This is a genomic window from Bradyrhizobium sp. McL0615, from assembly GCF_049993905.1.
In the GTDB taxonomy this organism is placed as follows: Bacteria; Pseudomonadota; Alphaproteobacteria; order Rhizobiales; family Xanthobacteraceae; genus Bradyrhizobium.
Map to the genome: position 1 here is coordinate 1,188,396 of NZ_CP188254.1, position 55,453 is coordinate 1,243,848.

59 protein-coding genes (2 of these 59 only partly in view) are annotated in these 55,453 nt (G+C 62.8%); 34 read left to right on the forward strand and 25 right to left on the reverse strand.

What is annotated here, in order from left to right:
• Together ACPPVP_RS05530 and ACPPVP_RS05535 are read right to left on the reverse strand one after the other, a co-directional pair.
• Nucleotides 1-499 carry the 5' portion of an NlpC/P60 family protein gene (locus ACPPVP_RS05530; protein ID WP_426532050.1) on the reverse strand. Its footprint begins 344 nt before the window's first position, so 499 of the gene's 843 nt are visible here — the first part of the coding sequence; it begins with the start codon at nt 497-499; its stop codon lies beyond the left edge, outside the window.
• Complete coding sequence (locus ACPPVP_RS05535; protein WP_426532052.1) at nt 492-1,874, reverse strand: leucyl aminopeptidase family protein; 1,383 nt, start codon at nt 1,872-1,874, stop codon at nt 492-494. The genes ACPPVP_RS05530 and ACPPVP_RS05535 overlap by 8 nt, the downstream gene beginning before the upstream one ends.
• 138 nt (nt 1,875-2,012) lie before the next feature.
• On the opposite strand from ACPPVP_RS05535, the gene ACPPVP_RS05540 reads away from it, so the two are divergent.
• Nucleotides 2,013-2,861 (forward strand): tetratricopeptide repeat protein, encoded by an 849-nt coding sequence (locus tag ACPPVP_RS05540; RefSeq protein WP_426532054.1) that lies wholly within the window; start codon nt 2,013-2,015, stop codon nt 2,859-2,861.
• A gap of 488 nt (nt 2,862-3,349) precedes the next feature.
• Here the strand turns inward: ACPPVP_RS05540 and ACPPVP_RS05545 are convergent, their stop codons facing one another.
• From ACPPVP_RS05545 to ACPPVP_RS05585, 9 genes are all read right to left on the reverse strand, one after another.
• Nucleotides 3,350-4,324 carry a type II secretion system F family protein gene (locus ACPPVP_RS05545; protein ID WP_426532056.1) on the reverse strand — a complete coding sequence of 325 codons (975 nt, stop codon included), beginning with the start codon at nt 4,322-4,324 and terminating at the stop codon, nt 3,350-3,352.
• A 10-nt stretch (nt 4,325-4,334) separates the two neighbouring features.
• Nucleotides 4,335-5,312, reverse strand: a complete 978-nt coding sequence (locus ACPPVP_RS05550) for a type II secretion system F family protein (RefSeq protein ID WP_426532058.1) — start codon at nt 5,310-5,312, stop codon at nt 4,335-4,337.
• A 7-nt stretch (nt 5,313-5,319) separates the two neighbouring features.
• Nucleotides 5,320-6,777 (reverse strand): CpaF family protein, encoded by a 1,458-nt coding sequence (locus ACPPVP_RS05555; protein ID WP_426532060.1) that lies wholly within the window; start codon nt 6,775-6,777, stop codon nt 5,320-5,322.
• A 22-nt stretch (nt 6,778-6,799) separates the two neighbouring features.
• The gene (locus ACPPVP_RS05560; protein WP_426532062.1) at nt 6,800-8,071 is read right to left on the reverse strand and encodes an AAA family ATPase; all 1,272 of its coding nucleotides are present in this window, start codon (nt 8,069-8,071) and stop codon (nt 6,800-6,802) included.
• Nucleotides 8,068-8,811, reverse strand: coding sequence for a CpaD family pilus assembly protein (locus ACPPVP_RS05565; RefSeq protein ID WP_426532064.1), 744 nt, complete (start codon nt 8,809-8,811; stop codon nt 8,068-8,070). Before ACPPVP_RS05565 ends, ACPPVP_RS05560 begins: the two co-directional genes overlap by 4 nt.
• A gap of 18 nt (nt 8,812-8,829) precedes the next feature.
• Complete coding sequence (locus tag ACPPVP_RS05570; RefSeq protein ID WP_426532066.1) at nt 8,830-10,296, reverse strand: type II and III secretion system protein family protein; 1,467 nt, start codon at nt 10,294-10,296, stop codon at nt 8,830-8,832.
• Nucleotides 10,297-10,313: 17 nt separating this feature from the next.
• Nucleotides 10,314-11,105 carry a Flp pilus assembly protein CpaB gene (gene cpaB, locus ACPPVP_RS05575; RefSeq protein WP_426532068.1) on the reverse strand — a complete coding sequence of 264 codons (792 nt, stop codon included), beginning with the start codon at nt 11,103-11,105 and terminating at the stop codon, nt 10,314-10,316.
• Nucleotides 11,106-11,232: 127 nt separating this feature from the next.
• The gene (locus tag ACPPVP_RS05580) at nt 11,233-11,757 is read right to left on the reverse strand and encodes an A24 family peptidase (RefSeq protein ID WP_426532070.1); all 525 of its coding nucleotides are present in this window, start codon (nt 11,755-11,757) and stop codon (nt 11,233-11,235) included.
• 199 nt (nt 11,758-11,956) lie between these two features.
• Nucleotides 11,957-12,121 carry a Flp family type IVb pilin gene (locus tag ACPPVP_RS05585; protein ID WP_334390913.1) on the reverse strand — a complete coding sequence of 55 codons (165 nt, stop codon included), beginning with the start codon at nt 12,119-12,121 and terminating at the stop codon, nt 11,957-11,959.
• Between the two features lie 308 nt (nt 12,122-12,429).
• Here ACPPVP_RS05585 and ACPPVP_RS05590 point away from each other — a divergent pair, with 308 nt between their 5' ends.
• The 7 genes from ACPPVP_RS05590 to ACPPVP_RS05620 all read left to right on the forward strand — a co-directional run bounded on the left by ACPPVP_RS05590 (nt 12,430) and on the right by ACPPVP_RS05620 (nt 18,760).
• Nucleotides 12,430-13,257 (forward strand): sterol desaturase family protein, encoded by an 828-nt coding sequence (locus tag ACPPVP_RS05590; RefSeq protein WP_426532073.1) that lies wholly within the window; start codon nt 12,430-12,432, stop codon nt 13,255-13,257.
• A gap of 18 nt (nt 13,258-13,275) precedes the next feature.
• The gene (locus ACPPVP_RS05595; protein WP_426532074.1) at nt 13,276-14,733 is read left to right on the forward strand and encodes a hypothetical protein; all 1,458 of its coding nucleotides are present in this window, start codon (nt 13,276-13,278) and stop codon (nt 14,731-14,733) included.
• A complete protein-coding gene (locus ACPPVP_RS05600; protein WP_426532076.1) occupies nt 14,730-15,782 on the forward strand; it encodes an acyltransferase family protein in 1,053 nt (350 codons plus the stop codon). Before ACPPVP_RS05595 ends, ACPPVP_RS05600 begins: the two co-directional genes overlap by 4 nt.
• Before the next feature lie 58 nt (nt 15,783-15,840).
• Complete coding sequence (locus ACPPVP_RS05605; RefSeq protein ID WP_426532078.1) at nt 15,841-16,668, forward strand: sterol desaturase family protein; 828 nt, start codon at nt 15,841-15,843, stop codon at nt 16,666-16,668.
• A 178-nt stretch (nt 16,669-16,846) separates the two neighbouring features.
• Nucleotides 16,847-17,338, forward strand: a complete 492-nt coding sequence (locus tag ACPPVP_RS05610) for a pilus assembly protein N-terminal domain-containing protein (RefSeq protein WP_426532080.1) — start codon at nt 16,847-16,849, stop codon at nt 17,336-17,338.
• Nucleotides 17,339-17,565: 227 nt separating this feature from the next.
• Entirely contained in the window at nt 17,566-18,120 is a 555-nt protein-coding gene (locus tag ACPPVP_RS05615) for a TadE/TadG family type IV pilus assembly protein (RefSeq protein ID WP_426532082.1), read from the forward strand.
• Nucleotides 18,121-18,139: 19 nt separating this feature from the next.
• The gene (locus ACPPVP_RS05620) at nt 18,140-18,760 is read left to right on the forward strand and encodes a TadE/TadG family type IV pilus assembly protein (RefSeq protein ID WP_426532084.1); all 621 of its coding nucleotides are present in this window, start codon (nt 18,140-18,142) and stop codon (nt 18,758-18,760) included.
• A gap of 795 nt (nt 18,761-19,555) precedes the next feature.
• On the opposite strand, the gene ACPPVP_RS05625 is transcribed toward ACPPVP_RS05620, so the two are convergent.
• From ACPPVP_RS05625 to ACPPVP_RS05640, 4 genes are all read right to left on the reverse strand, one after another.
• Nucleotides 19,556-21,256 (reverse strand): TadE/TadG family type IV pilus assembly protein, encoded by a 1,701-nt coding sequence (locus ACPPVP_RS05625; RefSeq protein WP_426532086.1) that lies wholly within the window; start codon nt 21,254-21,256, stop codon nt 19,556-19,558.
• A 285-nt stretch (nt 21,257-21,541) separates the two neighbouring features.
• Nucleotides 21,542-21,754 carry a cold-shock protein gene (locus ACPPVP_RS05630; RefSeq protein ID WP_002714433.1) on the reverse strand — a complete coding sequence of 71 codons (213 nt, stop codon included), beginning with the start codon at nt 21,752-21,754 and terminating at the stop codon, nt 21,542-21,544.
• Between the two features lie 271 nt (nt 21,755-22,025).
• Nucleotides 22,026-22,310 (reverse strand): translation initiation factor IF-1, encoded by a 285-nt coding sequence (infA, locus tag ACPPVP_RS05635; RefSeq protein WP_025588295.1) that lies wholly within the window; start codon nt 22,308-22,310, stop codon nt 22,026-22,028.
• A gap of 23 nt (nt 22,311-22,333) precedes the next feature.
• Nucleotides 22,334-23,818, reverse strand: coding sequence for a DEAD/DEAH box helicase (locus ACPPVP_RS05640; protein ID WP_426532089.1), 1,485 nt, complete (start codon nt 23,816-23,818; stop codon nt 22,334-22,336).
• Between the two features lie 562 nt (nt 23,819-24,380).
• On the opposite strand from ACPPVP_RS05640, the gene urtA reads away from it, so the two are divergent.
• From urtA to ACPPVP_RS05720, 16 genes are all read left to right on the forward strand, one after another.
• Nucleotides 24,381-25,700: an urea ABC transporter substrate-binding protein gene (gene urtA, locus ACPPVP_RS05645; protein WP_426532091.1), complete on the forward strand. Its 1,320-nt coding sequence runs from the start codon at nt 24,381-24,383 to the stop codon at nt 25,698-25,700.
• Between the two features lie 179 nt (nt 25,701-25,879).
• On the forward strand, nt 25,880-27,457 hold the full coding sequence (gene urtB, locus ACPPVP_RS05650) for an urea ABC transporter permease subunit UrtB (RefSeq protein ID WP_426537681.1): 1,578 nt from the start codon (nt 25,880-25,882) through the stop codon (nt 27,455-27,457).
• Nucleotides 27,454-28,623: an urea ABC transporter permease subunit UrtC gene (gene urtC, locus ACPPVP_RS05655; RefSeq protein WP_426532093.1), complete on the forward strand. Its 1,170-nt coding sequence runs from the start codon at nt 27,454-27,456 to the stop codon at nt 28,621-28,623. Before urtB ends, urtC begins: the two co-directional genes overlap by 4 nt.
• Nucleotides 28,624-28,627: 4 nt before the next feature.
• Nucleotides 28,628-29,389 (forward strand): urea ABC transporter ATP-binding protein UrtD, encoded by a 762-nt coding sequence (gene urtD / locus ACPPVP_RS05660; RefSeq protein WP_334390900.1) that lies wholly within the window; start codon nt 28,628-28,630, stop codon nt 29,387-29,389.
• 154 nt (nt 29,390-29,543) lie between these two features.
• Nucleotides 29,544-30,239: an urea ABC transporter ATP-binding subunit UrtE gene (gene urtE, locus ACPPVP_RS05665; RefSeq protein ID WP_426532095.1), complete on the forward strand. Its 696-nt coding sequence runs from the start codon at nt 29,544-29,546 to the stop codon at nt 30,237-30,239.
• A 32-nt stretch (nt 30,240-30,271) separates the two neighbouring features.
• On the forward strand, nt 30,272-31,108 hold the full coding sequence (locus tag ACPPVP_RS05670; protein ID WP_426532097.1) for an urease accessory protein UreD: 837 nt from the start codon (nt 30,272-30,274) through the stop codon (nt 31,106-31,108).
• 42 nt (nt 31,109-31,150) lie between these two features.
• The gene (locus tag ACPPVP_RS05675; protein WP_025588283.1) at nt 31,151-31,453 is read left to right on the forward strand and encodes an urease subunit gamma; all 303 of its coding nucleotides are present in this window, start codon (nt 31,151-31,153) and stop codon (nt 31,451-31,453) included.
• A gap of 9 nt (nt 31,454-31,462) precedes the next feature.
• Entirely contained in the window at nt 31,463-31,768 is a 306-nt protein-coding gene (locus tag ACPPVP_RS05680) for an urease subunit beta (RefSeq protein WP_247519406.1), read from the forward strand.
• A 14-nt stretch (nt 31,769-31,782) separates the two neighbouring features.
• Nucleotides 31,783-32,322: an HD domain-containing protein gene (locus ACPPVP_RS05685; protein ID WP_426537683.1), complete on the forward strand. Its 540-nt coding sequence runs from the start codon at nt 31,783-31,785 to the stop codon at nt 32,320-32,322.
• Nucleotides 32,319-34,034 (forward strand): urease subunit alpha, encoded by a 1,716-nt coding sequence (gene ureC / locus ACPPVP_RS05690; protein WP_426532100.1) that lies wholly within the window; start codon nt 32,319-32,321, stop codon nt 34,032-34,034. The genes ACPPVP_RS05685 and ureC overlap by 4 nt, the downstream gene beginning before the upstream one ends.
• A gap of 49 nt (nt 34,035-34,083) precedes the next feature.
• The gene (locus ACPPVP_RS05695; RefSeq protein ID WP_334416123.1) at nt 34,084-34,383 is read left to right on the forward strand and encodes a putative quinol monooxygenase; all 300 of its coding nucleotides are present in this window, start codon (nt 34,084-34,086) and stop codon (nt 34,381-34,383) included.
• A gap of 24 nt (nt 34,384-34,407) precedes the next feature.
• Complete coding sequence (locus tag ACPPVP_RS05700; protein WP_426532102.1) at nt 34,408-34,707, forward strand: putative quinol monooxygenase; 300 nt, start codon at nt 34,408-34,410, stop codon at nt 34,705-34,707.
• 175 nt (nt 34,708-34,882) lie between these two features.
• Nucleotides 34,883-35,488: an urease accessory protein UreE gene (gene ureE / locus ACPPVP_RS05705; protein ID WP_426532103.1), complete on the forward strand. Its 606-nt coding sequence runs from the start codon at nt 34,883-34,885 to the stop codon at nt 35,486-35,488.
• Nucleotides 35,469-36,206 carry an urease accessory protein UreF gene (locus ACPPVP_RS05710; RefSeq protein ID WP_426537685.1) on the forward strand — a complete coding sequence of 246 codons (738 nt, stop codon included), beginning with the start codon at nt 35,469-35,471 and terminating at the stop codon, nt 36,204-36,206. The genes ureE and ACPPVP_RS05710 overlap by 20 nt, the downstream gene beginning before the upstream one ends.
• A gap of 156 nt (nt 36,207-36,362) precedes the next feature.
• Nucleotides 36,363-37,001: an urease accessory protein UreG gene (gene ureG, locus ACPPVP_RS05715; protein ID WP_426532105.1), complete on the forward strand. Its 639-nt coding sequence runs from the start codon at nt 36,363-36,365 to the stop codon at nt 36,999-37,001.
• A gap of 364 nt (nt 37,002-37,365) precedes the next feature.
• Nucleotides 37,366-39,024, forward strand: a complete 1,659-nt coding sequence (locus ACPPVP_RS05720; RefSeq protein ID WP_426532107.1) for a CHASE domain-containing protein — start codon at nt 37,366-37,368, stop codon at nt 39,022-39,024.
• Between the two features lie 313 nt (nt 39,025-39,337).
• Here the strand turns inward: ACPPVP_RS05720 and ACPPVP_RS05725 are convergent, their stop codons facing one another.
• On the reverse strand, nt 39,338-39,886 hold the full coding sequence (locus tag ACPPVP_RS05725; protein ID WP_426532109.1) for a sigma-70 family RNA polymerase sigma factor: 549 nt from the start codon (nt 39,884-39,886) through the stop codon (nt 39,338-39,340).
• Nucleotides 39,886-40,083: a NepR family anti-sigma factor gene (locus tag ACPPVP_RS05730; protein WP_108514289.1), complete on the reverse strand. Its 198-nt coding sequence runs from the start codon at nt 40,081-40,083 to the stop codon at nt 39,886-39,888. Before ACPPVP_RS05730 ends, ACPPVP_RS05725 begins: the two co-directional genes overlap by 1 nt.
• 308 nt (nt 40,084-40,391) lie before the next feature.
• Here ACPPVP_RS05730 and ACPPVP_RS05735 point away from each other — a divergent pair, with 308 nt between their 5' ends.
• A complete protein-coding gene (locus tag ACPPVP_RS05735; protein ID WP_426532111.1) occupies nt 40,392-41,198 on the forward strand; it encodes a response regulator in 807 nt (268 codons plus the stop codon).
• A gap of 428 nt (nt 41,199-41,626) precedes the next feature.
• On the opposite strand, the gene ACPPVP_RS05740 is transcribed toward ACPPVP_RS05735, so the two are convergent.
• Nucleotides 41,627-42,073, reverse strand: coding sequence for a TonB family protein (locus ACPPVP_RS05740; protein WP_426532113.1), 447 nt, complete (start codon nt 42,071-42,073; stop codon nt 41,627-41,629).
• A gap of 215 nt (nt 42,074-42,288) precedes the next feature.
• Between ACPPVP_RS05740 and ACPPVP_RS05745 the strand changes: the two genes are divergently transcribed.
• Together ACPPVP_RS05745 and ACPPVP_RS05750 are read left to right on the forward strand one after the other, a co-directional pair.
• A complete protein-coding gene (locus tag ACPPVP_RS05745; RefSeq protein WP_426532115.1) occupies nt 42,289-43,542 on the forward strand; it encodes an MFS transporter in 1,254 nt (417 codons plus the stop codon).
• A gap of 180 nt (nt 43,543-43,722) precedes the next feature.
• On the forward strand, nt 43,723-43,935 hold the full coding sequence (locus ACPPVP_RS05750; RefSeq protein WP_426532117.1) for a PRC-barrel domain containing protein: 213 nt from the start codon (nt 43,723-43,725) through the stop codon (nt 43,933-43,935).
• A gap of 48 nt (nt 43,936-43,983) precedes the next feature.
• On the opposite strand, the gene ACPPVP_RS05755 is transcribed toward ACPPVP_RS05750, so the two are convergent.
• Nucleotides 43,984-44,475, reverse strand: a complete 492-nt coding sequence (locus ACPPVP_RS05755) for a peptidoglycan-binding domain-containing protein (RefSeq protein ID WP_426532119.1) — start codon at nt 44,473-44,475, stop codon at nt 43,984-43,986.
• 401 nt (nt 44,476-44,876) lie between these two features.
• Here ACPPVP_RS05755 and ACPPVP_RS05760 point away from each other — a divergent pair, with 401 nt between their 5' ends.
• The 4 genes from ACPPVP_RS05760 (at nt 44,877) to ACPPVP_RS05775 (ending at nt 46,889) form a co-directional block, all read left to right on the forward strand.
• Nucleotides 44,877-45,113, forward strand: coding sequence for a hypothetical protein (locus tag ACPPVP_RS05760; protein ID WP_426532121.1), 237 nt, complete (start codon nt 44,877-44,879; stop codon nt 45,111-45,113).
• A 96-nt stretch (nt 45,114-45,209) separates the two neighbouring features.
• Complete coding sequence (locus ACPPVP_RS05765; RefSeq protein ID WP_426532123.1) at nt 45,210-45,821, forward strand: 2-hydroxychromene-2-carboxylate isomerase; 612 nt, start codon at nt 45,210-45,212, stop codon at nt 45,819-45,821.
• A gap of 136 nt (nt 45,822-45,957) precedes the next feature.
• A complete protein-coding gene (locus ACPPVP_RS05770) occupies nt 45,958-46,185 on the forward strand; it encodes a hypothetical protein (protein ID WP_426532125.1) in 228 nt (75 codons plus the stop codon).
• A gap of 287 nt (nt 46,186-46,472) precedes the next feature.
• A complete protein-coding gene (locus ACPPVP_RS05775) occupies nt 46,473-46,889 on the forward strand; it encodes a hypothetical protein (protein WP_426532127.1) in 417 nt (138 codons plus the stop codon).
• Between the two features lie 257 nt (nt 46,890-47,146).
• Here ACPPVP_RS05775 and ACPPVP_RS05780 read toward each other — a convergent pair whose 3' ends face one another.
• From ACPPVP_RS05780 to ACPPVP_RS05790, 3 genes are all read right to left on the reverse strand, one after another.
• On the reverse strand, nt 47,147-47,593 hold the full coding sequence (locus tag ACPPVP_RS05780) for a hypothetical protein (RefSeq protein WP_426532129.1): 447 nt from the start codon (nt 47,591-47,593) through the stop codon (nt 47,147-47,149).
• 123 nt (nt 47,594-47,716) lie between these two features.
• On the reverse strand, nt 47,717-48,085 hold the full coding sequence (locus ACPPVP_RS05785; RefSeq protein ID WP_426532131.1) for a DUF883 family protein: 369 nt from the start codon (nt 48,083-48,085) through the stop codon (nt 47,717-47,719).
• A 75-nt stretch (nt 48,086-48,160) separates the two neighbouring features.
• Nucleotides 48,161-49,264: an AI-2E family transporter gene (locus tag ACPPVP_RS05790; RefSeq protein ID WP_426537687.1), complete on the reverse strand. Its 1,104-nt coding sequence runs from the start codon at nt 49,262-49,264 to the stop codon at nt 48,161-48,163.
• Nucleotides 49,265-49,568: 304 nt separating this feature from the next.
• On the opposite strand from ACPPVP_RS05790, the gene ACPPVP_RS05795 reads away from it, so the two are divergent.
• Both ACPPVP_RS05795 and ACPPVP_RS05800 read left to right on the forward strand, forming a co-directional pair.
• Nucleotides 49,569-50,336 (forward strand): L,D-transpeptidase, encoded by a 768-nt coding sequence (locus tag ACPPVP_RS05795; protein ID WP_426532133.1) that lies wholly within the window; start codon nt 49,569-49,571, stop codon nt 50,334-50,336.
• Nucleotides 50,337-50,368: 32 nt separating this feature from the next.
• Entirely contained in the window at nt 50,369-51,013 is a 645-nt protein-coding gene (locus tag ACPPVP_RS05800) for a DUF2865 domain-containing protein (RefSeq protein WP_426532135.1), read from the forward strand.
• A gap of 56 nt (nt 51,014-51,069) precedes the next feature.
• Here the strand turns inward: ACPPVP_RS05800 and ACPPVP_RS05805 are convergent, their stop codons facing one another.
• On the reverse strand, nt 51,070-53,163 hold the full coding sequence (locus ACPPVP_RS05805) for a methyl-accepting chemotaxis protein (RefSeq protein WP_426532137.1): 2,094 nt from the start codon (nt 53,161-53,163) through the stop codon (nt 51,070-51,072).
• A gap of 218 nt (nt 53,164-53,381) precedes the next feature.
• Here ACPPVP_RS05805 and ACPPVP_RS05810 point away from each other — a divergent pair, with 218 nt between their 5' ends.
• The gene (locus ACPPVP_RS05810; protein ID WP_426532139.1) at nt 53,382-53,543 is read left to right on the forward strand and encodes a Thivi_2564 family membrane protein; all 162 of its coding nucleotides are present in this window, start codon (nt 53,382-53,384) and stop codon (nt 53,541-53,543) included.
• Nucleotides 53,544-53,614: 71 nt separating this feature from the next.
• Here the strand turns inward: ACPPVP_RS05810 and ACPPVP_RS05815 are convergent, their stop codons facing one another.
• On the reverse strand, nt 53,615-53,815 hold the full coding sequence (locus ACPPVP_RS05815) for a CsbD family protein (protein ID WP_334390876.1): 201 nt from the start codon (nt 53,813-53,815) through the stop codon (nt 53,615-53,617).
• 144 nt (nt 53,816-53,959) lie between these two features.
• On the reverse strand, nt 53,960-55,453 hold the 3' portion of the coding sequence (locus tag ACPPVP_RS05820) for a malate synthase G (RefSeq protein ID WP_426532141.1). It continues 669 nt past the right edge of the window; only the last 1,494 of its 2,163 coding nucleotides appear in the window; the start codon falls outside the window, past its right edge; it ends in the stop codon at nt 53,960-53,962.

Consider the following 55,453-nt stretch of genomic DNA (forward strand, 5'->3'; position numbering starts at 1 on the left):
CGGCGACTGCAACAAAGTCCTTCTCCATCACGTCAAGGTCGGCGAGATGCCGTCGCGGCAGATACCAGCCTTCGCCCGTGACGGCGAACACTCCGTCTTCACGGGCAACCGTGATGCGCGCGCCCATCGGCAGCGTCTCGACCGGCGGCAGCTTGATCGAGGGGCCCGGGAACACGAACGTTCGCAACGCCGTGACCTTATGCGTCGGAGCTGCCGCGGGCTTGGCCAGCGCGGCATCCGGGATCCAGCCGACATAGCCGTCGCCGTTCAATTGGCCCCAGGCAAAGCCTTCACCGTCGCGATCGTAGATCGTGACGCGCTCGCCCTTCAGCGCCTGCGTCGACAGCATGGCATCCGCTGCAGGCCCCTCGCGTAGCGGCGCGATGGCCTCGCGTACGCAAAATTCCTCGCCGTCGACAAAACGCGCGGCTTTCACCTCGCCTTCCAGATATCTGGCGGCGAGGTCGGGCCGTGCCGGCGTCAGACGTGGATCATCCATAGCGTTCGCTCAGCAGCTTGTAGATCGCACGCGCGGCCTGGCATTCGCCGCCTTCGGGGCGTGCCGGTTTTGCCGATGGCGTCCAGCCGTAGATGTCGACATGCAGCCAGCTCTTGGCATCGGTGACGAAGCGCTGCAGGAACAGCGCGCAGGTGATCGAGCCGGCAAAGCCGCCGGACGGCGCATTGTTGATGTCGGCCGTCTTCGAATCCAGCCACGAATCATAGGGCGGCCATAGCGGCATTCGCCACAACGGATCGTTCTCCCCTTTTGCGTTGATGGCAACGGCCTCGGCCAGCGTCTCATCATTCGTGTAAAAGGGCGGTAAATCCGGTCCCAGCGCCACCCGCGCCGCGCCGGTCAGGGTGCCAAGGTCAACCAGCAAGTCCGGCTTCTCTTCGTCCGCCAGCGCCAGTGCATCGGCCAGCACCAGCCGCCCCTCGGCGTCGGTGTTGCCGATCTCGACCGTCGGCCCCTTGCGCGACTTGAAGATGTCGAGCGGGCGGAAGGCGTTGCCGGCCACCGCGTTCTCGACCGCAGGGATCAGCACGCGCAGCCGGACCTTCAGTTTCGCGTCCATCACCATCTGCGCCAGCGCCAGCACGTTGGCGGCGCCGCCCATGTCCTTTTTCATGATCAGCATGCCGCTGGAGGGCTTCAGGTCGAGGCCACCGGTGTCGAAGCAGACGCCCTTGCCGACCAAAGTCACCTTGGGGTTAGCGGGATCGCCCCAGTTCAGGTCGATCAGGCGCGGGGCGCGCGGCGAGGCCATGCCAACGGCTTGGATCAGCGGAAAGTTCTGCTTCACGAGCTCGTCGCCGACGATGCAGTTGAAGGTCGCGCCGAACCGCGTCGCCAACGCTTGGGCTGCCTGCGCCAGTTCTTCCGGGCCCATATCGTTCGACGGCGTGTTGATCAGGTCGCGCGCAAGGGCTGCCGCCTCCGCCATCCGCGCGATATCGACGATGTCGATGCCGTCGGGCGGCACCAGCCGGACGTCGGGCGTTTCGTTCTTGCGGTAGCGTCCGAACCGATAGGTCCCAAGGGCAAAGGCCAGCGTCGCAAGCCGTACATCATGTGGCGCATTGGCGAAGCGATAGACGCCGGGCGGCAGCAGGCCGGGCAGGGCGCCGGGCCGGAACAGGTCGCGGGATTTGCTGCTCTCGTCCTCGAGGCCGAAAACGACCTGCGCGATCTTCCCGTCGGGCGCGGGCAGCGTCAGGCATTTGCCCGGCTTGGCGGTGAAATCGTTGGCCGCCGCAAACTGCCGGGCCTGCTCGGGAAGCTCCCTGGCGATTCCGGCCCATGCCGTCTTGGTGGCGAAAATAATCGGAATGGCAGCGGCGTCGGGCGCGGTCTCGAACGGGGATTGCATGCGGGTCTCGCGGGAAGGGGACGGGCAGGGTGGTGCTCGAAGGACATAGCACGGCCGATTAACCGGCCGTTAGGGTTAACAGTCTATTGCTGGCGCGTTCGGCTCCATTCGTCAGCCTTTTCCGCGAGTTGAAGTGCCATGCGTCGACAGTCCAGCCCTGCAGGATTTCTTGCCGGATCTCTTGCCCGGTTCCTCTCTTCCGCAGCCGTGACGGCGGTTCTCGCCGCCGGTCTTGGCGGCTGTCAGACCATGTCCGACATTACGGGTTCGCTGACCTCGACGTCCCCGAAGGCGCAGGCCGTTCCCGACGATCCGCAGCGCGCGGTCGAGGTCTATGGCGAGCGCTATCGCGCCAGTCCCAAGGATGCTGAGGCGGCATTGGCTTACGGCCAGGCGCTGCGCGCCTCCGGCCAGCGGGCACAGGCCGCCGCCGTGCTCGAACAGGCCACACTCGCCCATGCCGGCAACAAGGCGTTGCTTGCCGCCTACGGCCGCGCGCTCGCCGACAACGGCAATTCGCAGGCCGCCTTCGACGTGCTCGGCCGCGCCCATTCGCCCGCCAATCCCGACTGGCGCATTCTTTCGGTGCAGGGCACCACGCTCGACAAGATGGCCAAGCACGAGGAAGCCCGCCGTTACTATTTGGCTGCGCTGAAAATCGTGCCGGAAGAGCCCTCGGTGCTGTCCAATCTTGGCCTGTCCTACATGCTGACGCGGGAGTTGCCGCAGGCCGAGGAAACGCTGCGGCGGGCCTATTCCAATCCCCGCGCCGACGCGAGGGTGCGGCAGAACCTGGCGCTCGTGGTCGGCCTGCAGGGCCGCTTCGCCGAAGCCGAGACCATCGCCAAGGGCGATCTGCCCGCCGACGAGGCCACCGCCAACGTGACCTATTTGCGGGAAATGCTGAGCCGCAAGGACAAGGACAATTCGCGTCCTCCCGGCAGCAAGGCGACCGTCCCGGTCGCGGCTCTCGACCGGCCCGATTAAGCGGCAAGCTGGTTTCGCTGCCCAAGCCGATTCGCCTCGGCGAAGCGACGACGCGCGCCACGATTTCGGCTCCGGCCTTCGAGAGGAACTTGTCCGTTCTCACGATTTCAAACGTGTTGACGGAGAGTGTGCCGAAATCCGTGTCGCCATGGCGGGCGGTCCCCTTCAGAAATGCCGGCGTAGCCGGATGGACCGGATGAAGACGTTGAAGCTCGGCCATGATCCCGGCCAATCCGCATGTCCGCAACGGCCGGCATGCGTGCGATCAGCGTGAAAGTGCGTTGCGGATCCCATCGGAGGCAGGGCGTGGATTTGCCGGGAAAGCGGCAATGAGGTCATCGCGACCGTCTGGAGAGCCCGGAACCGCAACGCTGCGAGCGATGGAATGTTGGCTCAAGGCGTGCCCCGGACCATAACCAAGTCGGTCATTTTCGGCCTGATTCTTGGGCCTCATGACGCCGGAAAGCCAGCGCCAGGGTCGCGAACGCTTACTGCACCATCTGCAGCTTGATGTAGGTCGGTCCGAGAATGACGATGAACAGGCACGGCAGGAAGAACAGGATCATCGGCACGGTCAGCTTCGGCGGCAGCGCGGCCGCCTTCTTCTCGGCCTCGGTCATCCGCATATCGCGGTTTTCCTGCGCCATCACGCGCAGGCTCTGGCCGAGCGGGGTGCCGTAGCGTTCCGACTGCATCAGCGCCAGGCAGACCGATTTCACGCCCTCCAGGCCGGTGCGCTTGGCCAGGTTCTCGTAGGCCACCTTGCGATCCTGCAGGTAGGACAATTCGGCCGTGGTCAGCGCGAATTCTTCCGACAGCGCCACCGACTGCGACACGATCTCGGTGGAGACCTTGCGGAAGGCGACTTCGACCGACATACCGGACTCGATGCAGATCAACAGCAAGTCGAGCGCGTCGGGAAAGGCGCGCTTGATCTGGAGCTGGCGCTTGCCGATGGCGTTTTTCAGGAACAGCATCGGGGCCTGCAGCCCGAGATAGGCGGCGGCGACGCAAATGCCGAGCTTGATCGTCAAGGATTTGTCCATCTGCGCGATCACGAACACGTAGAGGACCGCCGCGATAAACAGCACGATCGGCGTCACCGCGCGGGCGAACAGGAACGTGACGTAGGGCGCGTGGCCGCGATAGCCGGCCATGATCAGCTTGTCGCGCGCGGCTTCCTGCGCCAGCCATTTGGTCAGGTTGAAATCTTCCACCACCTTGGAAACGAGCTGCTTCGGGCTCTGCCGCAGCGACACCTTTTCCGATTTGACGAGGCGCTCGCGCTCGCGCTGCCGGAGCCGCTCGCGCTCGCTGGCGACCGCCTTCATGCGCTTGGCGAGACCCTCGCCGGCAAACAGCGGCATGATCAGCGTATAGGCGGTCGCGCTCGCCGCGATCGCGGCAAGCAGCATGGTCATGAACCGCGCGTCGTGCATCTTGGCGATCATAAAATCAATCATGGCTGCACCATCAGAAATCGAAGTTGATCATTTTTTTCATCACCATGATGCCGATCGACATCCAGCCGAGGCAGCACACCAGCATGAACTGGCCGATATGGTGGGTCCAAAGCAGCGCGATGTAGTCGGGCGTCGACAGCCAGACCAGCAGCATCACGATCGGCGGCAGCGAGCCGATGATGCCGGCCGAGGCCTTGGCTTCCGTCGACATCGCCTGAATCTTCTCGCCCATCTTTTTGCGGTCACGCAGCACCTTGGAGAGGTTGCCGAGCGCTTCCGACAGATTGCCGCCCGACTTCTGCTGGATCGCGACCACGATGCCGAAGAAGTTGGCCTCGGGCAGCGGCATCCGCTCATAGAGCCGCGCGCAGGCTTCGCCGAGCGGCATGCCGATGGTCTGGGTTTCGATGATGGCGGTGAACTCGCTCTTCAGCGGTTCGGGTGAATCGGCCGCCACGACCTTGATCGATTCGAACAGCGGCAGTCCGGCCTTGATGCCACGCACGATGACGTCGACGGCGTCGGGCAGCGCTTTCAGGAAGGCCTTCTCGCGGCGCTTTTTGAGGAAGTTCAGCGCCCAGCGCGGCAGGCCGAGGCCGGTGCCGAAAGCCATCACGGCGGCGTAGAGCGGGCTGCCGCCGATCAGGAAGGCGAGGACGAACCCGACCGCGCCGGAAATGCCGGACATGATCCAGAATTTCTGCGGCGTCCAGGATCCCAACCCGGCCTGAGCGAGGCGGGTGGTGAGCGGGATGGACTTCTCTTTCTTGCGCCGGGCGTCGAGTTCCTTCAGCGATCCCTCGACCTGCTCGCGGCGCGAGCGCTGGCTTTTCTCGGCCTGGCGCGCCGGAGCGTCGGAACGGGCGATCGAGGCGCGGCGGGATTCGGCCTTCCGCTGGCCCGACAGCGACGGATAGATGAATACCCAGGCCAGGCCGCCGAGGGCGGTGGCGGCGAGAAACGCCAGTGCGAGCGTCTGCATGCTCATCGACTCCTCACGTATTCTCGATGACTTCGGCGGCGTCGAGCGCGGCCGCAAGCCGCTTCTCTTCGCCGTAATATCGCGCCCGTTCCCAGAACCGCGGACGTCCGATCCCGGTCGAGCGGTGCCGCCCGATGATCTTGCCGTTCGCGTCTTCGCCGACCATGTCGTACAGGAACACATCCTGGGTGATGATGGTGTCGCCTTCCATGCCCATCACCTCGGTAATGTGGGTGATGCGGCGCGAGCCATCACGCAGGCGCGCGGCCTGCACGATGACGTCGATCGAGGCGCATATCATCTCGCGGATGGTGCGCGAGGGCAGCGAGAAGCCGCCCATCGTGATCATGGATTCGCAGCGTGACAGGGCTTCGCGCGGATTGTTGGCGTGCAGCGTTCCCATCGAGCCGTCGTGGCCGGTGTTCATGGCCTGCAGCAGGTCGAATGCCTCGGGTCCGCGGACTTCGCCGACGATGATGCGTTCAGGGCGCATACGCAGGCAGTTGCGGACCAGTTCGCGCATCGTGACCTGGCCTTCGCCTTCGATGTTGGGCGGCCGGGTTTCCAGCCGCACCACGTGAGGCTGCTGCAGCTGAAGTTCGGCGGCGTCTTCGCAGGTGATGACGCGCTCATCCTCCTCGATGAACTGGGTCAGGCAGTTCAGCAGCGTAGTCTTGCCGGAGCCGGTACCACCGGAGATCAAGACGTTGCAGCGGACGCGGCCGATGATCTGCAGGATCTGCGCGCCTTCCGGCGAGATTGCGCCGAACTTGACCAGCTGGTCGAGCGTCAGCTTGTCCTTCTTGAACTTTCGAATGGTGAGGCAAGGCCCGTCGATCGCCAGCGGCGGAACGATGGCGTTGACGCGGGAGCCGTCGGCGAGGCGGGCGTCGCAGATTGGCGAGGATTCGTCGACGCGGCGGCCGACCTGGCTAACGATGCGCTGGCAGATGTTGAGCAGCTGCTGGTTGTCGCGGAAGCGGATACCGGTCTTCTGGATCTTGCCCGCGACTTCGATGAACACCGTGCCGGCGCCGTTGACCATGATGTCGGCGATGTCGTCGCGCGACAACAGCGGCTCCAGCGGGCCGTAGCCGAGCACGTCGTTGCAGATGTCGTCGAGCAGCTCTTCCTGCTCGGCAATCGACATCACGATGTTCTTGATCGCGATGATCTCGTTGACGATGTCGCGGATTTCCTCGCGCGCGGACTCGCCGTCGAGCTTGGCGAGCTGGGCAAGGTCGATCGCCTCGATCAGGGCGCCAAAGATGGTCGCCTTGACCTGGTAGTAATTGTCGGATCGCCGCGCCTCCATGGCGGGCGCGGGCGGCGCCTTCGCTGGCGCGATCGGCGGCGAGGCGACGGATGGCGCTGCCGTTTCGCGCGGTGCTGCCGCGGCGCTGGAGGCCGGCTCTGGTGCCTGTATGGCGGGCTTTACCCGCGTATCGCTATCACTACGCTTACCGAACACGATGACACTCCACGCAGGCGACCTACTTCTTGGCCCGCAACTTCTCGATCAAAGGCGACAGCAACGAACTCTTCGGCTTCTTGGTCTCGCCGCGGCCGGTGAGCCGCTGCGCGATCTGCAGGAACATCTCGGTGGTGCGATGCGTGGCGGCGATTTCCGCGATCATCTGGCCGTTGTTGGCGGCCGAACCGAAGATTTGCGGCTCGAACGGTATGGTGGCGATCGGATGGTTTTCGATCGCCTTGGCGAACTCGGCGGCGGGGATCTCCGGACGCTTCGGGATGCCGACCTGGTTGAGGCAATAGAGCGGGGCGCGATCGTTCGGCCGCGAGGACTTCAGCAGGTCGAAGATGTTCTTGGTATTGCGCAGATTGGCGAGATCCGGCGCCGCGACGATCAGGATGTCGTCGGCAGCGATCAGGGCGCGCTTGGTCCATCCCGACCATTGATGGGGGACGTCGAGCACGATGCAGGGCATGGTCGTGCGAAGCGTATCGAAGATCGAATCGAACGCCTCCGCGCCGAAATCATAGACCCGGTCGAGCGTGGCCGGCGCCGCCAGCAGGCTGAGGTGATCGGTGCATTTCGACAGCAGGCGGTCGAGGAACGCAGTGTCAACCCGGTCGGGCGAGAACACCGCATCCGCGATACCCTGCGGCGGGTCCTGGTTGTAGTCGAGACCGGCGGTGCCGAAAGCCAGATCGAGGTCGGCGACCACCGAATCCAGCGACAGGTCGCGCGCGATCGCCCAGGCGACGTTGTGGGCGACGGTGGACGAACCGACGCCGCCCTTGGCGCCGACGATGGCAATGATGCGGCCGACCGCCTTGGCTTCCGGCGACGAGAACAGGTTGCAGATCGAGCGCACGACGTCGATGGCGTTGACCGGAGCGATGACGTAGTCGCTGACGCCGCGGCGCACCAGTTCGCGATAGAGCATGACGTCGTTGATGCGCCCGATCACGATCACGCGTGTTCCGGCGTCGCAGACGGTGGCAAGCTGGTCGAGGCCGAGGAGAATGTCGTTGCGGCCTTCGGTCTCCAGGATGATGACGTTCGGGGTCGGGGCCGAGCGATAGGCCTCGACGGCAGCGGCCATGCCGCCCATCTGGATCTTGAGGTGAGCCTTGCCGAGGCGGCGGTCTTCGCCCGCCGACTGCACAGCGGCCGCGGTTTCCACCGTCTCGCAGAATGCCTGCACCGACACTCGCGGCGCCGGCGCGATGTGGTCCTCGGTGGACGGCGCCGCCATATCCGGCTGCCCTTCTGTATTCTGGCGCGAGTAAGTGATCATTTGCCGGTATCGCTGAGTTTGGCCTTGTCGCTCTCGGGATAGGTCGTCGTCGTGGTGGTGCCCTTGCGATATTTCTCGAAGGCTGTTCCACGGCGCGGCGCGTAGGCTGGGGTTTCGGGGCGCGGCTGCACGAGATCCGACGGGTTGTCGACCATCGCCGCCAGGTTCCGCTGATTGGAGCAGCCGAAATTGTAATAGGACTTGTTGTCGAAATAGTTCTTGTTGTTGATCGACGGTCCGAGATCTTCCGGCCACAGCCCGCAGGGGCCGGCCACCGCCGAAATCTTCGGATAGTTGAGTCGGATCGCAGCCATGTGCCTCGGATCTTCAGGGCGATACTGGCGGACATTGGTTGCGCGCGGCGGCACGCCGGCGGCGGCAAGCGTCGCCTGGATCTCGCGCAGTGAATCTTCGGCCGCCCGCGCGTTCGGCGTGTTGACGGGCACGTCGATGCTGATGACGCCGGTGCCTTCGCGCGTCCAGGTCTGGCCCAGATACATCACGTCGGCGCGCTGCGAGGCGGAAAGGCCGCCGCGTCCCCGGCCGACGAAAACCACGATCGAGCGGTCGTCTTCCTGGACCGCGATCGGATGGCGCAGGCGATAATCGTCGGGCACGGCCGACGTCGTCACCACATCGGTGGTGTGCTTGCAGGCGCCAAGCGCCACGCAGAGACCGATCAGCGCTCCCGCCATGCAGAGGGCGCGCCTGGGATCGGCGGACTTCCTTGATTTTAGCATCGGTGTCATCGTCCCGCCTCAGTCCGTAATAAAGCCGTAGGTGCCGCGATAATTCCGTGCCTTCTCGACGCGGCCCGGAACGCCGTAGATGCGATTGATGCTGCCGAGCAGGTCGGCCTGCGGATCCGACGCACTGGCGAAGCCGTCATCGGGGCGCGACAGGTCCTTCTGCGCCACCGCACGCACAATAAAGGGCGTGACCAGAACCATCAGTTCGGTCTGGTTGTTGATGAAGTCGCGGCTGCGGAACAGCGTGCCGAGAATCGGCAGTTGCGACAAGCCCGGAAAGCCATTGATGGCCTGCTTGGTCTGGTCCTGAATCAGGCCGGCCATGGCCATCGCTCCGCCGGACGGAATTTCCAGCGTCGTCTCAGCGCGGCGGGTCTTGATCGACGGAATAGTTGTTCCACCTTGGCCGCCAGTCAGAGCGTTTTCGGACGAGATTTCCGACACTTCGGTCATCACCCGAAGGCTGATCCGTCCCTCCGTCAGCACGACCGGCGTAAAGTTGAGGGAGATGCCGAATTTCTTGAAGCTGACGGTCTGGACGCATTGTCCGATGCCACCACCTGTTGTTGTTTGGCAGCTCACGCCGGTCGGAATTGGAAATTCGCCGCCGGAGATAAATGTTGCGGACTCGCCGGAAATGGCTGTGAGGTTCGGTTCAGCAAGGGTCCGCACCACGCCTGCGCTTTCCATCGCGCGCAGCAACGCCTGCACGGATGGCGCCGCGCCGAAAGTCCCCTGAAGGCCGTTGTTGGCGACGATCGGCGCGTTGTTTACGGTGAACGGGTTGGTGTTGGAGAACTTAACAACGGATGTGCCGTAGGTCATGCTGGCGCTGAGATCGATGCCCAACTGCTTGATGATCGAGCGCTGGACTTCGGCAACCGTCACCTTCAGCATGACCTGGTCGCGGCCGCGGACGGCGATCGAGTTGACGACCTTGTCCGCGCCGCCCACGAGGCGGGCGGCGATGTCGGCAGCCTGCTGCGCCTCGATCGGGGTCGCGGCGGTGCCGCTCAAGACCACGCCGTCGCCGACCCCTTCGATAAGGATGTCCGAATTCGGCAGCGACTGCTTCAGTGCGGCGCGCACGCCGTTGAGGTCGCGCTTGACCGCGATGTCATAGGCCGCGATCTGCGCGCCCGTGGAATCGAAGAAGACGATGTTGGTCTGGCCGACCGCGGCGCCGATGATATAGGCGCGCTGGGTCGAGCGGACGACGGCGTTGGCGACCTTCGGATCGGCGACCAGGACGTCCTTGATCTCCCGCGGCAGGTCGATCACGAACGATTTGCCGATCCCGAGCGAAACGAACCGCGCGTTCATCTGTCCGTCGGTGGTGACCGGAGCCGCAGTGCGATAGTCGCTCGCGACTACCGGCGTCAGCGCCGGATTGAGCGTGAGCGCTGCCACGGCCGAAAACGACAGGGCGCGGACGATGAACGTGCGCATCATCGGCTGAATTTCCCTGCACTTCATATCGTGCGTCCTTTCGGTCACTTCTGCATCATCTGCTGGCTGGCAACGCCGTAACGAATGACGTTGAGGCTTTCGCCGCGCTTGTTGGTTAGTGCTTCCGGCTTCTCGACCGTCTTGATGTCGGCGATGCTGCGCAGCGCCAACGACAGCGTGCCGCTCTGACGCGCTCGTGCGAGCGTCTCGGTCTGCTCGGGCTTCAGCTCGAGCGTAACCGTCCGGCCGACCAATGCGCTGGTGCCTTCTTTTTCCTTCGGCGCCTGGTCAATCGCGAGAACGCGAATATTGGTGAGGATGATTTCTGAATTGGGGACGTCAGCGCCCTTGCCGTCCGGGTTCTTGTCGCGCTTGGTAAGAAGCACGTCGACGCGGTCGTTCGGCAGGATGAAGCCGCCGGCGCCGGTTTCCGGCGAAATTTCGGTGGAAACGGCCCGAAAACCTGCGGGCAGGATTGCCGCCATGAAGCCGGATCCATCGGCCTTCACCAGCTTCTGCTCGCGAATCGGCTCCCCCGCGATGAAGGGTGAGCGGGCGATGGAGCCCGTGATCTCCTTGACGGCGTCGGCCTTGCTGGCGCGGCTGATGAAATTGCTGCTGGCGGTCGCGGCCGGCCAGGTCTGCCATTGCAGATCATCAGGCTTGACCGACTGGCCAAGGGAGATATCCGATTTGGCGACGAGGATGTCGACGGTCTGCAGCTGCGCGACCGGCTGGGCCGGCGCAGGCGTCTCACTGAAGCCGCTGGCGAGATATGCGGCAATGCCTCCGGCAACGATGGCGATGCCCAGGACTGCAATGCGTGCGGTATTCATTACGCTTCACTTTCCACATTACGCTGCGACGCTTCCGCCGCCGTGATGGGAGTTGACCAGCTATTCGTCAAAGCATGGTTAATGAGGCGTGTGTAAATTGCCTTAACGGAAAGTTAGCGATGCCGGATCAGCGCATCGCGAGGTGAGCGAGGTCGATCGCCTTGATCCATTGGGTTTCCGGATAGACGATCAGCGCGCCGAGGGCGAGCGCGATGCCGTAGGGAATCCCGCTCTGTTTGTCGTGCAGCCGGTTCAGCCAGGCTTGTCCGGCCAGCAGGGAAGGCAGCGGCCATTGCCGGAATTGAATCAGCAGCACCGTCAACGCCCCGCCGAGCAGCGAGGCATAGAGCAGATAATTGAGGAGATGATCGAAACCGAACCAGAGCGCGACGCTGGCCGCGACCTTGGCGTCGCCGCCGCCGACCCATCCCATCGCGAAGCAGGCAAAGGCCACCACCAGAACGGCCGCGCCGGCGCCGAAGTGCAGCAGGATGTCGTGCAGGCCCATGCCGCCCAGTACCGCGAGCACGATAAAGCCGGCGATCAGCGCCAGCGAGACCCGGTTTGAAATCGTCATCGTGAACAGGTCGCTCGCGGCTGCGAACGCCATCAGGGCCGGAAACAGCAGGAGGCGGGCGGTATCGAGGATCATGAGTTCACGCGGGCTGTGGTTGACCCGGGGTCCAGGCCTTGGCCGAGCCTAGCCACGAGAAGTGAACAATCGGAAAATGCCGGAAATCATAACGTTCGAACGGGCATCCGACCGCGGCGTGCTGGTTACGGCACGCCTTGCCGGAAAAGAAAAAGGCCCCGGCAAGCCGGGGCCTTTGACGCTTGCTCGCAAACGTCGCTTACTTGAGCGAGTTGGAGATCGTGTTGAAGTTCGTCGACAGCTTGGTGCCGAGGCCGTTGACGGCGGTGATGATCGCGATCGCGATGCCGGCGGCAATCAGGCCGTATTCGATGGCGGTTGCGCCGGACTCATCCTTCACGAAACGCGAAACGAGATTCTTCATAGATGATAACTCCTGTGTACACATGGCTGGTCGAACTTAAGTGTGGTCTTTCCGGCGTTCTCAGCACCGTGACCATGGCGTGACCCTAAGGGTGCGACAATTTCGACGCAGTTAATTCGACCGTGCAAAAATGCTTGGAACTCGCAGTTCTTGAGCACAGTAAACACCGGATTAAGGCATCCGAATAAATGCAAGCGGACGCCGGAGCCGCTCATTGTGCTCGCGCGCGGTGTCGGTGGGCACCGTTGATTCACGGCTCCTTAAGCGCGAGCAGATACCCCTGAAGTCTCCGATTGAATGAGGCCGTCATGTCCGGTTTGCCAATGGAAGTCATCGAGGTAATAGGCCAGACGTTGGCGAAGGTCGTGCCGGTCACGATCGCGCTCGGCCTTGTATTCACGGTGCTCTCGCATTTCTGGTCCTGCAATCCGGGCAAACCCTGGTGGCGCAAGAGCGAACTCATCACCGACATCTGCTACTGGTTCTTCGTGCCGGTGTTCGCGCGCATCTTCCGAATCGGGCTACTGGTGCTCGGCGCCGCCATCCTCTTCAACATTCATGAGCCTGACGAACTGATAGCATTCTACGACAACGGCCATGGGCCGTTGTCAGAGCTTCCGCTCTGGGTGCAGGCGATATTGTTTCTCGTTGCGTCCGACTTCATGCTGTACTGGCTGCACCGCATGTTTCACGGCGGCGGATTCTGGAAGTACCATGCCATACATCATTCCTCGGAGGATCTTGAGTGGATCTCGGCGGCGCGGTTCCATCCGGTCAACCTGTTTATCGGTACGATCCTGGTCGACGTCATCCTGCTGATCGCGGGCATCTCTCCCAACATCATGCTGTGGGTCGGGCCGTTCACGACCTTCCACTCCGCCTTCGTTCACGCCAACCTGAACTGGACGTTCGGGCCGTTCAAATACGTGCTTGCCACGCCGGTCTTCCATCGCTGGCATCACACCTCGCTCGAAGAGGGCGGCAACACCAATTTCGCCGGCACCTTCCCGCTCTGGGACGTTCTGTTCGGCACGTTCCGTATGCCGGAGAACCGGATGCCTGACGGTTACGGCGTGGACGATCAGGAGATCCCGACCGAGATCGGCGGGCAATTGGCCTATCCATTCCGTCAATAGTCAGGCCGGCAGTTTCGCATGAGCACTGAAGCCGGAGCGATCCAGCGCGAGAAGACCTTCAGTCTTGCCGACTTCCCGGCATGGCTCTGGATCGGAATCGGCGTCTACGCGCTGGTGCTGGTCGGCGGACGGGCGCTGCTGAACGATTCCGATACCTACTGGCAGATCGCCGTGGGCCAGTGGATCCTCGACCACCACGCATTGCCGCGCGTCGACATCTACTCCTTCACCAAGGCGGGCGAGCCGTGGATGTCGTCGTCTTGGCTGGCGCAGGTACTGTATGCGATCAGCTACAATCTGGCGGGCTGGACCGGCCCGGTGGTTCTCGCCGCGACCTGCATCGCCGCGACCTTCGCTTTGTTCACTCATATTCTCAGCCGTCGCATTCCCGCGGCCTATGCTGTCGCCGTCGCGATGGTGGTGCTGGCGCTTTCGATGGGGCATTTTCTGGCGCGCCCGCATGTGCTGGTGCTGCCGATCATGCTGGCGTGGGCAAACGGGCTGATGTTGGCGAGCGAGCGTGGCCAGGCGCCGTCACCATGGCTGCTGCCGTTGATCGCGTTGTGGGCGAACCTGCACGGCGGGTTCGTGTTCGGCCTCGTGCTGGTCGGTGCGTTCGCGCTCGATGCGCTGTGGAATGCCGATCGCGTGCGGCAAAGGGCCGTGGCGGTGCGCTGGGCGGTGTTCGGCATCGGCGCGCTGCTGGCCTGCTGCGCCACGCCTTACGGGTGGGGGGCGATCCTCGCCGCACGCAAGATCCTCGATCTCGGCGAACTCCTGCATCTGATCTATGAATGGATGCCGGCGGATTTCAGCAGATTCAGCGTGTTCGAACTGGCGATCCTTCTGCTGATCGCCGGCGCGCTCTATGGCGGCGTCAAGCTCACGCCGCCGCGGATCGCACTGGTGCTTGGCCTGCTGCACATGGCGCTGTCGCATGTCAGGAATCTCGAGATCTTCGCCCTGCTGCTGCCGATCGTGGTGCTCGCGCCGGTGGCGTCGCAATTCGCGCTGCAGCCGGCCTGGCGCGCCCGCAGCGGGGCCCCGATGCCGGTGATGGCAGCGGTGATGATCCTGCTCGGCGGCTGGACATGGCTGCTGGCGGCCAACACCACTTTTGCACCGCCTGAAAACCAGTCACCGGCTGCGGCTGTCGATGCGCTGAAGGCGCATCATCCCAAGCGGGTCCTCAACGATCTCCCGTTCGGCGGCTATCTGATCTGGCGCCAGATGCCGGTATTCATCGACGGGCGCGCCGAGCTCTACGGCGAAGCGTTCGACGTGGCCTATTACCGCGCGCTGCAGCTCAAGGACGTCAACCAGTTCCTCGACATTCTCAAGACCTGGGACATCGACGCCGTGCTGCTGACGCCGTCGACGCCCGCGGTCGGCCTGCTCGATAATATCGGCGGCTGGCGGCGCGCCTACGCCGATGGCAACGCCGTATTGCATGTCCGTACCGCCGGCAGGCCATGACACGGCGCAACCAGGCGCTGGATCTTTTGCGCGGGATGGCCATCCTGCTGGTGGTGCTGGTGCATTGCCAGGAAGAATCCACCGGCCTCGTTCCCGGCCTGACCTGGTTTGCCAAGGAGTTCGGCGGGCTCGGCGTCCAGCTCTTTTTCATCGTCAGCGGCTATACGATGATGCTGACATTTGGCGGCAGGGTCGATCTCAACGCCGCCCGTTCGTTTTATCTCCGGCGCTTCTTCAGGATCGCGCCGCTGTTCTGGGTCGCCATTGTATTTTATCTGCTGGTGACGCGAGGCCGCGGCATCACGAACTTTGCGCCTGACGGTGTTGGCGTGAGCGACGTGCTGCTGACGTTTTTCTTCCTGCATTCGAGCAGCGTCACCGCCTACAATTCGGTCGTTCCGGGCGGCTGGAGCATCGCGGTGGAAATGCAGTTCTACCTGCTGTTTCCGCTTCTGATCTATCTGTTCCGCCGGCGCAACGGCGCCATGCTGTGCTACGCGTTGATCGCGCTGGTGAGCATCATCGGGCAATTTGTCATCGAGCCCAACCTGATTCCGCGGCTGGCGGCGTCGCTGCCGGCCAGCCAGGCATATCTGGCTGAAGGCGTCTTCACGAGCTGGCTGCCGCGCCAGGCGATCTGTTTCGGCTTCGGCATCCTGCTGTATGATTATATCGAGTTGAAGAACAGGCCGGCATTCGGCGCGCTGTTTCTGCTTGGCGCCGCGCTGGTATCCCCGCCGCAGGGCGCCCAGGTCGCACTGCTGGCTGCACTCGCGCTCGGTGTCCTGATCTCGAACGTTTCGCTGTCGTGGATGACGTTGCTGGGGCGTCACTCCTACGCCATCTATCTCGTTCATTTCGCCGTGGTGTCGTTTATTGCCGCACTCTCCCCGATGGGTCTGGTGCCGCTGTTCCTGCTGGTCACCGCCGTGTCGCTGGCGTTCAGCTATTATCTGATCGAGCCCCGGATCGAGCGTCCCTTCAACCGGCTGGGCCACGCGCTGGCGTCGGCCGGTGGCGCCCCAAAGGCCGTCGTGACGGCCTCCTGAGGGCGTTTCCGGGCGTGTGAACTGGCGGCGCGGCGGGGCTTCTGATACGCCGGTCGAAATGAACCTGCCGACCGAAATCGTCGAGATGTTCGGCCAGACCCTGGCCAAGGTGGTGCCGGTCACGATCGCGCTGGCGCTCGTGTTCTCGGTGTTGGCGCATTTCTGGGCCTGCAACCCCGGACGGCCGTGGTGGCGCAAGCGCGAGCTGGTCACCGACGTCTGCTACTGGTTCCTGGTGCCGCTGTTCGCGCGCGTGTTCCGCATCGGGCTATTGGTGCTGGGCGCCGCCCTGCTGTTTGGAATTCGCGACGCCGACGAGCTGATCGCCTTCTACGACAACGGCCACGGCCCGTTGTCGGGCCTGCCTTTGTGGCGGCAGGCCATCCTGTTCCTGGCCGCCGCCGATTTCATGATGTACTGGCTGCACCGTATGTTTCATGGCGGCGGGTTCTGGAAATACCACGCCATCCACCATTCGTCGGAAGACGTCGACTGGATCTCGGCCGCGCGCTTCCACCCCGTCAACCTGCTGTTGGGTACCATCGGGGTCGATGTCGTACTGCTGACGGCCGGCATTTCGCCGGGCGTGATGCTCTGGCTCGGGCCGTTCAACATCTTCCATTCGGCGTTCGTTCACGCCAACCTCAACTGGACGCTCGGCCCGTTCAAATATGTCGTGGCGACGCCGGTGTTTCACCGCTGGCACCACACCGCCCGCGAGGAGGGCGGCGACACCAATTTTGCGGGCACCTTTCCGCTCTGGGACATCCTGTTCGGGACCTTCCGGATGCCGAAAGGCGCGCTGCCGGACCAATATGGTGTGGACGATCAGTCCTCGTTTCCCCGCGAGATCATTGGACAGCTGGCCTATCCGTTCCGGAAATAGCGCTTCGCGCGGCCGCCCGGAGATTCATGCGCAATTAAACATGCTGGCGGCGGATTTCTCGCCCCATTTCGGGGCCCATTTGCCCTTTGTTCATGAATTGTCGTCAGATTCAGCCGTGTCGGGCGCCGGTTCCGCTGCGTATCGCCATTGCCGGCTTGTTGATGCCCCGGGGTAGAGTATGTCGTTCAAGGTTCAGCGTATTCGCGCACGCGCGCGGTTCGGTTTGCGTTCCCTCGTTGCAGGAATCCTGCTGTGGCCGGCCGTCAGCCTGGCCGCGCCCGATCCCGACCGTATCGCCGTCTATGTCGATCAGGCAAAGCTCGTGAAGCTTCCTGCCAAGGTCTCCACCATCGTGGTCGGAAACCCGCTGATTGCGGACGTAACCCTGCAGAGCGGCGGCATCATCGTGGTCACCGGCAAGGGCTACGGCGCGACCAATTTCATCGCCATGGACCGCAACGGCGAGGTGCTGGTCGACCGCCAGATCCAGGTCGAAGGCCCGACCGATCAGCTCGTCACCGTCTATCGCGGCGTCGAGCGGGAATCCTATAGCTGCATGCCGATCTGCCAGCGCCGCGTCACGCTCGGCGACGGCGAGACCTACTTCAAATCGGCGATCGACCAGGCCGGTTCTCTCAGCGGTCAAGCCGCCGCCGCCGGGACCAAATAGGCAAACTGAGCTCTTTCGGTTCTGATTGAATCAGAACCGAACCTCCAGTCGACGCGTCCCCTATCCTGTCCGCGAATCGATCTCTGCCCGAACAAGGCTCGATCTGAAGACAGTTAACGCCCGGTTAGCGGACCGGGCCGCCCTGCCTCGGTTCGACGAAACACTTCCACAATCACTTTCAGGTAGTTCTTGCAGGCGGATAATCGCTGCCGTCTGGGGATTTTTCGATGTCGTCACCCGCTCCTGCAAGAGTCTCTGTTAGAAACGTATTCGGCCGATTTCGCCGCAACCGGCAGGGCTCAGCCGCCGTCGAGTTCGCGCTGATTGCGCCGTTGTTCTTCGGCATGCTGTTTGCGATTATCGAGACGGCGATTGTATTTTTTGCCGGCCAGGTTCTGGAACAGGGGATGGCGGATACCGCGCGGCTGATGCTCACGCATGAGGCCCAGGACACCGCCATGACCGAAGCTGTTTTCAAGACCAAACTCTGTGATCGCATCAAGGTGATGTTCGACTGCCAAGGCAATATGGCGAACCTCACCGTGGATGTGAAGACGTTTCCCCCGGGTACCGTGATCACGATCACCGATCCGATCGTCAGTGGAAGCCTGACCGGTCCTTTCACATACTCTCTGCCGCCATCTGGTTCTCCCAATACCGTCGTCGTTCGCGCCTTTTATCAATGGCAGCTATACGTGACGCGGTTCGGATACAATATTTCAGATCTCAACGGCAGCCAGCGACTGCTTGCGGCCACCGCCGCTTTCCATGTAGAGCCGTGATACGATGATGGTATCCCCGATGCAGAAAATGTCGCTTCGCGTGCGCAGGCTGTTGAATGATCGCAGCGGTCTTGCGGCGGTCGAGTTCGCCATGATTTTTCCGATGATGGTGGTGATGTTCTTCGGAGTGCTCGAGCTTTCGTCGGCCATTGCCGTGGATCGCAAGGCCACCCTGGTGGCGCGAACGCTTTCCGATCTGACGTCTCAGATGGCGAGCGTGGCGGATGCTGATCTCCTCAGTTTTGGTGAAACGGCAAAGGCGATCATGACACCTTATCCGGGTTCGCCGTTGATCTCCTCCGTCACGGAGGTTTACGTCGATAGCGGGACCGGGGTCGCTCGGGTTCAGTGGAGCAAGGGGTTGACGATCGGTCCAACAGGCGTTGTCGCGATCGCGGTGACGGCACCTCATAATCAGGGTGACGTTGTGGTGTTGCCGACGACCCTCGTCGCGGCCAAGGGGACATACGTGATCTGGAGCGAGGTCAGCTACAAGTATACGCCGGCGATCGGTTATGTGGTGGCGAAGACCGGCATGTCCTTTAGCGATACCGCGTTCACGCGTCCGCGCACGGTTACCTGTGTTACATATAGTGCGACACCGATCTCGGGCAGCCTACCCCCCTGTCCGACCTGGTGACGGCGGCACTCTCGGACAAGCTTCGCCACTTGCACCGTTCACCGCGACCTTCTCCTGGAGGAGGATCGGCGCTGAATTCGCGGGGTTGCGTTGGTTCGGGCTTCGGTAAGGGCGGGCTTGATCCGCGGCATTGGAAAGCGGCCCCGTACAGCAGCGCTACATCCAATGCGGGATGTGTCCAAAGCCTCGATTAAAACGATACAGGCACCTCTGCCCAATGCCATCGTGGGACTTTGGTTGCGAGAGCAACGATGCAGACCCGCAGGGTCGCGTTTGCGCAAAGCGGGTACCGGTTTCCGCTCGGGACAAGCGCGAAGCGTTTGCCGGGAGATCTCCACAAAGACATTAGATTCCGATCCGATTCAATCCATCGGATCATGATCTGTTGCGCGCGCGGCCAACCCAAAATTTCTCGATTTACTGTCTGCTTGTACCGGCTACCGAACCGACAACCGATCTCATCGTGGTCCTGCTGGACACCTGCCGCATTAAGACAGAACGGAAAGAACAAGACGCCGGCCCCGTGGGCCATCCGTAGTCCTGGCCGATTTTTACGGCGAGGCCCCGCGGCCAGTCAGCCAATCGGCCGCCTGATGACCTGACCAAATCAAGGGCCAAATCAACTATTGGCGTGTCGGTGGGGTCGTCCGATGGTCTTGCCGGTCCACGCATCGAGCCGCGCGCAATCAGGATATGACCCTTGTGCGCCGATCAATAAAAAGCCCCGGATCGCTCCGGGGCTTTCTGAGGCTCGGTGTTTACTTCAAGGCGGCGTCCGCGCCGCCTTCCGCCAGGTCAGTTCGTAATATGCGCGGTCTGCAGCGCGTGGTTGAACATGGCGTTCAGCGCCGCGGTGATATCGGAGGGCGAGTTCGCGGTGTAGAAGAAGCCGGGCGACGCGCATTTCTGCAGGCTGGCCGGAATATACTGAATGTTGGTGTTGGCAGCGGTGTCTTCATCGCCGGCAAAGCTCGTAACCACGGGTGAGACCTGTTGATAGGGAATATAGAGCACGGAAACGATGACGCCGCGGCCCTTGAGGGTTTCGCATTGGGGGACGGTCGCCAGGGTGTTCCGTTTATCAATCGTGGTAGCCTGGTTGCTGCCGTGCCAGGAGCCGTTGGGAACGTCTTTGTATTGGTTGTCTTGTGCGCCGTCGGTGACGAGGAAGACGTAAGGCTGCGGGGTGGTCGCCGTGCTGCCGTCGCCGACGGCGCCGGTGCCGCCGGAGATGAGACCATTGACCGAACTAAGCGCGGTATCGATATGCGTGCCGCCCGAGCCAAGGTTTGAATCCATATTTGTGTCAAGCAGCGTGGCAAGGTTTGCGGCGGCGTAGTTGATGGTCGAGGAATTGGTGGGAGAGCCGTTGATGCTGCTGGTCAGAGGAAAATAGGCATAGAGATTCTGAATGAACGGGTAGAGGCCGATCCTGAACTGGTTGGAAACCTTCATGGAGGCGTTCGCGGTAACGAACAACTGGTTCACGGCGTAGCCGACCGCGTCGAGGCGCAACTGGATGCAGTCGTCGGTGCCATCCGTCGGGCAGGATGAAACCGCCGTCAGGCTGTCCGCCCGGCTTTTGGAGTTGCCCTTAATCAGCGAATTCGCCACGCCAGGAGTAACAGTATTGTTCAGGTCGGGAAGCATCGTCGTCGGCAAGCCAGGCTTCTGCTTCAGTGCGCCCGCGACCGAGTTCGCATTGATGAGGTTATTTAGCGCGGGCTGGTTGAGGCGCGAATAGATATATCCCATGCAATAACCATTCGTATTGTATTGCTGGGAATACGAACTGGTAATAGGGGGATTGGCGGGCGGAGCGGTAGGGGAAGTGACAGGGGGATCTGAGCACGCGCTGCCTTTCGGCGAAAAATGGCAGGCCAGGGTACAGCCGATGACGGGGGAGGTGCCGGAGCGGTATTGGACCCAGTTATCCGGGTTGACTATGCCCAACCGCGTCTGCTCGGCGGCAGTCGACGGCAGGCCCATCGACCCCGAGACGTCCAGCGTCAGATAAAAATCGAGGTACGGCGGCAACGTGGCGGCCGAACTTGAAACGCCCGTTACCGTCAGTTTCTGAAACCCGATCACTTTCAGGAAGGATACCGGTACATCGGCGGTGTATGTTACGGTTGCAGCCAGCCTGATGCCGGTCTTCGTCATGGTGCTGCTGCGAACCAGATTTTGGTAGCCGGTGATCCCGCTCATGTTGGCGTCAAAGACATTGTTGGCATCGGTAACGCCGACGGCGACAGTGCCGTTGCCGGTCATTACCGAGGCCGCGACAAAGCCCGGCGATCTCTGCGAAAGCGCGGCGATGCCCGCAGCATCCGCCGCGGTTTGCATTTTTGCCTTCATTCGGGTCGCGAGCGAATAATCCACCGCACACCCGATGGCCGATACAAGGGGTATCGCCGTGATCGCGAAAATTGCCGCGACATTGCCCCGCCGATCGCGACGGAAACGGGAAAGATACTGCTTAAGACGAAATGGCACGATACGCCCCCTGGCTATCCAAAAGCGCGTGATCGTAGCCCGGCCTCCCCTAAGTGCCCCTTAACCTGATCACCGAAAAACGGGCCGATTTCGGAAGTGACCGACTTCAGAAACCCTGCGTTACGATCTGTTTACTACGAGAGCTCCGCGAAGGCGCAACGCTTGCGCGTTCTTCGCCGATAACGCGCACCGACCGAATGAAAAAGGCCGCGCCAAGGGCGCGGCCTTTTAACTTACTCAATGGCGATTCCCCGGGGACGCTGTCGCCGGCGTCCCGAAAAATCGTTATCCGGCGGCGCGCAGATTGTCGGCCGAAGATTTGCCAGAGCGGCGATCTGCTACGATTTCGTAGGAGATCTTCTGGCCTTCACGCAACGTTCCGAGGCCGGCACGCTCGACAGCGCTGATGTGCACGAACACGTCATTGCCGCCGTCATCCGGCTGGATGAAGCCATAGCCCTTGGTTGCGTTAAACCACTTCACGGTTCCCATGCTCACGGGGGTAGTCCCTTCTCAGATATACAAGTCGTAGCCCACCCTTCGATGGGCTGGTGAGATCGAATTTTTGGAAGGGTCGTCAGCGTCTAAACCGGCTGTACCGGTGGATAGCTAATGTCGTCCGGCCGAAAATCGATGGACAATATTATTCGATAGTACTGTTCAAAACAATCCTGACGTGCACGATTTTTTGATTCGGCCGGCCAGCCGGCCACGACCGCGCACGATATGGGCTTATCGGGCGCGTTTTTGGCAGGCCTTAACGGAACGTTTACCGTCGGCGGAACTGACCGCCGCGCGGCGGCGCCCCACGCGGGGCACCGGTGCTGGGGCGCTCGTCCTTGTGACGGAAGATCAGGCGGCCCTTTTCCAGATCGTAGGGCGACATTTCGATCGTGACCCGATCGCCTGCCAGCGTCTTGATCCGGTTCTTCTTCATCTTGCCGGCGGTGTAGGCAACGATCTCGTGTCCGGCGTCGAGCTGCACGCGGTAGCGTGCGTCGGGGAGGATTTCGGTCACCAGTCCTTCGAACTGGATCAGCTCTTCTTTAGCCATGGTGGTCTCCAGGTCGATCGAGGCTAGCGCTGCGGTCGGTGGGTACGGTTGGGTTGAGTATTCGGACGGCTCTCGCGATGCAAGAAGGCGACGCCCTGAATGCCCTCACTTTTCCCGCCTTGGCTCTTGCTGGCCTGCTGCGCCGAACGCGGCTGTTCGTGCCGGTTTGGCTGCGGCGCGGCATTATTACCACCACCTCGGCGGGGACGGCGAGGGCCTTTTGATCCCGGTGCCGCTTCATGTCCCCGGGATTCTTGCCCACGGGATTCATGCCCTCTGGAATCCTGGGAGCGGGCGGTGTGGGCGCGCGGTGCGGACCGTCCCCCGCGGTGCTGCGCAGGGCGCTGTGCGGTGGCCGGCGCAGCGTCGCGGCTGCCGGGCGTGCGACGGTCTTCCCGCGGCAGCGTGATTTTGATCAGCCGCTCGATGTCGCGCAGATAGCCCATCTCCTCGGCGCCCGCGACCAGCGAGATCGCAACGCCTTCGGCGCCGGCGCGCGCGGTGCGGCCGATGCGGTGGACATAGGTTTCGGGGATGTTGGGCAGATCGAAATTCACCACATGGCTGATGCCGTCGACATCGATGCCGCGGGCGGCAATGTCTGTCGCCACCAGGGTGCGGATCTCGCCGGTGCGGAACGCCGCCAGCACCCGCTCGCGGTGGTTCTGCGACTTGTTGCCGTGAATGGCATTGGCAGAGATACCGGCCCTCTCCAGCGTCTTCACCACCTTGTCGGCGCCGTGCTTGGTGCGGGTAAATATCAGCGCGCGGTCAACCGGTTCCTGCTTCAGAAGCTGCGCCAGCACGCCCGATTTGGCCGAGAAATCGACCTGGATGATGCGCTGGGTGATCCGCTCCACGGTCGAGGCCACCGGCGTCACCGCCACGCGGGCGGGGTCGCGCAGCATGGCTTCGGCGAGTTCGGCGATGTCCTTCGGCATGGTGGCCGAGAAGAACAGCGTCTGCCGCTTGATCGGCAGCTTGCCGACGATTTTGCGGATGTCGTTGATGAAGCCCATGTCGAGCATGCGGTCGGCTTCGTCCAGCACCAGGAACTCGACCTGGTTGAGCTTGAGCCCGTTGCTCTGGACGAGATCGAGCAGGCGGCCGGGAGTCGCCACCATGACTTCGACGCCCTGCATCACCGAGCGGACCTGGCGGCCCATCGGCACGCCGCCGATCGCGAGCGCCGAGCTTAGGCGGATGTGGCGGCCATAGGCGTTGAAGCTGTCGAGGATCTGGCCCGACAATTCGCGGGTCGGCGAGAGCACCAGCACGCGGCAGGTCTTGGGCTGCGGCCGGATGCGGGTTTCCAGAATGCGGTGCAGGATCGGCAGCGCAAAGGCCGCGGTCTTGCCGGTGCCGGTCTGGGCGATACCAACGACGTCACGGCCGGTGATGGCGAGGGGGATGGTCTGGGCCTGGATGGGTGTGGGCGTGTGGTAATTTTCTTCCTTGAGGGCACGCGAAATGGGTTCGGCAAGGCCGAAATCCTGAAAGGAGGTCAAAAGAGGGTTCTTTCCATTAAAAGGCAGGCGCCCGACCGGTATCGGCCAGGAACGCGCGAGGGGGTGTCAGAGACACCCGCGTGCTTGGGGCGTCGGTTTTGCTAGCTGAAGGGGCAAGCCAGAAACCGCAAAACGGGATCAGAACACGCGGCTCGCAAGGACCTGATGATTCTCTAGGTCACGCTGATCATATGGAACACCCACGCGGCGCTTTCAAGGCGAATTACGCGCGTTTCGTCGGCGCAGTTAAGGAACCGCTCACCCAGCCCATGTCGCGGCCGCCCGTCAGCAACTCAAACGATCAAAATTCGTGCAAGTAATTTAGCCAAATTGAGGTGATTGCATAAAAAATAGATAGTTTGCCGCCAAAGCATACATTTTTTTGGCCTATAAAATAAGCAAATTTCCCGCCGCTGGTTTCCGCACGCTTGAGATTTCCAAGCGATTAGATGGACTTATCCCGTTTTCGGTCGATGGCATGGTTCTTGCGATTCCGTTAACGCAGGCGGCCGTGGGGCCGTTCGCAGCGTTTAACGCGTCTGCGTCAGGGAGATGACACCTCATGCTTACTCAATTGACTCACGATATAACGACGATGAGCCGCCGTCGCTGGCTGGCGGCGACCGCCGGCCTGGTTTTGGGCCTGGCTACATTTTCAAACGCCAAGGCGGCGGACGACACCATCAAGGTCGGCGTCCTGCATTCGCTCTCCGGCACCATGGCCATCAGCGAAACCACGCTGAAGGACACCATCCTCTTTCTGATCGACGAGCAGAACAAGAAGGGCGGCGTGCTCGGCAAGAAGCTCGAGGCCGTAGTTGTCGACCCCGCCTCGAACTGGCCGCTGTTTGCGGAAAAGGCGCGTGAGCTGATCACCAAGGACAAGGTCTCTGTCGTATTCGGCTGCTGGACCTCGGTGTCGCGCAAGTCCGTGCTCCCGGTGTTCAAGGAGCTGAATTCGATCCTGTTCTATCCCGTGCAGTACGAAGGTGAAGAATCCGAGCGCAACGTGTTCTACACCGGTGCCGCGCCGAACCAGCAGGCGATCCCCGCGGTCGACTATCTGATGAAGGACGAGAAGGTGAAGCGCTGGGTGCTGGCTGGCACCGACTACGTCTATCCGCGCACCACCAACAAAATCCTCGAAGCCTACTTGAAGTCGAAGGGCGTCAAGCAGGAAGACATCATGATCAACTACACGCCGTTCGGTCACAGTGACTGGCAGACGATCGTGGCCGACATCAAGAAGTTCGGCTCGGCCGGCAAGAAGACCGCCGTGGTCTCCACCATCAACGGCGACGCCAACGTTCCCTTCTACAAGGAACTCGGCAACCAGGGCATCAAGGCGACCGACATTCCGGTTGTCGCGTTCTCGGTCGGTGAAGAAGAACTCGCCGGCATCGACACCAAGCCGCTGCTCGGCCATCTCGCCGCCTGGAACTACTTCCAGTCGATCAAGGATCCGGGCAACGAGAAGTTCATCAAGGCCTGGCAGGCCTACACCAAGAATCCGAAGCGCGTGACGAACGACCCGATGGAAGCCCACGTCATCGGCTTCGAAATGTGGGTCAAGGCGGTCGAGAAGGTGAAGTCGGTCGACGCCGACAAGGTGATCGACGCGCTGCCCGGCATCGAAGCCAAGAACCTGACCGGCGGCACCTCCAAGATGCTTCCGAACCACCACATCACCAAGCCGGTGTTCATTGGCGAAATCAAAGCCAACGGCCAGTTCGACGTGGTGTGGAAGACCCCGGGTCTTGTCGCTGGCGACGCCTGGTCGAAGGAGCTCGACGGCTCCAAGGACCTGATCGGCGACTGGGTCGGCAAGAAGTGCGGCAACTACAACACCAAGACCAACAAGTGCGGCGGTCAGGGCTCCTGATCGCGATCTGATCCGAAAGGATGATGATCCTGCTTACCTAAAACAAGAAACTTCCAAGAGAACTATCAAGAGTACCTCCAAGCAAGAACGGAGAAGGCGGCGCTGCCGCCGCCTTCTCCCCACACTCCCGCCGGGGTCGTATTGTGCCTGCCAATTTTCTGAACCGTTTTCGCGCGGCCTTGCTCGCAATCCTCCTGACCGCAGCTTTCGCCGTGCCGGCGCTGGCGGGTCCGTTCGAGGATGCGGTCGCCAAATTCGCCAATGACGATTTTTCCGACACCGACGAAGCGGTCGGCACGGTCGCCACATCGGGCAATCCGCTCGCCTTTCCCATCATCAGCGCGCTGCAGGAAGGCCGGCTGTCGGCCGATCCGGAATCCAAGAAAGTTTTCGTTACGGGTACCGACGGCAAGATTATCGATGCCGCCACCGGCACCGCCGTCGACAAGCTGCCCGATGGTGCTGCAGCCGTCCGCCTCAACAACCGCCTGCGCCGTACCGTGGAGGCGGCCCTCGGCGGCCTGACGCTGCTGTCGCCCGATCCCGCCAAGCGCATCGCGGCCGCGCAGTCGGTGTTCAAGAGCCATGAGGAGAGCGCGCTTGCCGTGATCGACGGCGCGCTCGCCAAGGAAACCAACAAGGGCGCCAAAGCGGCCTTCACCGAGGCCCGCGCGGCGATACTGCTCTACAAGGCCGATGCGACCGAGGTGGAAAAGCTGGAGGCCGTCGCCGTCGTCAAGGCGAAGGGCGACCAGGAAGCAATGGCGCTGCTGACCGGCCTGCCCAGCGATGTGCCGCCCAATGTCGCGCGCGCCGCGGCCTCAGCGATCGCCTCGATCCAGAGCAACCTCGCCATGTGGTCGATGGTGCAGAACGCCTGGTACGGCCTGTCGCTGGGCTCGGTGCTGCTGCTCGCCGCAATTGGGCTCGCGATCACCTTCGGCGTCATGGGCGTCATCAACATGGCCCATGGCGAGATGGTGATGATCGGCGCCTACACCACCTTCGTGGTGCAGGAGGTCATCCGCACCCGCTATCCCGGCCTGTTCGATTACTCGCTGCTGATCGCGGTGCCGCTGGCTTTCCTCGTCGCGGGCGCCCTCGGCGTCCTGATCGAGCGCGGCATCATCCGCTTTCTCTACGGCCGCCCGCTGGAAACGCTGCTGGCGACCTGGGGCCTCTCGCTCGTGCTGCAGCAGGCCGTGCGCACGATGTTCGGCCCGACCAATCGCGAGGTCGGTAACCCGTCCTGGATGAGCGGCGCGTTCGAGCTCGGGCAGATCACCATCACCTATAACCGACTCTGGATCCTCTGTTTCACGCTGGCGGTATTCGCCATCCTGCTCGCCATGCTGCGCTACACCGCGCTCGGGCTCGAGATGCGCGCGGTCACTCAAAACCGCCGCATGGCGGCCTCGATGGGCATTGCCACCTCGCGCGTCGATGCGCTCACCTTCGGCCTCGGCTCGGGCATTGCCGGCATCGCCGGCGTGGCGCTGTCGCAGATCGACAATGTCAGCCCCAACCTCGGCCAGAGCTACATCATCGACAGCTTCATGGTCGTGGTGTTCGGCGGCGTCGGTAATCTTTGGGGCACGCTGGTCGGCGCCTTCACGCTCGGCATCGCCAACAAGTTTCTGGAGCCGGTGGCCGGCGCCGTGCTCGGCAAGATCGCCATTCTGGTGCTGATCATCCTGTTCATCCAGAAGCGGCCGCGCGGCCTGTTCGCGCTCAAGGGCCGGGCGGTGGAAGCATGACGCCGCACGTGCTGACGCGTTCGCTGGATCGTAGTGCTTCCATCTTCATCCTGGTGGTCGCAGGCCTCGGCGTGCTGATCCCGCTGTCCAACCTGCTGCTGCCGGCGGGCTCGATGCTGCAGGTGCCGACCTATCTGGTCGCGCTGTTCGGCAAATACGCCTGCTACGCCATTCTCGCGCTCTCGATCGATTTGATCTGGGGCTACTGCGGCATTCTCTCGCTCGGCCACGGCGCGTTCTTCGCGCTCGGCGGCTACGCCATGGGCATGTACCTGATGCGTCAGATCGGCAGCCGCGGCGTCTACGGCAATGCGATTCTGCCTGATTTCATGGTGTTCCTGAACTATCCGAAACTGCCATGGTACTGGCACGGCTTTGATATGTTCTGGTTCGCGGCGCTGATGGTTCTGGTCGCGCCGGGCCTGCTGGCGTTCTGCTTCGGCTGGCTGGCGTTTCGTTCGCGCGTCACCGGCGTCTATCTTTCGATCATCACGCAGGCGATGACCTACGCGCTGCTGCTGGCGTTCTTTCGTAACGATTTCGGTTTTGGCGGCAACAACGGCCTGACCGACTTCAAGGACATTCTGGGCTTCAACGTGCAGGCCGACGGCACCCGCGCCGCCCTGTTCCTGCTGAGCTGTCTGGCACTCATTGTCAGCTTCCTGATTTGCCGGGCAGTGGTGACCTCAAAACTCGGCAAGGTCCTGATCGCGATCCGCGACGCTGAATCCCGCACCAGGTTCTTGGGCTACCGCGTCGAATCCTACAAGCTGTTCGTGTTCACGCTGTCGGCCTGCATGGCCGGCGTCGCCGGCGCGCTCTATGTGCCGCAGGTCGGCATCATCAATCCCGGCGAATTCGCCCCGGGCAATTCTATCGAGGCGGTGATCTGGGTCGCGGTCGGCGGCCGCGGCACGCTGGTCGGTGCGGCGCTCGGCGCCGTCGTCGTCAATTACGCAAAGACCGTCTTCACGTCGGGTCCGCTGGCGCCGTACTGGCTGTTCATGCTGGGCGCGCTGTTCATCCTGGTGACGCTGCTGCTGCCGAAGGGGATCATCGGCACCTTCAACGCATGGTGGGAGGAACGGAAGGCCAAACAAGCGACTGCCAACGCCGAAAGCGCCGATCTCGAAGACGGCGTCGGCGAACCGAAGCCGGCGGAGTGAGCGCATGAGTGTCATGGAGGGAAGGACCACTTCCGCGCTGCTCTATCTCGACGGCGTGCATGTCTCGTTCGACGGCTTTCACGCCATCAACAATCTGTCGCTGACGCTCGAGCCCGGCGAGATGCGCGCCATCATCGGCCCGAACGGCGCGGGCAAGACCACGATGATGGACATCATCACCGGCAAGACCAAGCCCGACGAGGGTACGGTGCTGTTCGACGGCATGACCGACCTGACGCGGCTCGATGAAACCCGCATCGCCGAACTCGGCATCGGCCGAAAATTCCAGAAGCCGACGGTGTTCGAGAGCCAGACCATCGAGGATAATCTCCTGCTGGCACTCAATATCGATCACAGCGTCAAGGGCACGCTGTTCTGGCGCGGCAACAGGGACGAATCTGAGCGGATCGACCGCGTGCTGGAAACCATCCGCCTGACCGATGCCCGCAACAGATTGGCCGGCAGCCTGTCGCACGGCCAGAAGCAGTGGCTCGAGATCGGCATGCTGCTGGCGCAGGATCCAAAACTTCTGCTGGTCGACGAGCCGGTCGCCGGGATGACCGACGTCGAGACCCATCAGACCGCCGAGCTGCTGAAGGAAATCAACAAGGAAAAGACGGTCATGGTCGTCGAGCACGACATGACTTTTGTGCGCGAACTCGGCGTCAAGGTCACCTGCCTGCATGAGGGCACGGTGCTGGCGGAAGGGACCATCGATCAGGTCTCGTCGAACGAGCGGGTGATCGAAGTATATTTGGGAAGGTGAGGTGTATGCCGGTCATTCGTCATGAAAGGTGTCATCGTCCGCGAAGGCGGACGATCCAGTACGCCGAGACGGTGAGTACTATCGCAAGGGCACGGCGTACTGGATACCCCGCCTTCGCGGGGTATGACGGGACCTCTCAGCCGGAGCGAAGCAAATGCTGAAGGTCGACAATATCAGCCTCTACTACGGCGCAGCGCAGGCGCTGCGTGGCGTCTCGCTGTCGGCGGAGCCGGGGAAGGTGACCTGCGTGCTCGGCCGCAACGGCGTCGGCAAGACCTCGCTGCTGCGCGCGATGGTCGGGCAATACCCGATATCAGGCGGTTCGATCGCCCTTGAAGGTAACGACATCACCGGTCTCAAACCGTACGAGCGCGCACGCGCCGGCATCGGCTTCGTACCGCAGGGCCGCGAGATATTTCCGTTGCTGACGGTCGAGGAAAATCTCAAGACCGGGTTCGGGCCGCTCAAGCGCGAGGACCGCCATATCCCCGACGACGTGTTCTCGCTGTTTCCGGTGCTGAACACGATGCTGGGCCGGCGCGGCGGCGATCTCTCCGGCGGGCAACAACAACAATTGGCGATCGGCCGGGCGCTGGTGATGCGGCCGAAATTATTGCTGCTCGACGAGCCGACCGAAGGCATCCAGCCCTCGATCATCAAGGACATCGGCCGCGCCATCACCTATCTGCGCAGCCTCGGCAGCATGGCGATCGTGCTGGTCGAACAATATCTCGACTTTGCCTGCGAGCTCGGCGACAATTTCGCGGTCATGGACCGCGGCGCGGTGAAATACGCCTGCGACCGCGCCAATCTCGATCCCGCCGAGATCAGCCGCCAGATGGCGCTGTAGGGCCGTATCGGGCGTTGCGTTTTGGGGGACGGATGCTGACCGATAGCACGCGCGCGAGTTCAGCGACGTTCGCGGCGAACCGCGCGCAGGGCGCGGTCAGGTTCGGCGTGCATCTGCAGGACGGCGTTACCCGCCGCGGCGATTTGCACGAATCCGGCTCGTTGCGCGTGCGCTTTCCTTCCCCTGAGCAGGATGGGCTGTCGGGTGTGTTCGTCAACACCGCTGGCGGCATTGCCGGCGGCGACCGTTTCGACATCGATATCGCGGCAGGCGAGGGGGCGCGGCTGACGCTGACGACGGCGGCGGCCGAGAAAGTCTATCGCGCGCCGGGTGCGGCTGCCCAGCTCAGCATCGCCCTGAAGGTGGGGAGCGGCGCACATCTCTCCTGGCTGCCACAGGAAACCATCCTGTTCGACCGCGCGCGGATTGTCAGGCGCATCGATATTGATCTCGCTGAAGACGCTTCGCTTCTGCTCTGCGAAATCGTGGTGTTCGGCCGCGCGGCGATGGGCGAAAAGATGCTGCACGGCGAATTCGTCGACCGCTGGTGCCTGCGCCGCGGCGGTCGCCTTGTGTTTGCGGAAACCGTCCGGCTTGACGGCGACATCGGCGAAAAGCTGGCGCGGCCAGCCATTGCAAAGGGCGGTGTCGCCATCGGCACGGCGCTGATTGTGCCCGGCGATGAGGCAGTCGTAGAGCGGATTCGCGAGGCGTCCGAAACGTTCGGGGGCGAGGTCGGCATCTCCTGCTGGAATGGATTTGCAATGGCCCGTTTCTGTGCCCAAGATGCAGCCCGGCTCCGCGCCGACATGATGGCTGTGCTCGGCCGCGCCAGCGGCGTGCCGCTCCCAAGGCTTTGGCTAAATTAGGGGCTTTGCCTCAACTAGGTCTTCAATCACCAGAGTGCTCGCATGAATCTCTCCCCCCGCGAAAAGGACAAGCTCTTGATCTCGATGGCGGCCATGGTGGCGCGCCGCAGGCTGGAGCGCGGCGTCAAGCTCAACCACCCCGAGGCGATCGCCATCATCTCCGACTTCATCGTCGAGGGCGCGCGCGACGGCCGCACGGTGGCCGAGCTGATGCAGTCAGGCGCGCAGGTCATCACCCGTGCGCAATGCATGGACGGCATCCCGGAGATGATCCATGACATCCAGGTGGAAGCGACATTCCCCGATGGCACAAAGCTTGTCACCGTGCACGAGCCGATCCGATAGGAGCACCAGATGATCCCCGGCGAACTCTTCATCAAGGACGGCGAGATCGAACTCAACGCCGGCCGCAAGACCGTTACACTCACGGTCGCCAACACCGGCGACCGCCCGATCCAGGTCGGCTCGCACTACCATTTCTTCGAAACCAACCCGGCGCTGAAGTTCGACCGCAGGAAGGCGCGCGGCATGCGTCTCGATATCGCCGCCGGCACCGCGGTGCGTTTCGAGCCCGGCCAGACCCGCGACGTGCAACTGGTGGCGCTCGCCGGCAAGCGTGTCATCTACGGTTTTCGCGGCGACGTGCAGGGAAAGCTGTGATCTTCGAAGGCGAAATGCTGACGGGGATATGTCTCGTCACCGAAGCTGCCGAGTTCGCCGCGCGCCGCCACACCGGCATGGCGCGCAAGGGGCGCGGCAACGAGCCCTATGTCAACCATCTCGCCGAGGTCGCGCACTTTCTCGCCGTCGCGACTGATGGCGCGGATGCCGAGCTCGTCGCGGCCGGCTGGCTGCACGACACCATCGAAGACACCGAAACGACGCGCGAGGAGCTTGCGGAAGAGTTCGGCGTACGCGTCGCGGATATCGTGGCTGAGGTGACTGACGACATGAGTCTGCCGAAAGATCGGCGCCGACAAAAGCAGATCGAAGACGCCCCGCACAAATCGGCAGACGCAAAACTGGTCAAGATCGCTGACAAGATCAGCAATGTCAGTGCGCGCATCTTGCCGCATCCGAGCGAGACCGATCGCGACGAACTCGCCGACTACGTCGCTTGGGCGGAGAAAGTTGTCGCCGGATGCCGTGGTGTCAACGCGATGCTCGATAGGACCTTCGACACAACAGCCGAGCTTGCCAGGAGTACACTGTGAGCACGAAAATCAAACGTTCCGTCTATGCCGACATGTTCGGGCCCACCACCGGCGACAAGGTGCGGCTGGCGGACACCGATCTCATCATCGAGGTCGAGAAGGATTTCACCACCTATGGCGAGGAGGTGAAGTTCGGCGGCGGCAAGGTGATCCGCGACGGCATGGGGCAATCGCAGGTCACCAACAAGCAGGGGGCGGCCGATACCGTGATCACCAACGCGCTGATCGTCGACCACTGGGGCATCGTGAAGGCCGACGTCGCGATCAAGGAGGGCATGATCGCGGCGATCGGCAAGGCCGGCAATCCCGACATCCAGCCCGGCGTCACGATTGTGATCGGACCCGGCACCGACATCATTGCGGGCGAGGGCAAGATCCTCACCGCCGGCGGGTTCGACAGCCACATCCATTTCATCTGTCCGCAGCAGATCGAGCATGCGCTGATGTCTGGCGTCACCTCGATGCTGGGCGGCGGCACTGGTCCCTCGCACGGTACGTTTGCGACGACCTGCACGCCGGGGCCGTGGCACATGGGGCGGATGATCCAGTCGTTCGACGCGTTCCCGGTCAATCTCGGCATTTCAGGCAAGGGCAACGCCGCGCTTCCTGCGGCGCTGGTCGAGATGATCAAGGGCGGCGCCTGCGCGCTGAAGCTGCACGAGGATTGGGGCACCACGCCGGCCGCAATCGACAATTGCCTCTCGGTGGCTGACGATTACGACGTCCAGGTGATGCTGCATTCGGATACGCTCAACGAATCCGGCTTCGTCGAGGACACGGTCAAGGCGTTCAAGGGCCGCACCATCCACGCCTTCCATACCGAGGGCGCCGGCGGTGGCCATGCGCCTGACATCATCAAGATTGCCGGGTTGAAGAACGTGCTGCCGTCCTCGACCAACCCGACACGGCCGTTCACCCGCAACACCATCGACGAACATCTCGACATGCTGATGGTGTGCCACCATCTCGATCCCTCGATTGCGGAAGACCTCGCCTTTGCCGAAAGCCGCATCCGGAAAGAAACCATCGCGGCGGAAGACATTTTACACGATCTCGGCGCGCTCTCGATGATGTCGTCGGACTCGCAGGCGATGGGCCGGCTCGGCGAAGTCATCATTCGCACCTGGCAGACCGCCGACAAGATGAAGAAGCAGCGCGGCGCGTTGCCCGAGGACAAGGGTAACGACAACGACAATTTCCGCGTCAAGCGCTACATTTCGAAATACACCATCAACCCCTCGATCGCGCATGGCGTGTCGAAACTGATCGGATCGGTGGAGAAGGGCAAGCTCGCCGACCTCGTGCTGTGGTCGCCGGCCTTCTTTGGCGTGAAACCCGATTGCATCATCAAGGGCGGCTCGATCGTGGCGGCGCCGATGGGCGATCCCAACGCTTCCATTCCCACGCCGCAGCCGGTGCACTACCAGCCGATGTTCGCCGCCTACGGCAAGTCGCTGACGGCGTCTTCGGTGGTGTTCACCTCGAAGGCTGCCATCACGGGTGGGCTAGCGCGCAAGCTTGGCATCGAAAAGAAGCTTTATCCCGTGAAAAACACCCGCGGCGGCATCTCCAAGAAGAGCATGATCCATAACGGCGCCACGCCAAAAATCGAGGTCGACGCCGAGACCTATGAGGTGCGCGCAGACGGCGAGCTTCTGACATGCGCGCCGGCCGAGGTGCTGCCCATGGCGCAGCGGTATTTCATGTACTAGGGTTTCTCCCGGGCGATCAAAGCCAGAACAAAAGTCCGGGAGGATTGAAGTGATTTACGTCGTTGCCACATTGACCATCAAGCCCGAAACGCGCGCCGATTTCATCGCCGCTGCCACCGCCTGCATCAAGGAAACCCGCAAAGAGCCGGGCAATATCGCCTATGACCTGCACGAAAGCGTCACCGATCCCTCCAAGATGGTGTTCGTCGAACAGTGGGAAAATGCCGAGGCGCTGGTGCCGCACCGCGGCGCCGAGCACATGAAGACCTTTGGTCGCGTCGCCGTGAAATGCATGAGTGCACCGCCGAAGATCGAAGTCATTACCCCTGAAAAGGTCGACGTTCGCTAATCAAGAAAAACACGGGAGAAACTCATGATCTACGTCATCGCCACCACGCCGATGAAGCTGGAGAACAAGGACGACTTCATCAAGGGGCACAAGGCCTGTACCGCCGAGACGCTCAAGGAGAAGGGCTGCCTCTCCTATGACGGCCATGTCAGTGTGAACAATCCCAATCTGTATGTGGTGGTGGAGCGCTGGGAAACCCGTGACGATCTCAATGCCCACGGCAAGGCGCCGCACATGAAGGTGTGGCGGGAGTATTCCTCGCAGATGAAGACGGCGCCGACGGTGATCGAAATCATCAGCGACGGCAAGGTGGAGAAGATCTAGTGAATATGCGTCGCGGCGCGTTTTGGGGCGACATGGTTCGAGACGCACGGCGTTGCCGTGCTCCTCACCATGAGGATCTCAGACCTCGTGCAGGCTTCCGACCTCATCCTGAGGAGGCGCGAAGCGTCTCGAAGGATGTCGCCCCGATGCCCCAACGCACTCCAGGTGCCCTCCCATGATCCGCGCGACACAAGTGCTTGGCCAGCACCGCTGGACGCACGCCGCGGCCGATACCGTCGTGCTCGATTTCGACGACCGGCACCGGCGGCGGATGGCGATGACGGGGACGCGCGGGCTGGAATTCCTGCTTGATCTGGAAAATGCCGTCGCGCTCCGCGGCGGCGATGCGCTGGTGCTGGAAGATGGCCGGCTGATCGAGGTGGTGGCCGCAGCCGAGCCGCTGGTGGAAATCCGCGGCGCCGACCCGCTGCATCTGGTTCGCGTCGCCTGGCATCTCGGCAACCGCCATCTGCCGACCCAGATCATGCCGAAAGGCCTGCGCATCCGCAGGGATCACGTCATCGAGGCGATGGTGAAAGGATTGGGCGCGCGCGTCATCGAGATCGAGGCGCCGTTCGATCCCGAAGGCGGCGCCTATGCGAGCAGTCACGCCCATGCGTCGGAAGCCCACGCACAAGCACAAGCACATGCACATTCCTCGCATGCGCATGCCCATTCTTCGCATGATCACGATCACCACGGTGATCACCATCACCACGACGAACATTGCGACCACGATCATCATCACCACGATCACTCCCATGCTCATGACCACAAGTGAGCCCGCGCCCGCCGATGCGGGCAGCGGAATGAATGCGGACGAGGCGGCGGCGCTGTACCGGCTGATGACCTGGCTGTCGCCATCCTTTCCGGTCGGAGCGTTCTCCTATTCCAGCGGCATCGAATGGGCGGTGGAGGCGGGCGACATCACGGACGCCGCATCGCTGCGCGACTGGCTGGCCGCGATGCTCACTGACGGCTCAGGCTTTTGCGATGCCGTGTTTCTGGCGCAGGTACATCGCGCCGCGACCGCGCGGATCGATTCAGAATTGCGCGAGATCGCCGAACTCGCGGCCGCGTTCGTGCCCTCGCGCGAACGCCAGCTCGAGGCGACAACGCAGGGCCGCGCCTTCATCGAGATCGCGCGGACCGCATGGGCTGGCGAAGATCTCGACAGGATGGTCGCCGCTTGCGGTGGCGTGATCGTCTATCCCGTCGCCGTCGGCCTCGTCAGCGCGGCGCATGCGATACTGGTTGCGCCGACCATGCACGCGTTCCTGCATGCATTGGTGTCGAACTGGATTTCCGCCGGTGCCCGGCTAGTGCCGCTCGGGCAGACCGACAGCCAGCGTATTCTGGCAAGCCTTGAAGCCGATGTGGTCTCCACCGCGAAACGTTCGCTCGAAGCCTCGCTCGACGATCTCGGCAGCGCCACCTTCCGCGCCGATCTCGCCAGCCTGCGTCATGAGACCCAGTACACGCGGCTGTTCCGGTCATGATGGGGCACACTCTTTCGTTGTCCCTGCGAACGCAGGGACCCGCAGCCACCGGCCCTGGTTGTTACAAACAGCGTCGGCCGTTCGGCCTTATTGATGGATCACGCGGTATGGGTCCCTGCGTTCGCAGGGACGACGATAGTTCGGGAAGCACCTCACATGTCTAAATCTCACGGCCCGCTTCGGATCGGCGTCGGCGGTCCCGTCGGCTCCGGCAAGACCGCGCTGATGGACCTGCTCTGCAAGTCGATGCGGGAACGTTACGACATCGCCGCGATCACCAACGACATCTACACCAAATGGGATGCGGAGTTTCTGGTGCGCTCGGGCTCGCTGACGCCGGACCGCATCGCCGGCGTCGAGACCGGCGGCTGCCCGCACACCGCGATTCGCGAGGACGCCTCGATGAATCTCGCAGCGGTCGCCGACATGCGCGCGAAGTTTCCCGATCTCGATCTGGTGCTGATCGAATCCGGCGGCGACAATCTCGCCGCGACGTTTTCGCCCGAACTCGCCGATCTCACGATCTATGTGATCGACGTCGCCGCCGGCGACAAGATTCCCTCCAAGGGCGGGCCGGGCATCACCCGCTCGGATCTCTTGGTGATCAACAAGATCGACCTCGCGCCGCATGTCGGAGCGTCGCTCGAGAAGATGGAAACCGACGCGAAAAGGATGCGGGGCGAGCGGCCGTTCGTGATGACCAACCTGAAAAAGAGCGAGGGGCTCGATCGCATTATCGGCTTCATCGAGACCAAGGGCGGCTTGCGCCCGGTCGCGAAGGCCAAGGCCGGATAGGCCAGATAAAGGCAAGGACAAGCGGCCGAGGCCGAGCGGGGCGAGCAAGCAGGCGGTCGGGCCAGCGGCCGGGGCTGTCAGTGCGTTAACATTAACATTCGATCCGCCCCGTAGCGCTCGGATTTGTCCGTCAGCGCTGGAACCAAATCGGCACTGTTAGATTATCAGCCTCTGGCCCCGCCAAACCAGCGTTAACGGTGGCCGTGTTGTTTACCTCGCTGCAAACCTGTCAGTTGCGTGCTGATGAACGCTCCGTCATATTCGCCGCGGTTGGCCTCCGCGCTGTTGCCATGTGTCTCTGCCCCGGCAGACCCAACGATGCTTCCCGTACGTCTTCGCCAACACGTCATTCCCGAGTAAGCGAGTGGTTCGGCTGGGCTTCATTATCGGCTTTATCGCGCTGATCGGAGTTCTGCTCTCCGGTCTCGCGGCCTATCGCGTTCACGAACAGGAACTGGCGATCGACGGCATCGCGCTGTCCCGCGCCATCGACGTTCACGCCAGCCTGGTGCAGGACCGGCTGACCGAGCGTGAATTGCTCGCGCGCGTTGCATCCGGATTGTTTCGCGCACCTTCGGTGGTGAAGGCCAACATGCTGCAGCCGCTGCGCGCGGCGATCTACGCCTTCAAGACCGATTTCGTGACCGCGTTCTGGATCGCGCGGCTCAAGCCAAGCGACCTGGTGGCGGCGCAGGCGGAGCTGAAGAGCGCCGGCTTCACCAATCCGACGATCCGCGATTTCGACGATCGGGCGCTCGATATCAAGGCGATCGACAAGCCGCTCGACGTCCTGATGGACCTCGAACCGCGCAGCGCGGATACGCTGGGCTTTCCAGGCCGCGCCTATGGCCGTCACTCGGTGATCGGGCCGATGCTGGCGAAGGCGGCGGAGACCGGCAAACCGGTGGCGTCGGATCCAATCCCGCTGCTGCGGCCGAACGGGCCGATCGGCCTCGTGCTGGCGTCGCCGATTCCGAAGGAAGACAGCGCGGAGCCCGCCGGCTTCGTCACCTTTTCCTACGAGCTGGCGCCGCTGATGCTGACCAACGACGACCGCTCGCTGTTTTCGGTGGTGCTGAAGGACCCCGATGACGCCAGCGATGAATATGTCGCCAACGACCAGGGCGTGATCACCTTGCGGGCGGTCAAGCAGGGCGATCCGGCGCCGTCGGTGGTGCGCACAGTGACGTTCGGCGGCCGCGACTGGTCGCTCGGCTACTATGCCAAGAACAATGCCATACAGCGCGCGCAGCAGACGGCGATCATCGTGGCGGCCATCGGCTTCGCGCTCACCGGAATCGTCTGCGGCCTGTTCGGCTATGTCGCCTACAACAATCTGCGGCTCAGCCGCGAGATCCAGGTCCGGATCGGTTTCGAGCGGCGATTGACCGCCGTCATCGATGAACTCAACCACCGGGTCAAGAACATCCTCGCCGTGATCCAGTCGATCGTGACGCGCACCTTGCGCCACGGCTCCGACATGGACGTGTCACGCGAGCTCCTGATCGGCCGCATCCATGCGATGTCGAACGTGGTGACGCTGCTCTCAGAAAGCCAATGGCAGGGCGTCAAGCTCAGGGGGCTGTTCGAGTCGCGCGCGATCCCGCATGCCGACCGCATCGCGGTCAACGGTCCAGATATTTCCGTCAGCGCGCGCGCCGCGCAGTCGCTGTCGCTGTTGTTCTTCGAACTGGCCTCGCATTCCGACGAGGGCCTGTCGCTGGTCGGCAAGCACCCGCACATCGTCGCCAATTGGGAAGTCTCGGGCGAGGAGCCGGACATGATCTTTCATTTCCGCTGGGAGGAGTTCAACACCAGCGCGGCGACGCGGCGCGAAGACTCGGATTTCGGCCTCATCCTGCTCGACCGTGTCGCACCCGAAGCGCTCGGCGGTACCGCCAAGCGCTTCTTCACCGACGTCAGCTACGTCTATGAACTCACGGCCCCGATGGTAACGGTGGTCGACATGAGCGAGCGCGACCGCACCGAGCAGATTACCGCGCCGGTGCGTCCGGCGAAGTAGGGAACTCCACGACGCCCCCAGGCATTATTCCGTATCGAATCAACGATCGACGGAGTTCACCCATGGGACGTTATCTGCTGCTGTGGATGCTCGGCATTCCCCTGCCGATTCTCGCGCTGATCTACATGTTCGGCGGGCTGCACTGAAGCCGACAGTAATCGCGAGTAGCCCGGATGAGCGAAGCGATATCCGGGAGCAAATGTTGCAGTCAGTCCCGGATGTCGCTTCGCTCATCCGGGCTGCGAAACTAAGGAACGATCAACAAAAAAGGCGGCCCGTTCGGGGCCGCCTTTTCCGTGTCGTTTCGATGGTGTCATCCGCCGTTGCCGCCGATCACCGCGCGCACGGTCTCGTCGGGACCGAAATCCTCGGCGCCATCGACATAGAGCAGCGCCGACAGTTTCGAGCGCGCGCGGTTGACGCGACTCTTGATAGTGCCGACCGCGCAGCCGCAGATCGCCGCAGCGTCCTCATAGGAGAAGCCGGAGGCGCCAACCAGGATCAACGCTTCACGCTGGTCCTGCGGCAGCTTGTCGAGCGCATGGCGAAACTCCTCGAACTCCAGATGCGCATTTTGCGCCGGCTGGGTCTTCAGGGTTTTCGCGTAATTGCCCTCGGCGTCCTCAACCTCGCGCCGCCGCTTCCGGTAGTCAGAGCGAAACAGGTTGCGCAAAATGGTGAACAGCCAAGCCGGCAGGTTCGAGCCGGGCTGGAACGAGTCGATATTGGCGATGGCGCGCAGCAGCGTTTCCTGAACCAGGTCGTCCGCACGGTCTCCATTGCCGGAGAGCGAGATCGCGAACGCGCGCAGGCTCGGCACCGACGCTAAAATGTCGTCGCGAAGAGAGTCTGTGAGAGGCATTAGTCTCTCCCGTCATTTTTTGCTGGGTCGTCGATTTGGGCCGCCGCCGCTTCCGGCCCATCGAGCTTTCGGATCAGCTCCGCAAAGCGATCCGGCACGCCCTGTCGGACCACGTCATCGTACATGGCGCGGAGCTGATGCCCGATCCTGGATTGAATCTCGGCGTTAAGCCCGCCCTGCTTCTTTACTTCCTTCATGGTCTGATCCACGCTTCCCCGAGAGTTAAGTCTCTGTGGTTTCAAGAGGTTACCTCGAAATTGGGCCTAGTCCGCCGCGTTATACGTCAGAAGCTAATGCGAATATCTGCGGAAGGTTCCGAATTTTGGGAACTTTTTCTGGAACTTTTTTGCCTCCCGGGAGTAGTCGGAGATGAGAGGGGAACCGGGGTCCCCCCGCCGAAACTAAAATTGAGGCCCGGCACGGTGGCTTCAAGGTTACGTCAGCCCGGCTGAGACCCTAAGTATGTATGGCCAAGGATACGGCCCAAGATAAGGATGGATTGGGGATGTCGCGATCACAGCTTGTTGCTGAACATCTGCCGCTGTTGCGGCGCTATGCCCGTGCGTTGACCGGAAACCAGGCCTCGGGCGACGCTTATGTGGGCGCCATGCTGGAGGCTCTGCTGCAGGACGGCTCCCTGCTCGACGAACGGCATGGCCCGCGCGCCGGGCTGTTCAAGCTTTTCACCCAGATCTGGAATTCGGTCTCGCTCAACGACAACCCTGACGTCGCGACGCTGGCGCTGCCGCCGGAGCGCAGACTGTCGAACATCACGCCGCTGCCACGGCAGGCGTTCCTGCTGCTATCCCTCGAAGGCTTCTCCGAGGAAGAGGTGGCGTTCATTCTCAACGTCGACATCCCCGAGACCCGCGCGCTGACGGATGCCGCCGGCCGCGAGATGGCGGCGGAAATCGCCACCGACGTCTTGATCATCGAGGACGAGACCTTCATCGCGATGGACCTCGAGAGCCTCGTGAAAAATCTCGGCCACAACGTGATCGGCGTCGCCCGCACCCATGCCGATGCGGTGGCGCTGGCCAAGAACAAGAAGCCCGGCCTGATCCTCGCCGACATCCAGCTCGCCGACGGCTCGTCGGGCTTGGATGCGGTCAACGAACTGTTGAAGGTGTTCGAAGTGCCGGTGGTCTTTATCACCGCTTACCCCGAGCGCTTCCTGACCGGCGAACGCCCCGAGCCGGCGTTCCTGATCTCAAAGCCGTTCCAGCCCGCGATGGTCTCGGCGGTCGCCAGCCAAGCGCTGTTCTTCCAGCGCAACTCGCGCAACCGCGCGCCGCGGGCGGCCGCGGGCTGAACTTTCTCTGCGAGTGAGCAGGAATGACCCGGCGCGCCCCATGGCGCGCCGTTTTTTTTTGCGCGCACGCCATGTGAACCAGTTCACCTTTGCCTGGCGCGGCCGGCGGTATCATCGTCTCTGCCGATTCACCGCCGCCGCCCGCGGATTTCATATCTCGGGGCTGCTTTGCCGGCGGTGTCCGTGTTCGCGGCCAGGCACCTCCCCCTGGCTCGGGCCACCAGCCGTCGAAAGCTGGTCGGACTTATCCGGCGCGCCCACCTGCGCGCCGGATTTTTTGCGCGCAAGGGCCATGCGCGCGGCTGGCCACGGTGGCGCTCATCCGGAGCGAGCCGGCCGGCTTCCGGGAGGTCGTGTCGCGATGGTGCTCTGGTGCTCGGCGGCGTGACGGTGGCATTGCAGAAGGCATAAGGTGGCGCTGGTCCTGCTCAACAGCCGCGACAGATACTGTTCACCTTTGACCTCAGCTTCGCCTGTTCCTGTTCCCATGAGCCAGACTGTCCAGGCCGGAGACGGTAGTCGAATTCGATCGCTAACCTCAGACGATCCTCTTTCAGGCCAGGCGGAGGCATCGGAAACGATTCGGTACGTTCGAGAATTGCAAGGCTTTCTTCATCGAGCGCGCGATTGCCCGTGCTTTCTGCCAACCAATGAGAAACCAGCTTACCCTGACGGTCGAGCACGAACCCGACCTTGGCTGCACCCAACTCGCCCGCGGCTAGCGGCGGATAGCGCGTATTGCTCATTAGTTGAGTGCGGATCTGCTTGTGCCACTCTTTGATGTCGTCGGCCTCTGCGTGCACGGGTAGCGAGGCAACCATGAGCAGGGCAATCAAACCATTCCGGCGCAACATCGACAAAACCTGCGATTCCAAACGGCCGGATCCTATTCGCGTTGAGGTTGATTGCAAGACGGGCTGAACGGTGTGCTTTCCCCATTCTTCGTAAATCGATCGGCGTCTCGCTGGCTTTGCGATGGCGCGATTGCTGGTTGAACTGCGTCCCACGCCCGCATAGGCTCGCGGCAAGCTGAACCATAAGAAAACAAACGGAAACGTCCCTTTATCCGATGCAGTCCGCCGAGCGGCCTTTGCCCTACCGCCGGGGCCTGATCATCGTTGCGACATTGGCCACCGCCTATGTTGCCAGCCATTTTTTCCGCGCGTCCAACGTCACCATCGGCCTCGATTTGATGCACGATATGGCGATCGGGCCGGAAGCGCTGGGCGCGCTGACCGGCGCGTTCTTCTTCGGCTTTGCCGCGATGCAGATTCCCTGCGGCTTCTTCTTCGATCGCTTCGGGCCGCGCTATACCGTGGTCGGTATGCTGATCGTAGCCAGCCTCGGCGGCGCCCTGTTCACGCTGGCGCCGAGCTGGCCGGTGCTGTTGACCGGCCGCGCATTGATGGGCGCCGGCTGCGGCGTGATGCTGATCGGCAGCATGGTCGTGATCTCGCGCTGGTTTCCGCCGGACCGCTTCTCGACGCTCACAGCCGTGGTGCTGTCGATCGGCCTGCTCGGCAACCCCGCCGCCACCACGCCGCTCGCCTGGACGTCGCAGGCGGTCGGCTGGCGTCCGGTGTTCGGTGCCGTCGTCGTCTTCACGGCGCTTGCCACGATCGCGATCTGGCTGGTGGTGCGCGACGCGCCGCCCGGTCATCCCTTTCTCTCCCGCAAGGTGGAGCCATCAGGTGAAATGCTCAGGGGCATGCTGGAGGTGCTGCGCAACCCGCGCCTGAAGCCGATCCTGGCGCTGAATTTCTGCAACTATGCCTGCACCTTCACCGTGCAGGGCCTGTGGGGTGGTGCGTTTCTGCGCGAGGTGCATGGCTTGAGCCCGATCGCGGCCGGCAATGTCCTGCTCTGCGCCCTGATCGCCTACCAGGCCGGCATGCTCGCCTTCGGCCCGCTCGACCGCCGGCTCGACACCCGCAAGGGGATCGCGATCGGCGGCACGCTGGTGATCGTTGGTCTGCTCGCGACCCTGGCGCTGTTCTCGGATCCGCCGGTGTGGCTGCCGGTCGCCGTCATCATCGTAATGGGCTTCTTCTCAGCCTCCAGCACCATGGTGATGACGCACGGCCGCGGCATTTTCCCGGATAGGCTGATCGGCCGAGGCATCTCGACCATGAACACGGCGGTGATGCTCGGCGTCGCCTGCATGCAGACGCTGTCCGGAATCATCATCGGCGCGTTCGAACCGCTGGCCAGCGGCGCGCGGACGGAGGATGCTTACCGCGCGCTGTTCGGCACGCTGACGCTGGTGTTGATTGTTGCGGTTGCGATCTACAGCAGATCCGAGGACGTCAAGCCGAGCGAGGAGATGCGGGCGGCGGGGCGGTAGCGGCGCTTTGAGGCGAAGTGTAACAAAAGGCCGCGCAGCGAATGCGTAACAGAGACGCGGCAACAGTTCCGATTACATCATACGAACACACAAGAACCGCTCGAAGAACAAGCGGGAACTGGCTTTCGGTGCGACCATTGGCGACGCCCAGCTCAATCAACCTCGTCGCCGGAGGGCCCCATGCCAACTGTGAAAATTCGCGCGTCCACAATCCTCGGTGAGTTCGAGAAAGCTCAGACAGAGCTTGTCGACAAGGCTGTGGTCCTCACCGACGGCATATGCGGGACTGTGGACAAGATCTGGCTTGACGAATTGCACGGCTTGCGAATCTCGATCCGAGGCCACGATGGAAAGTGGCCTGTCTCGACAGTGAAGTTCTCGCAAAAAGGCTGAATCTGCACCCGGGGGCCGCCGGGCGAGCCAATACGCCGCGCAGTTGGATTACCTGCGTCCGAACAGGCCGCCCACCACACCGCCAATCAGTCCACCTGGACCGCCACTGCTGCGGTGATGGCCGCCGCCGCGACGGCGGGCCGGACGGTCGTCATCGGATTTGTCGCTGCTGGCAAGGCTGGCGCGCGCCGTTGAGACGGACTCGGTCAATAGCGCCTGATGCTGCAGCGGGTCGAGGAAGCCGGTCTTGGGATAGCCGCGCGCCGCCTGCCAACGCGTGATCACGGCGCGGGTCGACTTGTCGAACCGTCCGTTGACCTTGGTGTCGAAACCGAGACGGGTCAACCGGCGCTGCACGTCGCGACGCTTTCCCTTGTCGAGTCCGATCTGATCCTCGGTTTCCTGAGTTGCCTCGGGGACCAAGGTAGCCGGATCGGCTGAGGCCAACAGGTCGCGGTCGGTCATGCTCAGGCCGGCTTTGGCAACGTTTGCACTGGCGAGAATTCCCAGGACTGACAATGCGAGGATGAAGACGCGCAATGGCCTATCTTCCCTGTCTAAAGTCTCTCGATGAAGGCAACTCGGACTTCGTCACGGAGCAACTGTTATCCGGATCACTTGTTCCTCATCGTGTGTCGAACAAAAGAACCAGTACGGAGAGGGCAGTCGGCACGGCCGATATCCGCTTCGAAGAACAACCGCGATTTTCGATGGCAGCTCTGCTCCATATGCAGCATCCGTCGCCAGCGCATTCGAGGTCCGTTTGGGGCCAACTCCAGGCTCGCACACCACAACCGGTGGGCGCCGGTTCGATGGCCTTTCGGCCGCGGCGATCATAACAGGCCGGCGCGATCAGCCCGCTCTAGTTCATGGTTGCAGTGCAAGATTGCCATTTCGCCTCAGCGGGTGGATGTTTCGACGTCGGCACAAGGGAGAGCGGCATGAGTAAGGCAGGTCTCGATAACCGCAAGCAGGATGGTGAAATCGGCCACAAGCACGGCGCGACCCCCATCGGCACATTGCGCAAGATTTACGGGCAGGGTTTTGCCGCCGGTTATCCCCCAACCGACAAGCTGAGCGATGTTTTTCTTCACTTGAACGAGACATCGCTGAGCCAGCTTCGCCGCGACTACAAGACCGGTCATCTCGATCACAAGATCACGAACGCCTTGCACTAAAGGCGGCCGTTATCAGTCGTGGCTGACGGAGGTTGCTGGCAGACCCTCGCAAGGCTAGCTTGATTGACATCAGCCTGCTTGGGGGAAGCCTGGGACATGCCCGTTACCATCGACTATTACTTGTCGCTCACCTCGCCGTGGACGTTTCTCGGCAGCGCGCGATTTGCCGAAATCGCCGAACGAAATGGCGCGGCCGTCAACATCAAGCCCTGCAAGTTCGGGCCGATCTTCGAGCAGACCGGCGGGCTGCCGTTGCCGAAGCGCTCGCCGCAGCGGCGGGCCTACCGGATGATGGAGTTGAAGCGCTGGCGCGAGGTGCTGGGCATTCCCATCAATCCCGAGCCGAAGCATTTTCCCTGTGACGATGCCGCGGCGACCCGTCTGGTGATCGCGGCCAGGCTGCAAGGCAAGAATGCGCACCGGCTGTCGCTGGAACTCGGCCGCGCGGTGTGGGAACGCGAGGAAACGCTGACCGATCCCGCGGCGCTCGCGTTGGCCGCGCAGCGCGCCGGTCTCGACGCTGCGGAGCTGCGCGCGGGCGCCCCATCGGACGCCGAACTCGACGCGCTGCACGAGAAGTTTACGCAGGAGGCTTTGGCAGCGGGCGTCTTCGGTGCGCCGAGCTACGTGCTGCCTTCGGGCGAGATTTTTTGGGGCCAGGACCGGCTGGACCTGCTGGAACGCGCTTTGAAAAAGCCGGCGCTTTGAAGAAGCCAGCCTGCTGGTGGGCCGTCTCTTTATTCAAAGCCTATACGACGCCGCGTCAATCGATATCGATTTCCTACACTTCGCTGCACATCTGCTGGACCACGGGCCGGGATGACACAACGAAGGAGTGACGACCATGACTACCAAGCATCTCACGTTAGCCGCGTCGATGATCCTGTTCACCGCAATTGCAGGGCAGGCGTCTGCGCGCCCGGAGCATTCGGGCTGGCAACATTCCACCAATGCAATGACTTACTCAGGCAGCGTCCAGAACCCGGAACTCGCGCCGGGCACGGAAACGGCACCCCAGCCGGTCGAAGGTATCGTGCACCGTTACACGGGCGGACCGAAGTTCAACGACTGAGCAACCCGTCGAACGGACACGCTTTGACGGCCATTGCCGGATTGAGGGCAACACAAAAAAAGCAGGGTGCGACCGGCATCACCACGGTCGCACCCTACGTCGCCGGTCAATGGGGCAGGGGGAATAACCGGCTGCCGGGATGACTCGGAACCCCCTGGAGTCGTTCCCGCGGCCTGAAAATATTTCTAATATTTTTCGAACACGGTTAAGTGATCGAGATGCGCCGGACCCCCTTGGGCTCGGCGCGGGTTGTGTCTGTGATCGCCATGGGGCGAGGGACAACCAGCATGTCACAGATTTTCAAAGCAATTTTAGCCACTCTCGCCGTCTCCGCGACCTTTGGCGCCGTCCAGCTCGCCTCAGGTCATGACCTCACCGGCCGTCGGCAACTCGCTTCGGGCGAGCCAGCGGGGGAGATCAACCGTGCCGCCAAGGCCGACCGCGCGGCGTTCAAGGCCGCGCCAAGCCGGACCGAGACGATTACGTTCCGGACCGTTGGCCTCGACGATACCTCCGTGGTGGTGCGTGTTCCCGTCATTCAAGCGCCTGTGGTCCAAGTGCCCGTCGTCACCGAGGAGGTACGGAACCGTCCTGCGACGCCGGCCAGGCCAGGCGCCTCGAAGATGACGGTGGCCTGCGAGCCCCCGGTCAGCGTGTTGACCGAAGTCGCAAAACTGCTTCAGCCCGGCCGCTGCGTGACCTGATCGCGGCGTGACGGCGGACAGATCCGTAGGGTGGGCAAAGCGCAGCGTGCCCACCATTTCAAGACAAGCTCGACGACAGATGGTGGGCACGCTTTCGCTTTGCCCACCCTACGCACCATCACGGTGATAGTGGGTGCACTGCTCTCCAAACGTCATTGCGAGCGCAGCGAAGCAATCCACGCCTCAGCCGCGCTATGGATTGCTTCGCTGCGCTCGCCCGGCATACTCGATACCGCGCCTTCGCGGGGTGTAACTTCCTACTCCGCCGGCGCATCCCCGCTGCTCGTGTTGGCACGGCTGGCAAGAAATCCCAGCGCCAGTCCGCCGACCGCGAGGATCGGGATCAGCTTCTTGACCCCGATGGCGCGGATTACCTGGATGCCGGCCGCAACCAGCATCGGATCGGCCAGCACGGTCTGCGCGGTGGATTTTGCCATCCTCGCCGCCTGTTCGGCGCGCGCCTCGATCTGCTTCTTGCGTAGCATGTAGCTGCCCGCCGCGATCAAGGTGACGACAAAGAAGATGGCGGCCCCGGTGAGGCAGGCCTCCACGGGACCGTATTTATTCAGCACGAACACGAAAGCCGCCGCGCAGAGAAAGGCCGTCGTGACCAGCAACGCCATCGCTGCCGCTGCCGCCAGCGACGTCAGCCGCAGCGCGGTGCCGGTCGAGTCCTTGAAATCATCGATCAGTCGCTGAAACATGTCCAAGCCTCGATCCGAAAGTCTCGATCTGAAAACGACGTCAACAAAACAAGCCGCGACACCCAACGGCGCGGCGGCGGGTGCGCCGCCGCCACGCGCCGTCGAAGCCGATCGGCGCCAAAACTATCTGCGCCAGGTCAAACCGATCAGAAAGCCGATGCCGAGCGCGATGCCCACGGTTGCCAGTGGCCGCTCCGTGATGGCGTCTTCCAGTGTCTCCCCGATCGAGGACGCGGCGTCCTGCGCGGCATCCATCATGGCGCCGCCACGCTCCGACATATCGTCGACCGCCTGCTCCGCATTGGCGCGGGCCTGCTTGTATCCGCGCCGCGCCTGCTTGGAGGCGGTGCCGGCAAAACTGTTGAGGGCGTCGGTGATCTGATCGGTCAGGGCTGCAATATCATTTTTCACGGCGGTTACATCCTTTTCGAGGCGGTCATAGGTTGCTTTGTCCGTCATTTTCGCTGCGGCTTCGCCGTTGGTCATCGACATCGAAAGCTCCCGGGTATCGAATTCATCTGGGGAACAAACGCCCGGTTGAAGGGGAAGTTCCCGATGCGCAGTCGGCTAACCTTCCGGAAGTTGCGGCGCATCGGAGGGCATCAGATGCTCCTTCACGATCAGCGCGACGATCAGGAGCGGCGACGACAGGAACGCGCCCATCGGGCCCCACAGCCAGGTCCAGAAGGCGAGCGCGATGAACACCGCGAGCGGGTTCAGGGCCAGCCGGCGGCCGACGATCATCGGGGTGAGGAAGTGGCCTTCCAGGAAGGTCATGGCGGCAAACAGCGTCGGTGCGAGCAATCCGGCGCCAATGCTCGGGAACGAGACCTGGCCGACCACGGCCAGGACGGCGAACATCGCCACCGGGCCGATGATCGGGATGAAATTCAGGATCGCCGCCAGCGCGCCGAGGCCAGCCGGATTGGGCATGCCCGTGACCGCGCAGATCAGGCCGGTGACGACGCCGACGCCGACGTTGATCATGGTCACCATCAAGAGGTAGTTGCCGAGATGCTCTTCGATCTCGTTGAGCATGCGCAGTGTCCGCAGCCGTGCCGTTCGCTCGCCGAAGTTCATGATCAAGGCCCGGCGCAGGTCGCGCCAGGTCGCGATGAACAGGATCAGCGTGGCAACGAACAGCAGGAATTCGGCAAAGGTCGGCGACAGGAATTCCAGCGTCGGCTGCACCCAGTCGAACTTCGGCATATGCAATGTCGAGAGTGTGTCGGGGCCGCCGAGCATGCTTTGCAGCTGCTGCCAGAGCGCGAGCGGCCGGTCGAACACATGCATTTTCTCTTTCAGCAGCGCCCCCAGTTCCGGAAGCTTGCTGCTCCATTCCATCGCGGGCGAGGCGATCAGGCCGACCATGAAAGTGGCCCCGGCGCCGGCGGCGGCCACGATCAGCACGGCGGCGAGCGCGCGCGGAATCCGGCAGCGCTCCATAAAACTGGCGGCCGGCGACAGCATGGTACCGACGATGAAGGCCATCGCCATCGGCAGGAAAAACGCCTTGGCCAGATAGAGACCGGCGATGATGCAGATGATGAGCAGGCCGACGAGGGCGATCGCCACCACTTCGGTGCGGCGGATGACCGGCGGCAATTCGCCTTTGCTGTCCGGGACCGGGGTGCCTTCGTGGGCGCTGGGAAGCCGGCGTTCGCCGGGCAGGGGTTTTGTTGGCGGAGATTTGGCAGCCGGAGGCTTGGCAGTCGACAATTTGGCTGGCGAAGGCTTGGTCGGAATAACGCTCACAATGGTTTTCCCCTGCCCGAAGCGGCCATGAAACAGCAACAGCGACGTCGCGGACCGGACTCGCACCATAACGTCGTGGGGGTACGTGGGTTCCAACGCCGGGAATCTGGACGACCGGCTCGCTTTAAAACGCCGCAGCGCTGCCCCGGAACCGCCGGCCGGTGGCCGCGTTTGTTGGAGCAGAGCATCCAGCGATGCGCACATCCAACGGGGCAGTCCCATGACACAGTTCTCAGATCGCCGGCCTTCGTCGCGCGTGGCAAGCGCGCTCGTCCTCGTCGGTGCGGTCTTGCTGACGCCGGCAATGATCTCCAGCGCTGCGAACGCACAGACGCTCGGTTACGTCTCGGCCCCGCCGAACGGGTATCCGGCCGATGAGGTGATCGCCTCCGACGAGAGCGCGACGCCCGAGCGGCTTCGCCGCGCCGTCGTCGCTTTCAATACGACCGAGGCGCCCGGAACCATCATCATCGATACCGGCAACACCACGCTCTACTACGTGCTCGGCCAGGGCCGTGCCATCCGCTACGGCGTCGGCGTCGGCCGCGACGGCTTTACCTGGGCTGGCGTGCAGACCGTCAGCCGCAAGGCGGAATGGCCGGACTGGCATCCACCGGCCGAGATGATCGCGCGCCAGCCCTATCTGCCGCGCTTCATGGCCGGGGGTCCCGGCAATCCGCTCGGCGCGCGGGCGATGTATCTCGGCACCAGCCAGTACCGCATTCACGGCACCAACGATCCCTCGACGATCGGTAAATTCGTCTCGTCGGGCTGCATCCGCCTGACCAATGAGGACGTCGCCGATCTGTTCAGCCGGGTCGATGTCGGCAGCAAGGTCGTGGTGTTGCCGAAGAACGCGCCGGTGATGGCGCGCGGCGGGGATGGCAGGACCGGCGTCGCTCGTTCGGCCGGCACACGTCTGCGCCCGCTCGCGGCGGTGCCCCAGGGCCGCCAGGCGATGAACCTGACAGCGCCGCAGCTCAACTGAATAGACGCGTCGTGTTGCAGAGGAGAGGGTTGATGCGATCAGGAAAACCGGCAGCATGGGCGGCGGCTGCGCTGCTAGGCGCGTGCGTACTGGCACCGGCCGCGCAGGCCCAGGATTTTTTCTCGCAACTGTTCGGCGGCGCCGCCCGCCCGCGACAGCAGCCCTACATCTCGATGCCGTTCAGCAATGACGACGGCCAGGTTTACGCCCCGCGGGGCGAGGGGCGCGTGCGCTACAGTGGCGGCGGTGGCCAGGCGTTTTGTGTGCGGACCTGCGACGGGCGCTATTTCCCGGTCACCGGATCGGACAATGCAAGCCGTGCTGCCAGCTGCAATAGTTTCTGCCCGGCGAGCGAAACCAAGGTGTTTTCCGGCAGCAACATCGACAACGCCACCGCCGACAACGGCAAGCCCTATTCGGATCTGCCGAACGCGTTTCGGTTTCGCAACGAACTCGTCAGCGGCTGCACCTGCAACGGCAAGGATCAAGTCGGACTTGCGCCGGTGAAGATCGAAAAGGATCCGACGCTGCGCAAGGGCGACATCGTCGCCGGCGAGAACGGCCTTCTGGTCGCCGGCCGCAGCGCCGATAGGCGGGGCGCCGAACTGAATTTTTCGCCCGCCTCCGACAAGGTCCGCGCCAAATATGACCGCGTGCCTGTCGTGGCGAGCGAGTGATGATTTGAATGCTGCGCGTTCGTCATGGCCGGGCTTGCCCGGGCATGACGGACAGTTTACGCCGCGCGGATCTTGCCGAGGAATTGCGTGACCTGATCGCCCAGTTGCTGGCTCTGCGTCTCCAGCGTCTGGGAAGCCTGCTTGACATCCTCGGCGGCGGCTGCTGCCGCATCCGCGTCGGCCTTCACGCCGTTGATATTTTCGGACACGTTCTTGGTGCCCTGCGCGGCGAACTGCGTCGAGCGCGTGATCTCCTGGGTGGCGGCGCCCTGTTGCTGCACGGCGGCGGCAATCGCGGTCGCGACCTCGTTGACCTCGCCGATGATGCCGCCGATGTTCTTGATGGCGTCGATAGCTTCGCCGGCAACCTTCTGAATGTCGGCGATCTGCTCGGAGATTTCCTCGGTCGCCTTCGCGGTCTGGCTGGCCAGCGATTTGACTTCGGAGGCGACCACCGCAAAACCGCGGCCGGCCTCGCCGGCGCGCGCGGCCTCGATGGTGGCGTTGAGCGCCAACAGGTTGGTCTGCGCGGCGATGGTGTTGATCAGGCCGACGACTTCGCCGATCCGGCCCGCCGACTGGGCGAGGCCCTGGACGGTGCCGTCGGTGTCACGGGCCTGGCCGACCGCGCGGCTGGCGATCCCTGCGGCGTGCGCGGCCTGCTGGCTGATGTCGTTGATCGAGGCGCTGAGCTCCTCGGAAGCCGCCGCGACCGTCTCGACGCTCATCGAGGCCTCGCCGGAAGCCTTCTCGGCGACCTGGACGCGTTCGTTGGTCTGGCGCGAGATCGTCGACAGACCGGACGAGGTGGTCCGCATCTGGCCGGAAGCGTCGCCGAGCTGGTTGAGCGTCTGGCGCACCATGCTCTCGAACTCGCCGACGTGGTTCTCGATCGCCTGCTGCCGCGCCGTGGCGCCGGCGTTGCGTTCGCGCTCCTGCGCCTCGATCCGAACCTTGTCGGCAGCCTGCTGCTTGAAGGTCTCCAGCGCGCCTGCCAGCGCGCCGATTTCGTCCTGGCGCGCGGCGTAGCCGGTGTCGACGTGGAGGTCGCCGGCCGCGACCTTCAACATGGCGTCACGCATGTTGTGCAGCGGCTTGATGACGCGGCGGCCTACGATCATTTGGGCGCCGAAGGCGAGCGCCAGCGCGCCGACGAGCAGCGCAAGTTGCGTCGCCAGCGAGCGCTGGGCTGTGGCGCGCAGGTGGGCAGCGTGATCCTTGGCGGCGTCGAGCGCGCCTTCGGCCACGGCCACGGCAGCACCGAGGCGGCCGACCGTGACTGGAGTCCACTGGTTGGCCGTCATTTCCGGCTTCTCGCCGGACGCCACCTGCGTCAACAGCCGCTCCCGCAGGGCGAGATATTGCGGTTCGAAGTAGGCCGTCTTGGTTGCAGCCATGGCGCTGGAGACGGCCGGCGGCAATTGCATTCCGGACGCCGTCAGTTCCAGGGCATTCCATGCGGCCTCGGCGCCGCCATTGTATTTCGTAAAGGCGACCCTGGTCTCCGGCGCGACCTTGTTCACGCCAAGTGCGTTCGAAACGATCAGCGAGGCTTCGCCGCCGGTGTTGCGCAACAGCCAGGCGATCTGCTTGATCGCCAGCAGCTGGTCGATCGTCGGATCCTGGTGGTTGACGGCGGCGGCCACTGCGCCCGACAGCTTGTCGAGCGTCGCGAGCATCGCGGCGGTCGTCTCCATGTATTCCTTGGCGATCGTGGGTCGACGATCCGCCTTCGGTTTGCCCATCGCTTCCCAGAACTCCTTCTGTAGCCCGGTCAATGTCTTCAATACCCGATCGAACTCCGGCACCAGCGTCGCCTGCTGGGCGAATTCGATGCTGCCGAGGAGGCCGAGCGCGCTGTTCATCGCCGGCATTTCGGTGTCGCGGATGTTGCGCAGATATTTCTCGATGTCGGCGTCCATCGGCGCGTCGCCATTCAGCAGCCGGTTGGTCGTCGAGCGGTCGGTGCGCAGGTTGTGCATCGCCTTGAACATGTTGGCGGACGCATCGGCGATTTGCGCCATGCGGCTCGCCGCCTGCAAGTGGCCCCAGGCGTCCCAGGCATTGAGCGAAAATCCGACCACCACACTGAAAGAAGTAATGAGGATGACGGTCTTCAGCAGCGCGGAAACGGTCAGACGATTCAACATGATGCTCCCCCAGATCTGCGCGCATTGGGAAGGAAAACGGTAAAGACTTGGAAAGGATGTCTGACGGTAGTAATACGGAGGATTAACTGTCTGATTTTGCTTACAAATTCTAAAAATTTCTTCTTTCGGTTCCGTTTTTGGGAACCTTGAGGGACCCCCGCGGTTCTAAATCTCGTGCGACGGGGTCAATCAAGCGTCGCAAAACAAAGGGGGCCTCCGTGTCGGTACTCATCGGTATCCTGATTACCTTTCTCGTCATCATCCTGGTGCTCTATCTGATCAACATGCTGCCGCTGGACGGTCGCGCCAAGCAGATCGCCCGCGTGGTCGTCATCATCATCGGCATCATTTCGCTGCTGAAATATCTGGCGGTGTTCTAGGGTTCCAGATCCAACCAAAACAAAAAAGCCCCGGCCAACGCCGGGGCTTTTGATGTCCGGGAAGCGTGACCTCACTTCAAGGTTCCGAACCAGTCATCGACGTCCTTGCGGATCTGGTCCTTGGCAAAGCCGTAGCGCTGCTGCAGCTTGCCTTCGAGTTGCTCGCGGCGGCCCTCGATGACGTTGAGATCGTCATCGGTGAGCTTGCCCCATTTCTCCTTGGCGGAACCCTTGAACTGCTTCCAGTTACCTTCGACCCTGTTCCAATCCATCGCTGTCTCCATCCATGTTGGGATGTTCAACAACGGGCGGAGAGCACAGGCGTTCCTAGCAACCGATGCGGCATCGTGACGTCATTCTCGTTGACGCGTTTTCCAGCGCGAACCGGTATCCACTTCGCTTGAAAACGCTATGGGTTATCCCGCCGCCTTCGCCTCACGGCGGCGCGCGGTGAGGATGTACTCGGTGTAGCCGTTCGGCTGTTCGCGGCCCTTGAAGACGAGGTCGCAGGCGGCCTGGAACGCAACGCCGTCGAACGAAGGCGCCATCGGCTTGTAGAGCGGGTCGCCGGCGTTCTGCTTGTCGACCACGATTGCCATGCGCTTCAGCGACTCCATCACCTGGTCATTGCTGACGACGCCATGCGCCAGCCAGTTCGCCAGATGCTGGCTGGAGATGCGCAAGGTCGCGCGGTCTTCCATCAGGCCGACGTCGTGGATGTCCGGAACCTTGGAGCAGCCGACGCCCTGGTCGATCCAGCGCACGACATAGCCCAGAATACCCTGGCAGTTGTTGTCGATCTCCTGCTTCACGTCGTCAGGCGCCCAATTCGATTGCGACACCGGAATGGTGAGGATGTCGGAGAGTTTTGCGCGCTGGCCGCCCTTGGCGAGTTCCTGCTGGCGGGCTTGCACGTTGACCTGGTGATAATGCAGCGCGTGCAGCGTGGCCGCGGTCGGCGAGGGCACCCATGCCGTGGTCGCGCCGGCCTGCGGGTGGCCGATCTTCTGGGTCAGCATGTCGGCCATCTTGTCGGGCGCCGCCCACATGCCCTTGCCGATCTGGGCATGGCCGGGCAGGCCGTCGATCAGGCCCATGTCGACGTTCCAGTCTTCATAGGACTTGATCCAGGGCTGTGCCTTCATGTCGTTCTTGCGGATCATCGGGCCCGCTTCCATCGAGGTATGGATCTCGTCGCCGGTGCGGTCGAGGAAGCCGGTGTTGATGAAGCAGATGCGCTTCGACGCATTCTGGATGCAGGCCTTGAGGTTGACCGTGGTGCGGCGCTCCTCATCCATGATGCCGACCTTCATGGTGTTCTCGGGCAGGCCGAGCAGCTTTTCCACCTCGCCGAACAATTCGCAGGTCAGCGCTACTTCGTCGGGACCGTGCATCTTCGGCTTGACGATATAGACCGAGCCGGTGCGGCTGTTCTTGGTCTTGGAATTCCCCTTGAGGTCGTGGATCGCGAGCAGGCCGGCGACGGCAGCATCGAGCAGGCCTTCCGGAATCTCCTCGCCCTTCTCGTCGAGCACGGCGTCGGTGAACATGTGATGGCCGACATTACGCATCAGCAGCAGGCTGCGGCCATGCAGCGTCAGCTCTTTGCCGTCGGGCGTCTTGTAGACGCGGTCGGGGCTGAGCGAACGCTTGAGCGTCTTGCCGCCCTTTTCGAAATCGGCCGAGAGCGTGCCGTCCATCAGGCCGAGCGTGTTGCGATACACCAGCACCTTGTCTTCGGCATCGACGGCTGCGACCGAGTCTTCCATGTCCAGAATGGTCGAGACCGCCGATTCCATGATCATGTCGGCAACGCCGGCCGGGTCGTCCTTGCCGATGACGTGACTGCGGTCGATCTTGACCTCGACATGCATGCCATTGTTGACCAGCAAAATCGCGGTCGGCGCGGA

Coding starts and splice junctions, on each gene's coding strand:
- ACPPVP_RS05535 (WP_426532052.1), bottom strand. CDS start 1,874: ATGCAATCCCCGTTCGAGACCGCGCCCGACGCCGCTGCCATTCCGATT.
- ACPPVP_RS05540 (WP_426532054.1), top strand. CDS start 2,013: ATGCGTCGACAGTCCAGCCCTGCAGGATTTCTTGCCGGATCTCTTGCC.
- ACPPVP_RS05545 (WP_426532056.1), bottom strand. CDS start 4,324: ATGATTGATTTTATGATCGCCAAGATGCACGACGCGCGGTTCATGACC.
- ACPPVP_RS05550 (WP_426532058.1), bottom strand. CDS start 5,312: ATGAGCATGCAGACGCTCGCACTGGCGTTTCTCGCCGCCACCGCCCTC.
- ACPPVP_RS05560 (WP_426532062.1), bottom strand. CDS start 8,071: ATGATCACTTACTCGCGCCAGAATACAGAAGGGCAGCCGGATATGGCG.
- ACPPVP_RS05565 (WP_426532064.1), bottom strand. CDS start 8,811: ATGCTAAAATCAAGGAAGTCCGCCGATCCCAGGCGCGCCCTCTGCATG.
- ACPPVP_RS05570 (WP_426532066.1), bottom strand. CDS start 10,296: ATGAAGTGCAGGGAAATTCAGCCGATGATGCGCACGTTCATCGTCCGC.
- cpaB (WP_426532068.1), bottom strand. CDS start 11,105: ATGAATACCGCACGCATTGCAGTCCTGGGCATCGCCATCGTTGCCGGA.
- ACPPVP_RS05580 (WP_426532070.1), bottom strand. CDS start 11,757: ATGATCCTCGATACCGCCCGCCTCCTGCTGTTTCCGGCCCTGATGGCG.
- ACPPVP_RS05585 (WP_334390913.1), bottom strand. CDS start 12,121: ATGAAGAATCTCGTTTCGCGTTTCGTGAAGGATGAGTCCGGCGCAACC.
- ACPPVP_RS05590 (WP_426532073.1), top strand. CDS start 12,430: ATGTCCGGTTTGCCAATGGAAGTCATCGAGGTAATAGGCCAGACGTTG.
- ACPPVP_RS05595 (WP_426532074.1), top strand. CDS start 13,276: ATGAGCACTGAAGCCGGAGCGATCCAGCGCGAGAAGACCTTCAGTCTT.
- ACPPVP_RS05600 (WP_426532076.1), top strand. CDS start 14,730: ATGACACGGCGCAACCAGGCGCTGGATCTTTTGCGCGGGATGGCCATC.
- ACPPVP_RS05605 (WP_426532078.1), top strand. CDS start 15,841: ATGAACCTGCCGACCGAAATCGTCGAGATGTTCGGCCAGACCCTGGCC.
- ACPPVP_RS05610 (WP_426532080.1), top strand. CDS start 16,847: ATGTCGTTCAAGGTTCAGCGTATTCGCGCACGCGCGCGGTTCGGTTTG.
- ACPPVP_RS05615 (WP_426532082.1), top strand. CDS start 17,566: ATGTCGTCACCCGCTCCTGCAAGAGTCTCTGTTAGAAACGTATTCGGC.
- ACPPVP_RS05620 (WP_426532084.1), top strand. CDS start 18,140: ATGCAGAAAATGTCGCTTCGCGTGCGCAGGCTGTTGAATGATCGCAGC.
- infA (WP_025588295.1), bottom strand. CDS start 22,310: ATGGCTAAAGAAGAGCTGATCCAGTTCGAAGGACTGGTGACCGAAATC.
- urtA (WP_426532091.1), top strand. CDS start 24,381: ATGCTTACTCAATTGACTCACGATATAACGACGATGAGCCGCCGTCGC.
- urtC (WP_426532093.1), top strand. CDS start 27,454: ATGACGCCGCACGTGCTGACGCGTTCGCTGGATCGTAGTGCTTCCATC.
- urtD (WP_334390900.1), top strand. CDS start 28,628: ATGAGTGTCATGGAGGGAAGGACCACTTCCGCGCTGCTCTATCTCGAC.
- urtE (WP_426532095.1), top strand. CDS start 29,544: ATGCTGAAGGTCGACAATATCAGCCTCTACTACGGCGCAGCGCAGGCG.
- ACPPVP_RS05670 (WP_426532097.1), top strand. CDS start 30,272: ATGCTGACCGATAGCACGCGCGCGAGTTCAGCGACGTTCGCGGCGAAC.
- ACPPVP_RS05675 (WP_025588283.1), top strand. CDS start 31,151: ATGAATCTCTCCCCCCGCGAAAAGGACAAGCTCTTGATCTCGATGGCG.
- ACPPVP_RS05680 (WP_247519406.1), top strand. CDS start 31,463: ATGATCCCCGGCGAACTCTTCATCAAGGACGGCGAGATCGAACTCAAC.
- ACPPVP_RS05685 (WP_426537683.1), top strand. CDS start 31,783: ATGCTGACGGGGATATGTCTCGTCACCGAAGCTGCCGAGTTCGCCGCG.
- ACPPVP_RS05700 (WP_426532102.1), top strand. CDS start 34,408: ATGATCTACGTCATCGCCACCACGCCGATGAAGCTGGAGAACAAGGAC.
- ureE (WP_426532103.1), top strand. CDS start 34,883: ATGATCCGCGCGACACAAGTGCTTGGCCAGCACCGCTGGACGCACGCC.
- ACPPVP_RS05710 (WP_426537685.1), top strand. CDS start 35,469: ATGCTCATGACCACAAGTGAGCCCGCGCCCGCCGATGCGGGCAGCGGA.
- ureG (WP_426532105.1), top strand. CDS start 36,363: ATGTCTAAATCTCACGGCCCGCTTCGGATCGGCGTCGGCGGTCCCGTC.
- ACPPVP_RS05725 (WP_426532109.1), bottom strand. CDS start 39,886: ATGCCTCTCACAGACTCTCTTCGCGACGACATTTTAGCGTCGGTGCCG.
- ACPPVP_RS05730 (WP_108514289.1), bottom strand. CDS start 40,083: ATGAAGGAAGTAAAGAAGCAGGGCGGGCTTAACGCCGAGATTCAATCC.
- ACPPVP_RS05735 (WP_426532111.1), top strand. CDS start 40,392: ATGTCGCGATCACAGCTTGTTGCTGAACATCTGCCGCTGTTGCGGCGC.
- ACPPVP_RS05750 (WP_426532117.1), top strand. CDS start 43,723: ATGCCAACTGTGAAAATTCGCGCGTCCACAATCCTCGGTGAGTTCGAG.
- ACPPVP_RS05760 (WP_426532121.1), top strand. CDS start 44,877: ATGAGTAAGGCAGGTCTCGATAACCGCAAGCAGGATGGTGAAATCGGC.
- ACPPVP_RS05765 (WP_426532123.1), top strand. CDS start 45,210: ATGCCCGTTACCATCGACTATTACTTGTCGCTCACCTCGCCGTGGACG.
- ACPPVP_RS05770 (WP_426532125.1), top strand. CDS start 45,958: ATGACTACCAAGCATCTCACGTTAGCCGCGTCGATGATCCTGTTCACC.
- ACPPVP_RS05775 (WP_426532127.1), top strand. CDS start 46,473: ATGTCACAGATTTTCAAAGCAATTTTAGCCACTCTCGCCGTCTCCGCG.
- ACPPVP_RS05780 (WP_426532129.1), bottom strand. CDS start 47,593: ATGTTTCAGCGACTGATCGATGATTTCAAGGACTCGACCGGCACCGCG.
- ACPPVP_RS05785 (WP_426532131.1), bottom strand. CDS start 48,085: ATGTCGATGACCAACGGCGAAGCCGCAGCGAAAATGACGGACAAAGCA.
- ACPPVP_RS05795 (WP_426532133.1), top strand. CDS start 49,569: ATGACACAGTTCTCAGATCGCCGGCCTTCGTCGCGCGTGGCAAGCGCG.
- ACPPVP_RS05800 (WP_426532135.1), top strand. CDS start 50,369: ATGCGATCAGGAAAACCGGCAGCATGGGCGGCGGCTGCGCTGCTAGGC.
- ACPPVP_RS05805 (WP_426532137.1), bottom strand. CDS start 53,163: ATGTTGAATCGTCTGACCGTTTCCGCGCTGCTGAAGACCGTCATCCTC.
- ACPPVP_RS05815 (WP_334390876.1), bottom strand. CDS start 53,815: ATGGATTGGAACAGGGTCGAAGGTAACTGGAAGCAGTTCAAGGGTTCC.